The sequence below is a fragment of the Dyadobacter jiangsuensis genome (assembly GCF_003014695.1).
GTDB classification, from domain to species: Bacteria; Bacteroidota; Bacteroidia; order Cytophagales; family Spirosomataceae; genus Dyadobacter; species Dyadobacter jiangsuensis.
Genome location: NZ_PYAS01000016.1, coordinates 114,616 through 172,286, shown reverse-complemented (window position 1 = coordinate 172,286; position 57,671 = coordinate 114,616). Strand labels below are relative to the sequence as shown.

The 57,671-nt window shown below is 52.6% G+C and carries 42 protein-coding genes (1 of these 42 running past the window's edge); 24 read left to right on the top strand and 18 right to left on the bottom strand.

What is annotated here, in order from left to right; all coding sequences use genetic code 11:
- The first annotated feature begins 264 nt into the window (after window positions 1-264).
- Window positions 265-1,680, top strand: coding sequence for a DUF4932 domain-containing protein (locus tag CLV60_RS28025; protein ID WP_106598711.1), 1,416 nt, complete (start codon window positions 265-267; stop codon window positions 1,678-1,680).
- Here the strand turns inward: CLV60_RS28025 and CLV60_RS34365 are convergent.
- The 6 genes from CLV60_RS34365 to CLV60_RS28000 all read right to left on the bottom strand — a co-directional run bounded on the left by CLV60_RS34365 (window position 1,677) and on the right by CLV60_RS28000 (window position 10,859).
- A complete protein-coding gene (locus tag CLV60_RS34365; protein ID WP_170118880.1) occupies window positions 1,677-1,853 on the bottom strand; it encodes a hypothetical protein in 177 nt (58 codons plus the stop codon). The genes CLV60_RS28025 and CLV60_RS34365 overlap by 4 nt on opposite strands.
- Window positions 1,807-2,589: a TspO-related membrane protein gene (locus tag CLV60_RS28020; protein WP_106598710.1), complete on the bottom strand. Its 783-nt coding sequence runs from the start codon at window positions 2,587-2,589 to the stop codon at window positions 1,807-1,809. Before CLV60_RS28020 ends, CLV60_RS34365 begins: the two co-directional genes overlap by 47 nt.
- Before the next feature lie 156 nt (window positions 2,590-2,745).
- Window positions 2,746-4,095, bottom strand: coding sequence for an alkaline phosphatase family protein (locus tag CLV60_RS28015; protein WP_229211160.1), 1,350 nt, complete (start codon window positions 4,093-4,095; stop codon window positions 2,746-2,748).
- An 85-nt stretch (window positions 4,096-4,180) separates the two neighbouring features.
- Complete coding sequence (locus CLV60_RS28010) at window positions 4,181-7,339, bottom strand: TonB-dependent receptor (RefSeq protein ID WP_106598709.1); 3,159 nt, start codon at window positions 7,337-7,339, stop codon at window positions 4,181-4,183.
- A gap of 281 nt (window positions 7,340-7,620) precedes the next feature.
- The gene (locus CLV60_RS28005) at window positions 7,621-8,712 is read right to left on the bottom strand and encodes a sensor histidine kinase (RefSeq protein ID WP_106598708.1); all 1,092 of its coding nucleotides are present in this window, start codon (window positions 8,710-8,712) and stop codon (window positions 7,621-7,623) included.
- Window positions 8,713-8,723: 11 nt separating this feature from the next.
- A complete protein-coding gene (locus CLV60_RS28000; RefSeq protein WP_106598707.1) occupies window positions 8,724-10,859 on the bottom strand; it encodes a xanthine dehydrogenase family protein molybdopterin-binding subunit in 2,136 nt (711 codons plus the stop codon).
- A 195-nt stretch (window positions 10,860-11,054) separates the two neighbouring features.
- Between CLV60_RS28000 and CLV60_RS27995 the strand changes: the two genes are divergently transcribed.
- Window positions 11,055-11,927 carry an NmrA family NAD(P)-binding protein gene (locus CLV60_RS27995; RefSeq protein WP_106598761.1) on the top strand — a complete coding sequence of 291 codons (873 nt, stop codon included), beginning with the start codon at window positions 11,055-11,057 and terminating at the stop codon, window positions 11,925-11,927.
- A gap of 6 nt (window positions 11,928-11,933) precedes the next feature.
- Here CLV60_RS27995 and CLV60_RS27990 read toward each other — a convergent pair whose 3' ends face one another.
- From CLV60_RS27990 to CLV60_RS27980, 3 genes are read right to left on the bottom strand one after another with little or no spacing between them, the layout of a single operon-like run.
- On the bottom strand, window positions 11,934-13,784 hold the full coding sequence (locus tag CLV60_RS27990) for a MutS-related protein (RefSeq protein ID WP_106598706.1): 1,851 nt from the start codon (window positions 13,782-13,784) through the stop codon (window positions 11,934-11,936).
- Window positions 13,785-13,792: 8 nt separating this feature from the next.
- The gene (locus CLV60_RS27985; RefSeq protein ID WP_106598705.1) at window positions 13,793-14,266 is read right to left on the bottom strand and encodes a DUF1440 domain-containing protein; all 474 of its coding nucleotides are present in this window, start codon (window positions 14,264-14,266) and stop codon (window positions 13,793-13,795) included.
- Window positions 14,267-14,296: 30 nt separating this feature from the next.
- Window positions 14,297-16,012 carry a tetratricopeptide repeat protein gene (locus CLV60_RS27980; RefSeq protein WP_106598760.1) on the bottom strand — a complete coding sequence of 572 codons (1,716 nt, stop codon included), beginning with the start codon at window positions 16,010-16,012 and terminating at the stop codon, window positions 14,297-14,299.
- Between the two features lie 171 nt (window positions 16,013-16,183).
- Between CLV60_RS27980 and CLV60_RS27975 the strand changes: the two genes are divergently transcribed.
- Window positions 16,184-18,844, top strand: coding sequence for a PAS domain-containing protein (locus tag CLV60_RS27975; protein ID WP_106598704.1), 2,661 nt, complete (start codon window positions 16,184-16,186; stop codon window positions 18,842-18,844).
- On the opposite strand, the gene CLV60_RS27970 is transcribed toward CLV60_RS27975, so the two are convergent.
- Both CLV60_RS27970 and CLV60_RS27965 read right to left on the bottom strand, forming a co-directional pair.
- A complete protein-coding gene (locus tag CLV60_RS27970; RefSeq protein WP_106598759.1) occupies window positions 18,841-19,437 on the bottom strand; it encodes a hypothetical protein in 597 nt (198 codons plus the stop codon). The genes CLV60_RS27975 and CLV60_RS27970 overlap by 4 nt on opposite strands.
- A gap of 5 nt (window positions 19,438-19,442) precedes the next feature.
- A complete protein-coding gene (locus CLV60_RS27965; protein ID WP_229211159.1) occupies window positions 19,443-20,252 on the bottom strand; it encodes a metallophosphoesterase family protein in 810 nt (269 codons plus the stop codon).
- 180 nt (window positions 20,253-20,432) lie between these two features.
- On the opposite strand from CLV60_RS27965, the gene CLV60_RS27960 reads away from it, so the two are divergent.
- The 4 genes from CLV60_RS27960 (at window position 20,433) to CLV60_RS27945 (ending at window position 27,047) form a co-directional block, all read left to right on the top strand.
- Window positions 20,433-20,891 carry a hypothetical protein gene (locus CLV60_RS27960; RefSeq protein WP_106598703.1) on the top strand — a complete coding sequence of 153 codons (459 nt, stop codon included), beginning with the start codon at window positions 20,433-20,435 and terminating at the stop codon, window positions 20,889-20,891.
- A gap of 191 nt (window positions 20,892-21,082) precedes the next feature.
- Entirely contained in the window at window positions 21,083-21,427 is a 345-nt protein-coding gene (locus tag CLV60_RS27955) for a hypothetical protein (protein ID WP_229211158.1), read from the top strand.
- Window positions 21,428-21,521: 94 nt separating this feature from the next.
- Window positions 21,522-25,880 carry a CusA/CzcA family heavy metal efflux RND transporter gene (locus CLV60_RS27950; RefSeq protein WP_106598701.1) on the top strand — a complete coding sequence of 1,453 codons (4,359 nt, stop codon included), beginning with the start codon at window positions 21,522-21,524 and terminating at the stop codon, window positions 25,878-25,880.
- 6 nt (window positions 25,881-25,886) lie between these two features.
- Window positions 25,887-27,047 (top strand): efflux RND transporter periplasmic adaptor subunit, encoded by a 1,161-nt coding sequence (locus tag CLV60_RS27945; protein WP_106598700.1) that lies wholly within the window; start codon window positions 25,887-25,889, stop codon window positions 27,045-27,047.
- A gap of 163 nt (window positions 27,048-27,210) precedes the next feature.
- On the opposite strand, the gene CLV60_RS27940 is transcribed toward CLV60_RS27945, so the two are convergent.
- The gene (locus CLV60_RS27940; RefSeq protein WP_211302283.1) at window positions 27,211-28,734 is read right to left on the bottom strand and encodes a sulfatase; all 1,524 of its coding nucleotides are present in this window, start codon (window positions 28,732-28,734) and stop codon (window positions 27,211-27,213) included.
- 278 nt (window positions 28,735-29,012) lie between these two features.
- Between CLV60_RS27940 and CLV60_RS27935 the strand changes: the two genes are divergently transcribed.
- The 3 genes from CLV60_RS27935 to CLV60_RS27925 all read left to right on the top strand — a co-directional run bounded on the left by CLV60_RS27935 (window position 29,013) and on the right by CLV60_RS27925 (window position 30,141).
- On the top strand, window positions 29,013-29,402 hold the full coding sequence (locus CLV60_RS27935) for a hypothetical protein (protein WP_106598699.1): 390 nt from the start codon (window positions 29,013-29,015) through the stop codon (window positions 29,400-29,402).
- Between the two features lie 101 nt (window positions 29,403-29,503).
- Window positions 29,504-29,737, top strand: a complete 234-nt coding sequence (locus CLV60_RS27930) for a hypothetical protein (protein ID WP_106598698.1) — start codon at window positions 29,504-29,506, stop codon at window positions 29,735-29,737.
- A complete protein-coding gene (locus tag CLV60_RS27925) occupies window positions 29,734-30,141 on the top strand; it encodes a type II toxin-antitoxin system VapC family toxin (RefSeq protein WP_106598697.1) in 408 nt (135 codons plus the stop codon). Before CLV60_RS27930 ends, CLV60_RS27925 begins: the two co-directional genes overlap by 4 nt.
- Window positions 30,142-30,205: 64 nt before the next feature.
- Here CLV60_RS27925 and CLV60_RS27920 read toward each other — a convergent pair whose 3' ends face one another.
- The 3 genes from CLV60_RS27920 to CLV60_RS34870 all read right to left on the bottom strand — a co-directional run bounded on the left by CLV60_RS27920 (window position 30,206) and on the right by CLV60_RS34870 (window position 34,412).
- A complete protein-coding gene (locus CLV60_RS27920; protein WP_106598696.1) occupies window positions 30,206-31,006 on the bottom strand; it encodes a DUF4397 domain-containing protein in 801 nt (266 codons plus the stop codon).
- A gap of 13 nt (window positions 31,007-31,019) precedes the next feature.
- The gene (locus CLV60_RS27915) at window positions 31,020-33,767 is read right to left on the bottom strand and encodes a TonB-dependent receptor (RefSeq protein ID WP_106598695.1); all 2,748 of its coding nucleotides are present in this window, start codon (window positions 33,765-33,767) and stop codon (window positions 31,020-31,022) included.
- 522 nt (window positions 33,768-34,289) lie between these two features.
- Window positions 34,290-34,412 (bottom strand): hypothetical protein, encoded by a 123-nt coding sequence (locus CLV60_RS34870; RefSeq protein ID WP_262510578.1) that lies wholly within the window; start codon window positions 34,410-34,412, stop codon window positions 34,290-34,292.
- 35 nt (window positions 34,413-34,447) lie between these two features.
- Here CLV60_RS34870 and CLV60_RS27910 point away from each other — a divergent pair, with 35 nt between their 5' ends.
- The 9 genes from CLV60_RS27910 (at window position 34,448) to CLV60_RS27870 (ending at window position 45,948) form a co-directional block, all read left to right on the top strand.
- The gene (locus tag CLV60_RS27910; RefSeq protein ID WP_106598694.1) at window positions 34,448-35,761 is read left to right on the top strand and encodes a peroxiredoxin family protein; all 1,314 of its coding nucleotides are present in this window, start codon (window positions 34,448-34,450) and stop codon (window positions 35,759-35,761) included.
- A gap of 392 nt (window positions 35,762-36,153) precedes the next feature.
- Window positions 36,154-36,609, top strand: coding sequence for a protein-disulfide reductase DsbD domain-containing protein (locus CLV60_RS27905; protein WP_106598693.1), 456 nt, complete (start codon window positions 36,154-36,156; stop codon window positions 36,607-36,609).
- Between the two features lie 19 nt (window positions 36,610-36,628).
- Window positions 36,629-37,582 carry a cytochrome-c peroxidase gene (locus tag CLV60_RS27900; protein ID WP_106598692.1) on the top strand — a complete coding sequence of 318 codons (954 nt, stop codon included), beginning with the start codon at window positions 36,629-36,631 and terminating at the stop codon, window positions 37,580-37,582.
- A gap of 120 nt (window positions 37,583-37,702) precedes the next feature.
- A complete protein-coding gene (locus CLV60_RS27895; RefSeq protein ID WP_106598691.1) occupies window positions 37,703-38,317 on the top strand; it encodes a TetR/AcrR family transcriptional regulator in 615 nt (204 codons plus the stop codon).
- Window positions 38,318-38,368: 51 nt separating this feature from the next.
- Window positions 38,369-39,736, top strand: coding sequence for a TolC family protein (locus CLV60_RS27890; protein WP_229211157.1), 1,368 nt, complete (start codon window positions 38,369-38,371; stop codon window positions 39,734-39,736).
- A 6-nt stretch (window positions 39,737-39,742) separates the two neighbouring features.
- Window positions 39,743-40,786, top strand: coding sequence for an efflux RND transporter periplasmic adaptor subunit (locus CLV60_RS27885; RefSeq protein ID WP_106598689.1), 1,044 nt, complete (start codon window positions 39,743-39,745; stop codon window positions 40,784-40,786).
- A 21-nt stretch (window positions 40,787-40,807) separates the two neighbouring features.
- Complete coding sequence (locus tag CLV60_RS27880; RefSeq protein WP_106598688.1) at window positions 40,808-43,894, top strand: efflux RND transporter permease subunit; 3,087 nt, start codon at window positions 40,808-40,810, stop codon at window positions 43,892-43,894.
- A 64-nt stretch (window positions 43,895-43,958) separates the two neighbouring features.
- On the top strand, window positions 43,959-44,894 hold the full coding sequence (locus tag CLV60_RS27875; RefSeq protein ID WP_106598687.1) for an AraC family transcriptional regulator: 936 nt from the start codon (window positions 43,959-43,961) through the stop codon (window positions 44,892-44,894).
- 64 nt (window positions 44,895-44,958) lie between these two features.
- Window positions 44,959-45,948 carry a quinone oxidoreductase family protein gene (locus tag CLV60_RS27870; protein ID WP_106598686.1) on the top strand — a complete coding sequence of 330 codons (990 nt, stop codon included), beginning with the start codon at window positions 44,959-44,961 and terminating at the stop codon, window positions 45,946-45,948.
- On the opposite strand, the gene CLV60_RS27865 is transcribed toward CLV60_RS27870, so the two are convergent.
- The 3 genes from CLV60_RS27865 to CLV60_RS27855 form a co-directional block, all read right to left on the bottom strand.
- Window positions 45,938-46,318, bottom strand: coding sequence for a hypothetical protein (locus CLV60_RS27865; protein ID WP_106598685.1), 381 nt, complete (start codon window positions 46,316-46,318; stop codon window positions 45,938-45,940). The two genes, CLV60_RS27870 and CLV60_RS27865, sit on opposite strands and share 11 nt — an antisense overlap.
- 189 nt (window positions 46,319-46,507) lie before the next feature.
- Complete coding sequence (locus tag CLV60_RS27860; RefSeq protein WP_229211156.1) at window positions 46,508-47,359, bottom strand: LytR/AlgR family response regulator transcription factor; 852 nt, start codon at window positions 47,357-47,359, stop codon at window positions 46,508-46,510.
- A gap of 30 nt (window positions 47,360-47,389) precedes the next feature.
- Window positions 47,390-48,595 carry a sensor histidine kinase gene (locus tag CLV60_RS27855; RefSeq protein ID WP_229211155.1) on the bottom strand — a complete coding sequence of 402 codons (1,206 nt, stop codon included), beginning with the start codon at window positions 48,593-48,595 and terminating at the stop codon, window positions 47,390-47,392.
- Between the two features lie 664 nt (window positions 48,596-49,259).
- Between CLV60_RS27855 and CLV60_RS27850 the strand changes: the two genes are divergently transcribed.
- The 5 genes from CLV60_RS27850 to CLV60_RS27830 all read left to right on the top strand — a co-directional run.
- The gene (locus CLV60_RS27850; RefSeq protein WP_106598683.1) at window positions 49,260-52,394 is read left to right on the top strand and encodes a SusC/RagA family TonB-linked outer membrane protein; all 3,135 of its coding nucleotides are present in this window, start codon (window positions 49,260-49,262) and stop codon (window positions 52,392-52,394) included.
- A gap of 11 nt (window positions 52,395-52,405) precedes the next feature.
- Complete coding sequence (locus CLV60_RS27845; RefSeq protein WP_106598682.1) at window positions 52,406-53,947, top strand: SusD/RagB family nutrient-binding outer membrane lipoprotein; 1,542 nt, start codon at window positions 52,406-52,408, stop codon at window positions 53,945-53,947.
- Window positions 53,948-53,975: 28 nt separating this feature from the next.
- Window positions 53,976-55,370 carry an enolase C-terminal domain-like protein gene (locus CLV60_RS27840; protein ID WP_106598681.1) on the top strand — a complete coding sequence of 465 codons (1,395 nt, stop codon included), beginning with the start codon at window positions 53,976-53,978 and terminating at the stop codon, window positions 55,368-55,370.
- The gene (locus CLV60_RS27835) at window positions 55,367-56,401 is read left to right on the top strand and encodes a LacI family DNA-binding transcriptional regulator (RefSeq protein ID WP_106598680.1); all 1,035 of its coding nucleotides are present in this window, start codon (window positions 55,367-55,369) and stop codon (window positions 56,399-56,401) included. Before CLV60_RS27840 ends, CLV60_RS27835 begins: the two co-directional genes overlap by 4 nt.
- 307 nt (window positions 56,402-56,708) lie before the next feature.
- Window positions 56,709-57,671 carry the 5' portion of a mandelate racemase/muconate lactonizing enzyme family protein gene (locus CLV60_RS27830; RefSeq protein WP_106598679.1) on the top strand. 279 nt of this gene lie beyond the right edge of the window, so 963 of the gene's 1,242 nt are visible here — the first part of the coding sequence; the start codon lies at window positions 56,709-56,711; the stop codon falls past the right edge of the window.

Here is a 57,671-nt window from a genome sequence, read left to right as displayed (position 1 = left end):
GTGATTCCGCGGTGCGGAGGAAGGATTGTTTTGGATAAAATATTCTTTTAATTATTATATTATTGGTTACATTAGAGAAATGGAGCAAAAGCTCCGGCTTTGCACGCACTATTTGCAGGCCTCCGGCCGGTCGTGTATACTTCAACGTTTTTTGCTTAATGACCGGCCGGAGGCCTGCGAATATCAGGCACGCAGCAGAAGCTTCGCGTCATTGTGAAGCAACACCTTCGCGCCATTGACATTTCGGTTTCAAACGCTTACGCCATGAACTTTAAAAGATGCTGCTTTTTACTCGTTTTGCTTCCGGTCTGGGCATTCGGGCAACCTAAGATGTTTTACCATAAAGACACTTTAAAAGTCGCTGCGAACGCGGTGGGTGTCCGGTTTAGTCATATGAAGGCACCGATGATGCTGTCTGGTAACAAATTTGGCATTGTCGATCTCGGGTCGGACGGAGCGCCTGGCAAGACTGCGACCGTTTACCTTGAAAATGATTCCATTCAAATAAGAAATGACAACTTCCCCTACGAGGAAAAGCACTTCTTCCCGCTGCAATTGGCTGGGCATAACTACAAGCTGCGACTGCGTTTTAACAACGTGACAGCCTCTTTTCCTCCTGCATACATTCGCGAAAACCGGGGACGAGCGCTGGTTGAGATTCCGGAAACTTTTGAGCTGGCCAATATCTTGCTGATGCTCTCTCCTTCGGGAAAAAAGATGGGCGGTATGGTTGACTCCGGGCAGTATCACGACGAAGTCATGGCCTATTTCAAACCGTATTTGGGGCATCCGGTTTTCAAAGCATTAGATGTAGGCGAGGCGGAATACTCGAATAATTACTATGAATTCAGAGATAATAGTATCTGTTACGAGTTTAAAGGAGACAAGTTGGTGCCGACGCAATATTTCCTTGTGTATGGTTCTGACGATTCAACCTATTCCAATACATTCCGCAATCATGTCGGACTGGTTGCGGATTTTGCCAAACAGTCGAATTTCAGGGCTTTTTATCAAAGCAACTTACCCTACTATCGCCAGCTGATCGCGCAGCAAGCCGCATGGAGTGATGTGGCCGGAATGCAGCGATGGCTGGGTAAGCAATTCTCCCAACGCGGGTTTGATACGTCCAAGCTGATTTTTTCACCTATCATAAATTCCAGGCACAGCACGCAGCAGTTCGGAGGATCCGATGAGAATGGCAGGTCATTCCACGAAATGATTCTCTTTGTCAACGGGCCTAACTTATACAATGCGGCAGCGGACCTGAATGAGCAACAACGTCGCGGCGTGTTGGCAGGCATTATTTTCACGGAGGTAGATCACAACTACGTGAACCCGAGAACAAATAATTTCAAAGCTCAGATCGACAGTGTTTTTGCAAACAGGGACTTTTGGGCTCCTGTTGCGAAGACTTCTTTTTATTCAAAGCCGGCATCCATTTTCAACGAGTACATGACGCACGCGCTGTTTTCGCTTTACGCGACCGATACATTTGATGCATTGACGGCAAAATTCCTGATTGCCAGGCGTGAAGCTCTGAATGTCGAAGGGCGGGGCTTCACGAAATTCAGAGAATTCAATGCGGTGCTGATGAAACTCAAAAAGGAAAACCCGGACACACCGGTATCCGATCTGTACCCGAAAGTCATCGACTGGTGCCGGTCGTTTGCAATGCGCTAGTGCGAAGCTCCTGCTTTGCACGCACTATTCGCAGGCCTCCGGCCGGTCAGGAATGCAGCATCGTCTTGCGTTACAGACCGGCCGGAGGCCTGCGAATAGTATGCACGAAGCAGGAGCTTCGCGCCGTTACCGCGCTTCTTCCAGGAAATGCCTCCCGCGGTTGCGGTAGGCATGAATACCGTTGCTGATGAGGATAACCGCCGATACGGTGAGCGCCGCATTGACGACCGCCGGCGTAGTACCCCAGTTGGCCACAGCCACGGCGATCAATGCCCATACCCCGACCATCGCCGATTCGCGCAGGTTACGCGCCCACGTGAGGCCCAGGTATACGACGCCCGCGACGCAGATCATGATCACGGTCCAGGCCACCGGCGAGAGTCCGAAACCGTTCCAGCCGATTTTGGTGAAATAGGCCGCGACGTTCGCAATGAGGGCCACGGAGATCCAACCCAGGTAAATGGCAAACGGCCACCAGGTCAATGCTATTTTTTTGATGGGAATTACATCCATTTCCATGCGTGTGCGGACGATGATCAGCCATAGCGAGGTAAGCAGCACGATCATGATCAGTACCGAAAGGCCGGTAAAATCATAAAGCCAGGCCATTACCCAGGCTGAGTTGGCAGCGCAGGAAATGACAAACAGCCAGCCGACCTTTTCCACCACGGGCGGGACCTCGCGCCTGCCGGAAATGCCGCGCGCCTGGTAAATCACAAATGCCGCGAGCATGAGGTAAATGAGCCCCCAGATGGAGAATGCATAGCCTGATGGCGTGAAGTAATTCTGGTAACGGGCCGAAACGCTGGCCATCGTGCTGTGGTTGAAAATGCCGGTATTGGAAAGGTAGTTGACGATGATCGTCACAATGAGTGCGATGATATTGGCTACTTGCAATGTCCGTTTCATAGTTTTTGCTGATACTTGTTGTGTAAGTGGCGCGAAGAATGACCTTCCCGCCAGTTCTGTGCATCAAAAAGCATGCCTCACACAAACAAAAAAGGACGCCGCAACACCTGCGACGCCCTTTCCGAATGATTCTTATCTATCTTACAAACCTAAATGCTATTGTTGCGTGAGCAATCCCGGGTAGACGGTGCCGTCAGCAGAAGGGAAATCAATGCTCAGCAACTTGGCGATCAGCGGGGCAATGTCCTGCAAGCCCATTTCGGGGATTACCGCGCCTTTTTTAATACCACGGCCAAATGCGACGAAACCTGTCTGGATCTCTTTGAAATCGGGGAAGAAGCCGTGGGTACCGCCGCTCGCAGCGCGCACGAAATCGCCGGTAGCTGCATTACCGATCGTAAAACCCTGCTTCGGCGCGAGGGCCAAAGCCGCATTCGGATCGGAGCCTACGGCGTCGAGTGCGGCGCGGTCTTTGACTTCGAACATGGCTTTTTGGGCAGTAGGGAGGCTCGCAAGTACCGATTTTACCTTTTCGAGCGTCTGCGTGTCGTTCTTATCTTTCAAATGCAGGAACGATGAGCCGCCCGAAGCGTGGAAATAGGCTTTCCAGGCCGACGGATTCTTCGGGTCGTACAAGCCTGCCTTAGCGAGGAGTACGTTGGGTGAAAGCGACGAGTGAATATCGACAAACCCGTGGTCGCCGGTGACGATCACCGTGGTTTTTTCCTGGATACCTGCCTTGTCGATGGCTTCCAGAATGGCTTTAATGCCCCGGTCGACACTCGTTAATGCAGCGCGAACCTTGTCGCCGTCGCGGCCTTGCTCGTGTTCGAAGTGATCGACGGCCACCAGGTGTACCGCCAGGAACGAGGGCTTGTACTTGCGGATAATGTACGCGCTCGTGCGGGAGAGGTTATCGTCGATGCTCAGGTATTCGCCGTCAAAATCGATCTCTTCCAGTTTGCCCGTGGCATTCTGCTGGATTTCTTCATAAAAACCTTTTGGATTCGAGTTTTCGCTGAGCGCCTTGGTCATGTTGCGCTTGCCGCCCTTTGTTTCGGGCAAATACCAGTACTCCGGGATATTGTAATTGGCCGGCCCGCCGACAGACACCGGCCAGAATACGGACGCCGTGGAGAGTCCTTTTTCCTTGGCCGCGCTGAAAATAGTCGGTACTTTAATGGTCTTGTAATCCCAGATCCATTTGCCGGTCACTTCCAGCGGCTCGGGCGGGGTGTTGTAATAAACGCCATGCTTGATCGGCTTCACGCCCGTGATCATGGTCGTGTGCGAAGGGTAGGTGACCGTCGGGAAAACACCGGTCACGCCATCCGCATATGCGCCTGTTTCCATTCCCTGGCGCAGGTTCACCATCGACCAGGTAGGATCTTTGTAAAATTCAGGTCTCAGGCCATCGATGCTGATCAGGATCACGTGTGCATCCTGTGCGCGAAGGCTTTTGAAGGAGAATGTGGAAAGGGTTAAGAGCAGGATCAGTTTTTTCATAGGAAATGCGCTCGTTAGTTAAATTTCCGGCTCCCCGCGCGGCTATGTGCGTGAGGAGCCGGTTTTTGTATTAATGCAAAACAAATCAGAAAGAATAGCGAAGGCCTACCTGGATCTGGTAAGGGTTACCGTTGAGGCTGGAAACACCCGCGCCCTTGTTCACGTCGTAGAAGAATTCGTTTTTGGCCTTATCGAATTTCTTGATCGTGTACAGGTTGGTCTTGCCCAAGTTGTTACCCACTCCCCAATCCTTGTTGAGCAGGTTGGCGAAGTTGAAAACGTCGATCGAAGCCTCGATACCATGTGTTTTGTAAATCCTGAACTTCTTACCCAAACGGACATCGAACACGCCGTAGAAACCGTTCACCCCGCCATTGCGCTCAGCCATTTTACCCGTATCCCGGCGGATAAAGTCCTTAATGCTTTGCTCCGCCTGGGGGTTATCGAGGATCGCTTTGAGGCCCGTGCGGATGTATTCAGGTGTAGCGGAGCTGTTGGCGTCGTAAATGTAAGGCAGGTCGTTCGACGAAACGAAGTCGCCGTTCATATTACCGCTCACAGCCAGCGAGTAGCGTGTACCGCCGATGCCCGAGTAGCGAACGCCCAGCGTAATACCCCAGAAGCTCGGTGCGGTACCGTAAACCACAATTTTATTGCGGAACTGGTTGTTGGCATAGCTCATGCGGCTCAGGTCACGCGGATCGTCGATCACCATCTGGTCGAGGGTAGCGGTGTTGGCCACGTTACCATTGTAGGAAGTGTTGTCCTTGGAATCGTTCCAGGTGTAAGAAGCGGTGATTTGCCCGTCGCGGAAGTACTTGAACGTACCGTCGATGACCAATGCGTATTGGTTTTTCTTGCCATCGCTCACGAGTTCGAGCACGCGGCCCACCTGTTTGGTCCGGCGGCTGTTGAGCCAGTTGGTAGCACCGTTGCTGGCATTGATGGTTTCGGCGGGAACATACACGCCGCGATTGGCCTCAGCACCGATGCGGAAGAACGGCTCATCCACCATGTTGCGGTCAATGTACATGTAGTTGTTACGTGCCCACGATGCATAACCGCTGATACCAATCCGGAGACGGTCGCTGAAAAAGTGGTTGTACGAGAAATTGGTTTTGTAAATAACCGGAACCTTGGCGTCCGGGGCATTGGTGTTGATCGTGATCAGGCGCTCGATGCCAGGGATATTGAATAGTTCTGCACCCGGCGCTTTGCTTGGGTCCTGACGGTACAACGGGAAATCGGGTGTCGGTACAAGCGCTCCCTGGATTTCCACCGAAGCCACTTTGGAACCGTCGAACAGCATATTGTTCACCATCGAATAGGGGTTCAATGCCGATCCGAAAACGCCGGCGCCGAAACGGATCACGTCCTTGCTCTGCTCGTTCACGTCCCAGGTAAACTGCACGCGAGGCTGCAATTGAAGCGTGTTGATGCGGTTGTTGGTTTTGATACCCAGCTCATCGAACACTACCTGACTGAAATTCGCACGGTTGAGGTATACGGTATTGTCGAGGCGCAGACCGGCCGTCATATCCAGTCCAAGGCCCAGTTTGGTATCCATTTGCGCATACAAACCGGTGCTCAGTGATTTCACTTTGTTGCTCTGGTCTTCGTTCAGGTAAATTTCGCGGGCGTAGCGGTAAGGTTTCAGGTTATTGAAATTATCCATTCCCGTGAAATAGAAACGGCCGTTCATTTCGCTGCCATAGCGCGAATGCATCAGGTTGTACATCATGTCGATACCGAATGTGAAGTTGATCTTCCCGGTATTGTAATACAGGTTATCCACCGCCTGCACCACCGTTCCTTTAAACCATTCCGGCGAAAAGCGCTGTCCGCCGATCTGGATTGAGGCCAGGTAATTGGCGTTGCCGGCAACGGATTCTACGTTTTCTACAATCGCGCGCGGGATACCTGCGGCAGGAAGCTGCGAGCTAGGAAGCACCTGTACATCCTCATAGAAATGCTGCACTTTCAGCTCATTCGTCACGCGTGGGTTCAAACTCGTACGGAGCGAGGCCATGAGGCTGTTGTCGAATTTCTTACGGTCGATGTACGATTCGTAGAAGTTGATATTCGAGTTATCGCCTTCCGAAAGCGCGTCATTCTCGATCACCATGTTGTTGCGGATCGTCAGGAGATTTTTCGCATTCAACTGCCAGTCGACGCGCGCAAAAATCGCGTCGGTACCTTTGGCTTTGTCAAATGCACCGTATTGCGGGTCGTTCGAAACACCGTATTTGTCACGGGCGATGCCTACGAAACGTTCCAGCGTTGCATTGGTAACCTTGTTGGCCGCCTCGTCGGCAGGGCTGAGGATATTCGCGATGTAAAGCGGACGGGAATCGGCCTGGTGGTCCCATGCCACAAAGAAATGCGCCTTATCTTTAATGATCGGGCCGCCGAGTGAAAATCCGTACTGGTAAGTCGAAAACTCCTGCGTTCTCTTGTTTCCGCGAAGGTCGTACTTGCTGGAAAGCGCGTCGTTACGCATATACGTGAACGCGCTACCGGACAGCTGGTTGGTACCGGCTTTGGTTACGGTGCTGATGGTACCGCCACCCGCGCGGCCCATGGTCACATCATATTCATTGGTCACCACCTTAAACTCGCGGATCGCTTCCATCGAGATTGAATAGGCACCCGAAGTACCGCCGCCGGCAATGGTACCGCGCGAGGTCATTCCGTCGATGGTGTAGTTGGTTGAAGAGGCAAGCTGGCCGCCGAGGCTGCTGCCGTTGGTCAGCGGCGACAGATCCATGAGCGAGGTGAAGTTACGGCCGTTTACCGGAAGCCGTGCAATGTCGCGGGCGGTAACGGGGGTGGATGCGCCCAACGTCACTACCGTGTTTTTCAGTGAGTTGGCTACGATATCAATGGCTTTGAGCTCGTTCGCAGAGGCTTCCAGCGCAAAGTTCAGGCGCAGCTGATCGCCCTGGTTGAGTGAATACCCGGTCTTTTTTTGCTCACCATAACCGATAAACGAAACCGTGATGGAGTAGGGCGAACCAAGGGGCAATTGCTTGATAATGTAATCACCGTTCGCATCGGTAACGGTCCCTGTGCTGAAACCGGTCGATTCGTTCTTGACGTAAACCGTAGCGCCGACGACCGGCCCGGCTTGTCCTTCGCTGACCTTCCCGATAATGGATGCCTCATTCCCCTGTGCCCGCGTTTCGGGTCCCCAAAGCAGGAGGAATGCGCATAGTCCGAGACATGCAGTAATTAATTTCATCATTTTTTTTGTTCGTTTGGTTATTGGTACTTCGTTCAAATGCATTGCATAGGCGCTGCCTCCGAAGCTACGGCATCGTAACCCGGAAATAGGATGTGTTTCGGTTCGCAGTTATGGGTACTGCCGCTTGATCGTATACGTATAGAGAGGGGAAGTTTGACCGCTAAATCCGCCACAAAAGTAGGTCGGCAATGTTATCAGTCCGTTAACGACACGTTACGGTTGGGTTAACATTGCGAAAGAAAATGAAAGTATTTTAAATGAAAGTAAATTAAAATAAAGTACTATTGGAAGGCTGACTGAGTAGCAGAAATCGTATGCAGTGGAGACAGTTCCACGCGGAGGTTTACTTGAAATACGCCATCGTGATGCCCGTAAGCGAGGTTGTGAAGGCCGGGATAAATGAGCGCGAGGCGACGCTGTACATTTTTGAGACCAATGCCGCCGTAATGCACGGCCTGCCTTGTCGCCTCGGGAGAAGAGCTGTTGGAAACTGCCAATTCAAGCATGTTTGTTTGTATTTGCAGGCGGATTTCGATCCTGCTATTGCGGTCTTTCGAAACGTGTTTGAAAGCATTTTCAACAAAAGTCATTAAAATAAACGGCGCAATGCCCGCATCGGGAGGCAGTTCATCCGGAATCTCGGTGACGACGGTTACGCCGCTGTTCTGGCGTAGTTTTTCGAGCGCGATAAAGTTGTGGAGATAGGCAATTTCCTTATCTAGCGGCACGAGCTCGTCGTTGCACTCATACAAATGATGCCGCAGCAATTCCGAGAACTTCGCCAGCGACGACGAGGCAGCGTCGGGATTTTTGTGAATGAGGAAAAAAATTGAATTAATGCTGTTGAACAGGAAATGCGGGTTGAACTGGTATTTCAAAAAACGCAATTCAGTTTCGAGTTTCTCCTTTTCCAGCAGCTGTTTCCGCCGTTCGGTACGGATCCAGTTTTTGGTGAGTTTAATGCTCATTGCCAACGTGGTACTTGCCAGCGTCGACGGCATTGCTTCGCCGAAAAAATAGAAGAAGCAATTGGTATCCCTCCCAAACAGCGCTTCTACTGACTGATGCGCCAGCCAGGCGCTCACATAATAGCCCGAAACAATAGCCAGTGCCGTAGCCAGCAAGGTAATGCCCAGGTAGCCGATATAGGATTTGAGCCGCCCTTTTTCCAGGTATTTTGGAATGAGGTAGTACAAATTGAAATACACCGCAACAGCTTGCAGTACCACGTAAAACGCAAACTTGACTGCATACGGTGAAAAGAGAATGCTATGCGCGGCTTTCCATGGGTTGCCCATCGCCACCACCCACCACAAATAATGATAAGCGAGCCAGAAAGGGATGTGGTACAGTTTCGAAATGGCCTTTTGCATACCCTAATTTATCAAATATTGGCAAGCAAAGGCAACTTTCTGACGCGCTTGCCGGTAGCTGCGAAGAACGCATTCGCTAGCGCCGGCGCAATGGGCGCCACACCGGGCTCGCCGGCACCACCCATTTTGCCATCGTCTTCAACAATATGTACCTCAATAACGGGTGCCTCGTCCATCCGCAGGATTCGGTAATCGTGGAAATTGCTTTGCCGGATAGCACCGTTTTCAATGGCGATTTCTCCGAACAATGCCGCCGTGAGCCCGTAAATAATGCCGCCTTCCATCTGGGCCTTTACGCCGTCCGGGTTTACAGCGAAGCCGCATGCAATGGCGCATACGACCCGGTGTACTTTCAGGTTCTGGTTGGAATAAGATATTTCCACCACCTGTGCCACCACGCTGCCCATTGCCTCATGAACCGCCACGCCCCGGAAATGTCCTGCCGGAAGTCCGTTGGAAGGCGTCTCGCCCCAGCCCGCCTGGTGGGCAGCAGTGGTTAATGCGGCCAAATGCCTGGGATGGCCGGTCAATAGTCTTTTGCGGTATTCGACGGCGTCGATGCCGGCTTGAAAAGCCAGCTCATCGATAACCGTTTCCATCACAAAAGCCGTATGCGTGTTCCCGACCGAGCGCCAGGCCAGCACGGGGACGTTGTTGGCCGTCGTGTGCAGCGCAATGGAATGATCGGGACACCGGGCAATGTAGGGGGAGCCGTTGACACCGTCGATCGTGCTGTAATCGAGCCCGGCGGGTGCGATGTCTTTTTCAAGAACCGTATTCACAAAAAGCGACTGCCCGACGACATCGTGTTGCCAGGCCAGGGGCATTCCGGCCGCATCCGTCCCTACTTTGACCTTATGCAAATACACCGGCCGGTAATAGCCGCCACGGATATCGTCTTCCCGCGTCCAGATCAGTTTAACGGCCTTGCCGCTCGCGCGGGCAATATGCACGGCCTCCATCACCCAGTCGTTTCCGAACGAGCCCCGCCGCCCGAAACTACCGCCCATAGCAGGCGTGTAAAGCGTTACCTGCTCGTCTCTGAACCCCAATGCCCTGGCGACTTCCTGCCGGTGCAGCGCATTGGATTGGGTAGCCGTCCATATTTCGCATTTGTCTGCCGACAGTTTTACCGTACAGTTGAGGGTTTCCATCGGGGAATGGGCCAGAAACGGGAAGCAGAATTCCTGTTCGTAGATTGATTGGGCCCGCTGCCACGCGCTCGCCACATTTCCTTTGGCTTGCGCTACCTTACCGGGTTGCCCGGCGGCTTCACGGTATTGTGTAAATAGTTGCGTGGTATCGGGATTGCGGTTACCTCGGGTATCCCATTCAACACGCAGCGCTTTTCGACCCTGCATCGCCGCCCAGGTGTGGTCGGCCACGACGGCGATGCCTTCCGGTACCTGCACTACCTTCCGGACGCCCGGAATGCGCAGCGCTTCCGACGCATCATAAGACTTGACCTTCCCGCCAAACACCGGGCAGCGTTCGAGCACGGCGGTAAGCAGGCCTGGGAATTGGATATCAATGCCATATTGGGCCTTTCCATTCACTTTATCAGGGATGTCGAGCTTCCGGATAGGCCCACCGATCAGTTTCCATTCGTTGCGGCTGCGGAGCTTGACTTTGGGAATAGGTAGCCGGGCGGCATCGGCGGCCAGGGAGCCGTAGCTTAACCGGGCTGTTCCTGCCTGCACGTAACCTTCGGCGGTGGAGCATTGCGCCGGGGTAATGCCCAGGCGTTGGGCGGCTGCCTGCACGAGCATCGTACGTGCGATGGCACCTGTGGTGCGGTAGCGGTCAAACTCGGATTTGATGGTGTCGGAGCCGCCGGTGGAGAGTACCCACATGCTTTCGTCCAGGTGTGTTCCTTCGATCACACGGTGCTCCACGCGGATGCGCGTCCAGTCGCAATCCAGCTCTTCGGCGATGAGCATGGCGAGGGTCGTCCATATTCCCTGGCCCATTTCGACCTTGTTCAGGATAATGCGGACGGTATCGTCGGAGTCGATCCGGAGCAATGCATTCGGGGAGAAGCCGGTTGTCGGCAATGCCGCCGCAGCGGATCTCGAAGGCACGAAAAAGGAAAGTAAGAGGCCGCCGGTTGCCAGCGCGGCTGTTTGCATAAAATCACGGCGGTCCATACAGCATACCACAAATGTTCTGCTGCAAAAGAATGGAGCAAAATTTTGGCAGGAAAATTGTTTTGACAACCCGTTGATGAGAAGGGATCAAATGCAGTTTACGGATGAAGTCTGCGACCAACCGTCGCGGCAATGGCCTCTGGTTTGATTTTTGATGTAAACACAGATTTTTTATTCATCACAAACTCTGAAATCATGGCACATATTATTTTGGGCGCGTCGGGCCGGGTAGGTTCGGCAGTTGTAGACCGGCTTCTCGAACTGGGAGCACCCGTGAAGGGAGTCGTAAGGAATGAAGAGAAGGCAGAGGCGCTGAAATCGCGCGGAGCGGACACTACCATCGCCGACGCACATAACCTGCCTGCATTAAAAGCAGCCCTGCGCGACGGCGAGACACTTTTTGCATTAACTCCTGAAACGGGCCGGGAAAAAAATGTCCTCGGGGATACCAACGACATCCTGACCAACTATCGCGCGGCATTGGTTGCAGACGGTATAAAAAAGGTCGTGGGGCTGTCGTCGATGGGCGCGCAGCATCGCGAAGGCACGGGCAACCTGGTTATGTCGTACATGCTCGAACATGCATTCGATGGCATCGGCGTTTCGCGGGTATTCATCAGGCCGGCATACTATTTCAGCAACTGGCTCAACTATCTCGAACCGGCGGAAAAAAACGGTGTACTACCTACTTTCTTCCCGGTCGATCTGAAAATCCCGATGATATGCCCTTCGGATGTGGGCCATTTTGCCGCGGAGGTACTGGCCGACGGGGACAGCGATATGACAATCTACGAGCTCTACGGACCGGCAGCGTACAGCTCTGCCGATGTGGCGAAAGCATTCAGCGAAGTATTGGGCAAAGAAGTCAAGGCGCAGCAAATACCGCGGAAGGATTGGGACAAAACATTGGATTCGATCGGTTTTTCGAAAGATGGCGTACGCAACTTCGTCGAAATGACGGAGGCGGTCATCAGCGGGAAGTCGAAGCCCGACGGTAAAGGAACAGTCCGCGCGCAGGGGAACACCACGTTGGAAGCATACCTGGAAGAAGCCGTTAAAAAAGTCTGACGGTTTTCAGAGCGAACCGATATCCGACAATATCCGTATCCCGCTGCGCTTCATGAGTTCGCTGGCGTTGAAATCGGTACAAATACCGGGTGTGAGTCGATAGTCGAATGAAATCTGTCCGTCCCGGATCGTGCTGTTGAAGCTGAAATTACCTATCGCCAGGTCTTTGGTGAGTTGTGCCAGATCCAGGTCGTGGGTGGAAATCATGCCAAATGCATTGAGCTCGCTCAACTGGCGGATCAACGATACCCCGCCTCGGAAGCGGTCTTGGGAGTTGGTACCTTTGAACATCTCGTCGAGCAGGAAGAAAATAGGTTCGCCTTCGCCGACGAGTTTCAGCAATTGCTCGATCCGTTGCAGCTCGGCATAGAACGACGATACAGATTCTTCGAGGTTATCCTGTGTACGCATGCTCGTGAATACGCGCAGGGGTGATACCCGTGCGTACGACGCGCAGCAGGGCGCGCCCATGAACGCGAGCACGAGGTTAATGCCCACCGTTCTCAGAAAGGTGCTTTTACCGGCCATATTCGAGCCCGTGATCATCGTCGTAGCGCCCCGGCCATGCATGGTAAAGTCGTTGCTGATCCGCTTTTCCTGCTTTAACAAAGGGTGTCCAACTGTTTTGAAATCAATCAGATAGGGTTCGGTAGTGATTTCCGGGAAAACGTATTGCGGATTGGAACAGGCGAACCCCGCGATGCTGGCGAGCGCTTCCAGTTCGCTGACCGCCGCGATCCATGGGCCAATCTGCGCACGGTTCCGTGACTTCCATTCTTCCGTTTTCAGGATCAGGTGAACGTCGATCAGCCAGAGGTTATTGAGCATCCCGTAAAAAGCGTTCTTGCCGATGGTATTGCGGGTCCCTTTTTGCTGAAACATTTCCAGTATCCTTTTCAATGTGCCGATTTCGGCAGAAGCCTTCGTGCCCGTTTGGCCAAAAGCGGCTTGCAAATCATTTAACTCCTTTGTTTCAAATTGTTGCTTTTCAGCGGTTTTTATGAGCGATTGGTAGGCTCCGATAATACCCATATTTCGCTGCGTGCTCACGATAATGTCCTCCGCAGCATGTCTGAATTTCCGAAGATAAATAGCGTTGATGATCGCTATTCCAATGAGTGGGAGTAAATGAATGCCCGTCAGGTCGCGGAGATGAAAGAGGAAATGATACAGGAACCAGCCCAACGCTAGGCTGGACACAACCGCAAGCGACAGGCTGGTCGTTAGCAGTCTCTTGCGTGATGGCAAAAATTGAGGTGCTTCTTCGATCCATTTCAGGAGCAGATCATGGTCGCTGTTGGTGGAATGAAATGGCATACCCGAAGCCTGAAACTTCTGCCGCCAGTCGAGCTTATCCGCGAGCTCACGGACGGCTGCCTGCCGGCCGGTGATCGTTTGGCGGTCGGCGGGAGCAGAGAGCCAGTCGGCCAGCAGTCGTTCTCCCGACCCGGTGGTGGTGCGGTTGAGTAACTGAAACAGCGCGTGATGCCCGAAAACGTCGAGATCAGCCGCGTAATCGTGTCGGCGGCTCAGAAATTGCGCTCCGGTCGGAAATGTGGAAAGGTCGTTGTGCATCCGCAGGAGTTCGGCCTCGTTGATCTGAAGTAAAAACTCAACGCGCTTTTTGTCAGCGGTTAGGAGGTTATACCGGCGCAGCGTAAAAGCGAACCATGTGGCACCGATAGCGGCTGTGAGGACAACCGGAATGATCCAGCCGGAGGCAGCAAACAGCATGATCAGGATACCCGTCATCAGGAAGATGGTCAACCGGGTGTAGGAAAGGCTGTTGAGCTCCGGTAAGAAGCTTGCTGCCGATAGTTTATAGGCCTGTACTTTGTCTTGATATATTTCTTTCATGGGACTAATCACCGACGTGAGGCCGGTACGATGTACGCAATCGGTATACCCACGGCGACGATCAGGATCGCGATACCGAGCAATGCGGCGCCGGGGTCGGGGAGAGGCATGCCTTCGAAGACGATCTGTAACACGCCAAGGTTCATTACCAGCCAGATGAATATGCCGTACAGGATACCACTGACAAGCTTCCGGCGACGAAGAAAGGACAGGCCGGGGTAGATGAGGTAGTAAAAGATTGAAAAAATAAGGGCGATCAGGAAATGCAGCAATAGGCCGGTAATGATCATCGGTGTGCCGCCCGAATAGGCGGCTTTGCCGAAAATTCCGCTGGCGATAGACATGAGTATGCGCGCCGGACTGGTTTTCCCCAATATGACCGCATACACCAGGAATGCCGCCAGGATATCAAGCGTACCGGCAACCAAAGTGGCGGATAGGATGGCATTCCGGCCTGACCGGCCTATTTTGAGCACACTCATATTACAATCCGGATAAGGTAGAACAGCAAGTTACCTGGTAAAGACAGAACCTGCCGGAATCTGCTCGGCTTTGGCGAATGCACGTTCATATTTCGCCTTGATATCCGCTAACTGCCGGGTTTTTCGCTGTGCTTTCAGGCTTTGCGATAAGCCTACGAGTGACCAGCCGTTCGATGGGTTGAAGACCAGATCCTCCCGGTAAACCTTCTCGGCAAGCGCCGGTTTCCCGGCCTTTAAGAGATAAGCGCCCAGAAACTGGCGGGATGGAAGCGGCCAGTCCTTCGGTTCGGTGTAAATGAGCTGGTCTTCCAGCTTGACGGCTTCTTCCAAAGCTGCAATGCCTTTCGAGCGCTCGTTTCGAGAAATGGCTGTTACGCCTTCCAGGATTTTTCCGGCAATGGCGGCTACTTCCACCGGCGAGTTGAATGGAATTCTCCGTTTGGTCAAAACCGGATCTTGGATCCTGGCCTTCAAAGAAGCCAACCGGGCGGCTGCCGAATCGGGACGGCCGGTGTTGGCGAAGGCAATGCCTTTGGCAAAATCGGAGAGCAGGCTCGCGTAGGTCCATTTCGGATCGGGCGTTACCGAGTCGGAGAGGATTTGCTGCCATTTACCCATCCTTACCTGCGCCATTACCGGTAGCATGTAAAGGTATTGATCATAAGTGGTTTCAGGTTTTGGCACTACGCTCCGGCGGCAGCGCTGCGCATAACGCATGGCGTCCTTGTACATGCCTGCGGAGAGCGCACAATAGGTTTGTACGGCAAAGTAATGCGGGGAATGCTTGGTGAGCGAAAGGTTTTTTGCCAGCATATCATAATTCAGCAGGGCGTCGTCGGCGAGGTTGTTCACCTCCACGCCCTCCGCAAAGAGGCCGTTGCGCTCGTACTCGTGGCTGGCCATATGCACCATATGCGCCACGCCCGGGAGCAGGTCGCGCAATGCCTCGGCGCTCGCGAGCGCCACTTCGGGATGTTTCGAAGCCTCGGTCAGGTGAATGTGGTAATGCAAGGCAGCCGGATGTTTCGGATCGGCTTTCAGCGCCTTTTCACACAATGTGACCAGCTCCGGCGTCCAGGGTTTGGCAGTGCCGTCCTTCTTCCAGAAATCCCAGGCGTGCATCAGCATCTGGGAGTCGATAAAGAGCAGTTTGAACTCATTTTCATCGGGGAAATCACCTACCAGTTTTTTGAGCTTGTCGGAATAGGCCTGATTGAGTTCAGCCCGTTTGGCGTCGGCGGGGTCGTCGGAATACCGCGCATTCATGGCATCGATCAGCAACCTTTCCTTCTCGGTGGCGTGGGCGGTCAGGCTGTTCATTTTGGTCAGGGCCTGCGCTACCTCGGCCGGTTTGGTATATAAATGGGCCGCATTATAGTAGGGCCCCATTGCCAGCGCCTGACCCCAGAACGCCATGGCATTGGTAGAGTCGATGCGGGCAGCTTCCCTGAACGAAGCTACGGCTTCTTTGAAATGATAACCATAATACATGTTCAGACCCTGATCGAAGTAGAACTGGGAGCTGTCGGAACTGGTCGAAACCTTGTACGAAAAGCCGCCCCAACCTGGAAGTGCCACTACATACTTTCCATTCAGCATCGGCGCCGGAAGGTTCTGGTACGCGGGGCCGCACACGGCAATTTCACCGGATGGGGTCGGATAAGACGTTGTTTCCGGCGATTGCCGTTCGACTGCAACAATGCCCGTCAGCAACGACAGGGCGGCTATTGGTAGAATCGTTTTCATAAACATATTTAAGGCTTCAATCCCAATATAGTGATTATATTGCCGCTTTTCGCCGAAAATATCTTTAAATTGTACGAATAACAGGCTTTTAGGTAGGAGAGAATTGAGGTTAACGTTTATTTGCCATCGTTAGGGAAACTGTGCATCAGGTCATTTTGGCCGACAAACGATATGATCAACCATTATCTGAGTCAGGTATTTAAATTTCTCCCGGCGCCAAGTATGGTGGTGCTTCCGGATTTGCCCAAATTTACGATCACCGACGTGAACGATGCTTACCTGGAAATGGTGCGCATGGAGCGTAACGAACTGGTAGGTAAGGGGTTTTACGAGGCGTTTCCCAATAATCCCTACAATCGCGTACCACCCTGGAACAACTTGCTTGAAAAGGTCGTCGCGGACGGCCTTCCTAACCAGTCACCTGCGACGAAGTACATTCTGCCGCCGGACAATGCGGGGCGGCAGGACGTTAAATACCTGTTGGCCACCAACACGCCTGTCAGGGATGATGCCGGTGACATCATATGTATTCTCCGCACGGTGATGGATGTAACCGAGGTGACGATGGCCCGGCAGACGCACAGCCCTTTTACTTCCGAAAAATTTCTGACTGAAACGCTTCGCATTGCGCGCATAGGCAGTTGGGAAGCCGATCTGATCAACGAAGTGATCAACTGGTCGGATGTGGTGAAGGAAATTCACGGGGTACCGGCCGATTATCAGCCGGGTTTCCTGACGGCAATGGAATTTTACCGTCCCGGCGAGCACCGCGATGCTTTTATGCAGGCCGTGCAGGATACGATAACAACCGGTAAAGTGCTGGATCTGGAACTGGTGATCATCACAGGTGCCGGAACTGAAAAATGGATCCGGGTGACAGGTAAATCCGAAATCGTAGAGGGGGTTTGTACCCGGATTTACGGGGTTATACATGATATCGACGAACAGAAAAAGGTGGAGCAGGAACTCGTGCAGTCGCACCGGCAATTCGAATCGCTCGTGCAGACCGTCGACGGCATTGTGTGGGAAGCGGATGCCGGTACTTTCGAATTTAGCTTCATCAGCGACCAGGTGCAGCATATGTTAGGTTACACACCCGAAGAATGGCTCGCGGATTCGTCTTTCTGGCAAAGACATATTCACCCCGACGACCGCGATCAGGCGGTCCTGTATTGCCATCGCGAAACACAGCAGCTGCGCAACCACACCTTCGACTACCGCATGCTCAAAGCTGATGGTAGCCTGGTTTGGATCAAAGACGTGGTTTCTGTGATCCTGGAAGGCGGCAGGGCCGTAACGCTGAGGGGCCTGATGGTCGACATTACCGAGACGAAGCGACTCGAAAATCTCGAACACCTCGAAAAGGTTGTGCTGGAAATGAATTCGGTGAAGGGGACACCGCTGGCGAGTGTACTCGACAAATATGTAAGAGGGGTGGAGGCGATGTTTCCGCATTCGAAATGCTCTTTACTGGCTGTCAGAAACCAGAAGCTGTACACACTGTCATCACCCTCGCTGCCGGCCGACTACGTGGAAGCGATAAACGGCAGGGCGACAGGGCCGAATGCGGGCTCGTGCGGTACGGCGGCCTTTTTGAAACAGCAGGTAATTGTCAGTGATATTAATACGGACTCCCGGTGGGATACTTACCGACACCTTGCATTGCCGCACAACTTGCGCGCGTGCTGGTCACATCCTGTTATTGTCGATGGTGAAGTGATAGCAACCTTCGCGATCTATTATGATCGTATCTCAGTACCGGGCGAAGACGAGCTGAAAGTAATCGAGCGCGTTGCATCGATCCTGAAAGTGATTTTTGAGAACCGCCGGAACTCCGAGCTCGTACAGAATGTGAACGAGCGGCACGAATTTGTGAATATGGCCACCAACGACGCCATTTACGATTGGGACCTCGTGCGCGACCATATTGAATGGGGGGATGGCTTTTACAGGCTTTTCGGGAACGAACCGGAAAAAACGCATTACCCATTGGCCCGATGGGCGGAGCGGGTGCATGCCTCCGACAGGGAACAGGTTGGAGCAAGTCTCGAAAAGCAGCTCGCCGATCCGGCGCAGCAAAAGTGGATTATCGATTACCGATTCCTGAAAGCCGACGGCCAATATGCGTACGTGGAAGAGATCGGCTACATCCGGCGCGACCCGCTGGGAAAGGCCACGCGCATGATCGGTGTGCTGAGGGACGTTACCAAGGCGCGGCAGGAAGAGCACGAGCTGAAACTGCTGGTATCGGTGATTACCAACACCAACGACGCGGTGCTCATTGCAGAATCCGATCCTCGTGATATTTCGGGCCTCAAAGTGTTGTATGTCAATGCGGCATTTACGCGCATTACGGGCTACTCTCCCGAGGAGATTGTGGGTAAAAGTCCCGCGCTGCTGAAAGGTTTCAGCCCGGCCAGGAATGATTTCGATGGGCTTCAAGACGCCATTTACAATCTGGAAGCACTCAAAGGCGCCACGTTACGCTACACCCGCGATGGCGAGGAGTTTTTCATTAACCTGTCGTTGCTGCCTGTCGCTGACGTGCGTGGTGTGCATACGCACTGGATTGCGATCGGCCACGACGTGACCGACCGCCTGCGCTACATCAGTGAAATAGAAGAACGCAACCACAAATTACAGGAGATCGCCTGGATGCAGTCGCACGTGATACGCGCACCGCTTGCGAGGCTGATGGGCCTGATAGACCTGATCCGCAATTACCAGCATTCGGATACCGAGAAAAACGAGCTGCTCGACCACGTTCTTACCTCGGCATACTCCCTCGATGAAATCATTCGTGATATTTCCTCAAAAACCGAACGTATTTAATCAAAACCGAATTTCACGCCCAGAGAAAGGCTCACGATATCGTTCAGTTTCAGAAAGCTTTTGTTTTGTACGTAGCTGATAATGAGCAGATCATAAGTGCCTAACTCATAATACAATTCGAAAGACCTGCGCCGGTTGTTGAGCACCACGTTTCGCCCGGCTTTTCCCCCGATGTAGGCGCCCGGCCGGATAGCCGTGGCCCACCAGTAATAGCCGGCAGGGTAGTAGGACGGCCATTTGGTATCAAACTGCGGACCAAAAGTGTAGCTCATGTAAGCCCCGATCGAGAACGGCCGGATATAGTAGCTGTCGCGCAACCCGATGCGCCAGGGCGAATAGGTTGTTTTGAGCGTAGTGGTTACCAGCGCGTCGCCCCCGTATTTCTGGGGTAAAAAACCGAAAAGCAGATCGGTTTCCAGTGTTTTGTTGCGGGAAACATAGCCGGGGCCGCCGGAAAGGAAGCCGATGTTTCCGGCAAACTGCAATTTCAGGTGATCGGGCAGGTACCAGGCGCGGCGCGGCCTGAGGCCAACTTCCTGCGCCATGCCGCGGATACCGACTAATAGGAGCACTAATAGCAAATACTTTTTCATGGCTTTCAAAAATTAACCCGTTCAACACTGTAACCGCCTTTCCAGGTGGAAACCACCATGTAGCCGCGCGCACCCATGGAGGTGGTGAGATGGTAATTCACGCCATCGTCGTAAAACTGGCCTTCATAAAACCGGTGCTGATGGCCGTACAATGTGAATTTTACGTTAGGGGCGCCCGCGAGTGTCTCGGTGTAGGGTTTTTCAAGGTTTTTGTCAAAATCCGCATCAAATGGCGGAACATGGCCTACGACAATCGTATTGAGGTGTGCGGGATTGTTGGCCAGCTGTGCTTTCAGCCAGGCTATGTCGGGTACTGAGCCATCGAAGGCGTACTCGCGGGAGTTGGTATTGACGAAAACAAACCTGTCGTGCCCGAATGCGAACGAGTAGTTGAGCGGGCCAAACATTTTGCGGTAAGTAGCCGAGCCGTTGGCCACAATATCGTGGTTGCCGATGACCGTCACATAAGGGTATTTGAGGCGGGTCATGATCTCGTTCACCCATTTGAATTCCTGGGTGAGGCCGAAATCGGAAATATCGCCCGCGTGCAGCACGAAAGAAATGTCCCTCTGCTGATTGGCGCTGCGCACAAACTCTTCGCATTCGTCGTACCATCGCTGGCTGTCGCCCATCAGGATAAACCGCGTGGTGTCGGAAACGGGAAGCTGGCTTATTTTTGCAATGTTCTTGGCGGTGAGGTCTTTGTCCCTGTCGAGCAGCGTCTCCTCGTTGGGATTGTACTGGAAAAGGTCGTCGCAGGAAGTAAGCAGGAAAGCTAACCCCAGACTGAGCCCGAGGCGGGGCCAGCGTAGCATATTTTTCAATTTGTTGATGATTGGATGAATAATACGAGTGACCCGCATTGGCGGGAACGCCATTTATTAACCCCGAAAATCATTGTTTGATTCCGGGGGGAACATTATATTTAGCCACGCGCCCAGGCACGGTTTTTGCGTGGGATAGGTTACTATTGTTTATTTAAATTAAAAACCACTATGAAAATCAAGGACATAATTGCAGTAATGGGATTTTTGCTGATCACGATGTCAGTATCGGCCCAGGTGGTGTCCAAAGACTCTATCAACATGCTGAAAGACCAGAAGCAAGTGCTCGAAGTCAGCAAAAGGCTGAACGAACGAAAGCTTGAACTGGCCAAATTGGAAAATCAGGTTGCCCAGAAAACCGACGATGTAGCGACTACCGCGGAGAAAGCCCGCAAATCGGCCGAGGAAAACAAGCAAGCGGCCGAAAAGCTTGGCGATAACCCGCAGGACAAGAAGCACGCACGGCGTGCGAACAAAAGTGCGGGTTCGGCCCACCGCGATGCCAAGCGTGCGCGCCGGGCAGTGCAGAACCTTGATAAGCTAAACAAGAACATCGAATCTTTGAAGAAAAAAATTGCGGATGACGAATCCAAACTGGCTTCTCTGCAAGGCTCCGGAAGCGGCCGCTAGGTAAATGTGAATAACCTTGAAGAAATTTGTACTTTTTGATTGCGATGCGTGCCGGCCGATGGTCGGCACGTTGTTTTTATGACTGTCAGAAAATCATGTATGCTATTTAAAACGGCATATGGTTGATTTTAACGTACCGGTGAGTTACTTTTACTTTCGTGAGAAGGCTATTGCGAAATATCATTTTATTTATGGTTATCCTGGACACGACCTCGTTCTGCCAGGTGTACAAAATTCCTTTGCTTCTCAAACATTTCGCAGAGCACCAGTCGCTCAACCGGGAAATCACCTTCGCTGATTTCCTCTCCATGCATTACCTCGGGCACGACCTGAACGACAACGACGACGATAAGGACATGCAGTTGCCGTTTAAAAAGGTGGAAGCGCATACGTCCAACTTCATCTTCGTTCCCAATACCCCCGTTTTTACATTCAAGAGAGTCTACCTGCCTGTCAAGGCCGAATATGGCCCCGCTGTACCGCAGATCGATTACAGCACCGTCCTCGGCTCGCTCTTCCGTCCTCCGCGGGCATAAATACACCAGATCCGGGGCGAGTTGCGCCCTGCAATGTCCGTGCATGCTGCTCAGGTAGCCGTGCGCGTATACGTGTATTTATTTTCCGACTAATATGCTGAACAGAATCATCAGGTTCTCTGTGGAGAACAAGCTGGTGATCGGGATATTCATGCTGCTGTGGGTTGCCTACGGTACCTATGAGTCGACGCGGTTGCCTATCGATGCCGTTCCCGACATCACCAATAACCAGGTGCAGATCATCACCACCGCGCCGTCACTCGGTACCGAGGACGTGGAGCGGCTCATTACTTTCCCGATCGAACAGGCCACGGCGAATATTCCGGGCCTTAAAGAAAGCCGAAGCATGTCGCGCTTCGGACTTTCGCTCGTTTCCATCGTTTTCGACGACGACTCGGACATCTACTGGGCGCGCCAGCAGGTTACCGAGCGCCTTTCACAGGTGGATATGCCCGAAACAGCCGGCAAACCCGAGCTGGCGCCCGTCACAACCGGGCTTGGAGAGATTTATCAATACGTTGTCAAACCTAAAAAGGGTTTTGAAAAAAAATACTCGCTTGCCGACTTGCGTACCACGCAAGACTGGCTCATCCGCAGGCAATTGCTAGGTACACCCGGCGTGGCGGATGTCTCCACATTTGGCGGTGAGCTGAAACAATACGAAGTGGCCGTGGACCCCTCGGGGCTGAAAGCGATGGGGCTCACCATTACCGACGTGCTCACGGCCCTCAGCCGCAATAACCAGAATACGGGCGGCGCTTACATCGAAAAAGGCCCGACCGTGCTTTACATCCGCAGCCTGGGCTTGGCCGGTTCGATCGAGGACATTAACCATATTGTCGTTGCCAATCGAGCCGGAGTACCCGTGCTGGTGAGCCACGTGGCACAGGTACGTTTTGCGCCTGCGATCCGTTACGGTGCGCTTACGATGGCCGGTTACGGAGAAGTGGCCGGGGGGATCGTAATGATGCTCAAAGGCGGGAATTCTTCAGAAGTGATCGGTAATGTGAAGGCGCGCATTGCCGAGATCAGCAAGACATTGCCCGAAGGTCTTGAAATTGAGCCTTTTCTCGACCGTACCAAAATGGTGAATAACGCCATCGGTACCGTCGAGCATAACCTCCTCGAAGGCGCGGTGATCGTTGTGATCGTGCTGGTGTTGTTTTTGGGAAATTTGAGGGCCGGTTTCATCGTGGCGTCGGTGATTCCGCTTTCGATGCTTTTTGCCGTGGCGATGATGAACCTGTTCGGGGTGAGCGGCAACCTGATGAGCCTTGGTGCGCTCGATTTCGGGTTGATCGTCGATGGCGCGGTGATCATCGTGGAAGCTATCCTGCACCATTTGCATATTTCCCCTAAATATGCGGGTATCGGCAGTCTTAACCAACGGCAGATGAACGATGAAGTATCGGGCTCGGCCAGCCGGATGATGAATGCCGCGGTGTTCGGGCAGATTATCATTCTCATCGTGTATTTGCCGATTCTGTCCTTGTCGGGCATCGAAGGGAAGATGTTCAAGCCGATGGCTCAGACCGTCGCATTCGCGATCCTGGGTGCATTCATCTTGTCGCTTACCTATGTACCCATGATCAGCTCGCTGCTGATCAGCAAGAAGATCAGCCACACGCCCAACTGGTCCGACCGGATCATGGAGAAGATCGAGCGCGCGTACGAGCGGTTACTCGCGCGTGCCTTGCGCTTCAAGCGCACGATGGTAGCGGGTGCATTTGTGCTCTTCGGCGGCGCGGTGCTGATTTTCAGTCAAATGGGCGGAGAATTTATCCCGCAGCTCGAAGAAGGGGACTTTGCTACCGAGACGCGTCTTCTGGTGGGTACCAACCTCAGTACCACCATCGACGCGATCAACCGCATTTCCGACCGTTTGAAAAAGGACTACCCGGAAGTGATCAAGGTAGCGTCGCGCATAGGCAGTGCCGAAATCCCTACGGATCCTATGCCGATCGAGGGCGGGGATATGATCATCGTTTTGAAAGACAAATCGGAGTGGACCAATGCCAAAACCTTCCCCGAACTGGCGACCAAAATGGCCGCTACGGCGCAGGAAGTAGTACCCGGCGTGACCACCGGTTTTCAATATCCGGTTCAAATGCGGTTTAACGAGCTCATGACCGGTGCGAAACAGGATGTGGTTTGTAAAATATTCGGAGAAGACCTTAACAAACTTGCTGCGTATGCGGACCAGCTCGGCCAGATAGCCCGGCGCGTGGACGGCACCGCCGACTGGTATGTGGAGGAGGTAACTGGAATGCCGCAGATCGTGATCGATTTCAACCGCGCCGAGATCGCGAAGTATGGTTTGAATATCGATGACCTTAACAAAACCATTAATGCAGCATTTGCCGGGGCGGCCGCCGGGCAGATTTATGAAGGCGAGAAGCGTTTCGACCTCGTGGTGCGCGTAGGTGCAGAAGGTCGTAAAAGCATAGCCGATGTACAGAACTTGCTCGTATCGACGCCCGGCGGTTTGCAAATACCGCTCAGCCAGGTAGCGGCAGTGCGCGAGATCGAAGGGCCGAATCAGATCCAGCGGGAGGACACGCGCCGGCGAATCATCGTCGGGTTTAACGTGCGGGGACGTGACGTGCAGTCGATCGTGGAGGAGTTGCAGCAGAAGGTGGAGGCGAAAATCAAATTCGAGAGCGGCTATTCCATTACCTACGGCGGCGCATTTGAAAACCTGCAACAGGCCAAGGCCCGGCTGGGAATCGCGGTGCCGGTAGCACTTTTGCTGATTTTTATGATGCTGTATTTTACATTCTCGTCCGTGAAGGATGGCGCGCTCATTTACACGGCCATTCCCCTGTCGGCCATTGGCGGCGTATTCGCATTGGCCATGCGTGGTATGCCTTTCAGTATTTCGGCCGGTGTGGGTTTCATCGCGTTGTTCGGCGTGGCTGTGCTGAACGGCATCGTGCTGATCTCGGAATTCAACCGGATCAAGAAGGAAGGCCTCATTACCGACGCATGGGAGCTGGTAATGACCGGCACACGCAACCGCCTACGTCCGGTATTGATGACGGCCGCCGTCGCATCGCTCGGTTTCCTGCCGATGGCGGTCAGCAATGGGGCAGGGGCCGAAGTACAGCGTCCGTTGGCTACCGTGGTGATCGGCGGGTTGGTGACGGCTACATTGCTCACATTGTTTGTGTTACCGGCTTTGTATTTGTTGTTTAATTCAAAAAATAAATCGGAGATGAAGCCACGCAGTGTCGCCGCTGTAATGGCGCTCTTGCTGGTATTTGCGAACATGGCGCAAGCCCAGAACAGCTCCGTGAGCCTCGATGAAGCGGTACAAAAAGCATTGGCGCACAACCGGAGTATCAAAGGCAGCCGGCTGAGCGAGCATGCCGCGGATAAGCTGAGAGGCAGCGCGTACGATATTGCTAAAACGGGTATCAGCGCCGATTACGGCAAATTCAACAGCCCCAATAACGATACACGGATCGGTATTACGCAGACGATCGCGTTCCCTTCCGTGTACACCAACCAGCGTAAAGCCCGCGAGGCCGATTACCTAGCAGCGCAGGCCAGGACGAGACTCAGCGAGCAGGAAGTTCGTACGGGCGTGCGACAGGTTTTTTATGAATACGCGGTATTGAAAGAGCGCGAACAGCTGCTGATCTATGCCGACAGTATTTTCACCGGTTTTGAAAGCAAATCCAATCTCCGCTTCGAGCGTGGGGCATCCAACGTACTTGAAAAAACCGCTGCCAGCTCTCAGAAGCAGCAGATCGCCAACCAGCTCAACCTCGTGCGAAACGACCTCGGTATCGTGCTCGAACGGTTCAATTTCTGGTTGCAGGATTCATTGGCCTATACTCCGCAATGGAGCACGCCACGCATTGCGGTGCTGAATCTGCCGGGGTTGGACGGGGTGCAGGATTTGCCGCAGATCGAGATCGGCAGGCAGCTTACAGAGTCGGCGTACTTTCGTTACCGGACCGAGAAAGCCAGAATGCTTCCCGAGTTTTCGGCGGCCTATAACAACCAGAGTCTCCGCGGAACGCAGCTGCTCAACGGGACAGAAGTGAACCTGACGGGCAAAGACCGCTTTGGTTACTACGGCCTTGGGGTCAATATCCCGATCTTTTTCAAGGCCCATACCGCGCAAATTGCTGCGGCCCGGATAGAATGGATGCGTGCGCAGAACGATACTGAGCTTACCGGGCAACGGCTGCGCTCGGAGTGGCGCAATGCGCAGGAGCAGGTCCGGAAGTTTGCGGAGAACCTGCGCTATTATGAACAGCAAGGCCTGCCGAACGCCGAGACGATCATCACCGTCGCCGACCGCCAGTTTGTGTCCGGAGAAATCGATTACCTGCAATGGGTGATTCTCGCAGGGCAATCCATTGCCATCAGAAGCGAATATGTGAATGCGCTGGGCAGCTACAATGAAGCCGTGATCCAGTTACTCCATTTGAATAATCAATAAGACATCATGAAAACATACATCTTAATATGCGTCGTGCTTTGGGCCGGCATTTCTTGCAGTAGCCCAAGCGGAGAACAGCAATCGGCCGGTGCGCAGGACACGGCCGCTACGGCGGCGGGCGAACCGGTCATGCGGTTAGTGTCATTCGATCCACAGCAAATTCGCAATGTGGGGATCGAAGTGGGCAACCCGGTGCTGCAAAACATATCCGGAAAACTCACATTGCAAGGCAAGATCGACGTGCCGCCGCAAAGTACCATCAGCCTGAGTTTTCCATTAGGCGGCTATCTGAAATCGACCAAAATGCTGCCCGGAATGCGGGTCAGGAAAGGGCAGGTGCTCGCTGAATTGGAGGATATGCAGTTCATCCAGCTTCAACAGGATTACCTCACTGCACGCGCTAAATTCGAGCTGGCTGAAAACGAATATGCGCGCCAGAAGGATCTGAATCAGAGCAAAGCAGCCAGTGACAAGGTGTTCCAGCAAGCAAGGGCGGAAATGGAAACCGAACGTATCCTCATGAATGCGCTGGCCAGAAAACTGGAAGTGATCGGGATCGCACCTGATAAGCTGAACCCGGACAATATTTCCAAGACAGTCCCCATTCTTTCACCGATCAACGGGTTTGTTTCAAAGGTGAATGTGAATGTTGGCAAATACACCGCGCCTACGGATATGCTTTTTGAGCTCGTCGACCCGAAAGATATTCATCTGGCGCTGAGTGTGTTTGAGAATGACTTGAATGCGCTGTCGGTCGGCCAGCAAGTTACGGCCTACGCCAATGCCGACCCTGCGAAGAAGTTCACCGCCGAAATCATCGTCATCGGCAAAAGTCTGACGGATGACAGAATGGCAGAGGTGCATTGCCATTTCGACCAGTATAGTGCGGCGCTGGTACCGGGTATGTTTATGAACGGCGAGGTGGCGATTGAACGCAAAAAGGCATTGACCGTTCCGGAAGATGCGGTAGTCCGGTGGGAAAACAAATCATTTGTATTCGTCGAACGTGCGTCCGGCAATTTCGAAATGGTCGAAATACAGCCTGGGACGGTCACGGACGGGTTTCAGCAGATCCACGGGGCTGGTATCGACGCCGGATCAAAAGTGGTGGTCCGCAATGCCTACTCACTGTTGATGAAGATGAAAAACACCGACGGCGAAGGTTAGCGAGCCGTTTGCTCAAATTTTGTATGACATTAGCGGGCACAGGCATTATATTTTCATGTGCATTCGATGTACAGTCTGACGTACAGTCGTTTGTACACGTTGAGTAAAGCGAAAACAGCTCCCGGGGTTTCCTGGGAGCTGTTTTGTTTTGGAAGCTTTTCGATTATTTACGTACGAGCTCGTCGGGGAAAGGCACCTGCTTGCCTGTCGTTTTGAACGTGGGCCATTGCGCATTCCAGGCTTTGAGCTGCCGGGTGAAGAGCGTCGCCAGCTCTTTTACTTTCGACGGGTTGGAAGCAGCGAGATCGTGCTCCTCACTGATGTCATTGCGCAGGTTGTAAAGTTCCAGTTTTGCCTGCCGGTAATCGTAAATCAGTTTCCAGTCGCCCTGCCTGAATGCGCTTGCATAATGGATATTGGGACCTTCCGCAGCGATCCAGCGATTGGGATGGTGCCACACCAGCCCCCGCTTATCGTCTTTGAAAGCAGGGTTTTTCAGGATCGGCAAGAATGTCTTTCCATCTATTTTCTGAACTGTTTTTGCGTTACGAATACCTGCCATATCCAGGATGGTCGGGTAGAAATCCTCCACGATCACATATTGATCTGCCACGGTACCGGCTTTAACCACACCCGGCCATTTGACGAGCATGGGCTCGCGGATACCACCTTCGTACACAGAGCCTTTCCCTGCTTTCAACGGCAAATTGTGCGTCCAGGCCTTTCCGCCCCGCGCCGGAGTAATGCTCAGGCCGCCATTGTCCGACATAAAAAGTACTACCGTATTGTCCGAGATCTTCTTCTCGTCGAGGTAATGGAGTACATCGCCAAGGCTCTTGTCCATGCCGTCGATCAGCGCGGCGTATTTGGCTTCTGTGCTGTCTAGGCCTGCCTGGAGGTATTTATTCAAAAAACGCGGGTCGGCGGTAAGCGGCACATGCACCGCATAATGCGCCAGGTAGAGGAAGAATGGCTTCTGGTCGGTTACCGGCTTTTCGATCGCTTTGAGGGCCTCGATGGTGATCGCGTCGCTCAGGAAGGTGTCCGTGCCATGGTACGCTTCCAGGCCGGGTACTGCATTGCGGTTGGGTTTTCCGTTGGCAGGGCTGTCGTAATTAGCCCGCCCTGAATAGCTCGCCGGGTGCCCGATCGAACTTCCCGCGATATTGACATCAAACCCGGCATTCAGGGGATCGGCGCCCGGCGTTCCCTCGGAGCCAAAATGTGCCTTGCCGCTGTGAACCGTGTAGTAGCCGTTCTGGCGCAGTACCTCGGGCAACGCGGTGGCATGAAAAGTATGCTCGACACCGGCAACAGGGCTGAAACCATTGATGTTCCAGTCGACGGCATTAAGTGTCGCGTCGGCGTAGTCGGTATTTTTGTTCTTGTCGGGCGAGGTCCAGTGCGTTACGCGGGTATGCGCTGCATTCACGCCGGTGATCAGGCTCACGCGGGTAGGCGTGCATACGGGCATTGCGTAGGCGTTCGTGAATTTCATGCCCTCGCGCGCGAGCCGCTCCATGTTGGGGGTGTGGTAGCGGCGGTTGAAGTCGGTGGGTTTGTTCCAGAACGGCACAGAGGTGTCCTGCCAGCCCATGTCGTCGACCAGGAAAACAATGATATTAGGCTTGTTTTTGGATGCGGACTGCCCCAGGGTGGGGAAATTCAGGAGAAGCGCGGCCAGCATGATCACAAAGGGCTGCCACGCGTTAAAGCGGGTATTCATCGGATTAAACGGATCGGGGTAAGGAATTAAGAATGCGGTAAGATCGGGAAATTTGATGTACAAAACCAATTGTTGCCAATGCGGAGCGAACTTTTGCAGCTAAGGCTTTGAAGAGTGACAAATTTAACTTTACTTTGTCTATAAAATAAGTAGACTAAATAATTCCGCGGTAAACCACCTGTTGCTGGAATGGAATTTTGGGGTGAGGGACGTCAACTCCTATTTAACTGGAAACCATCATGATATTAGAAAAGACATTTCATCTGAGCGTGGGCCGGGAGGCCAAGATCATCGTAAGAGGGCAGGTGGGCCGGAACCGCGGCGAAATCATCATCGATTACGAATTCCTCATCCGCGAGAAGCACGACACCGGTTTCCGCGAGCCGATCGGGCCTAATCACCCGCAATACTGGAAACTCAAAAAATCCACGCCGGAGCGGTCCCAGCTGCTGCAACTTGAATACAGCGGCATTTCACGCAAGCAAATCAGGGAAGTCACCCGCGAGTTCAAGCGAGCAGCCGGCCCGGGCTACACATTCCGCTATCAAAACGAAATTGAAGAGCGCACGAAATACCTGAAAGGCATACGCGTAAGCGCGTTGAGTCGGCGGTTGCTTTCGGTGGCGTAACCTTCTGATCATTTCCCATTTATCCATCGGATTACCTGCCGGCACGGGTTGTACTGGCTTTCGGAAATTGTTATTTTTGTGAAACGCAATTTTCGAAAGCTATGCAGCACACTTTTCAATTAAATGCCTCAAACCTGACACTCGGGTTTATCTACATGATCAAAAATCTCTTTGGAGATAAGGAGATAAGGATCGTCGTGGAAGATATCCACCCCGCCGATTTGTCCAGAGCTGAATTGTACAAATCAACATTGGAATTAATTGACCTCTTTAAGGACGCGAAGATCGATCCGGACATTAATATTTCGGACATTGCAAATGAGGTGAATCTATGACATACTTCGATACCGATGTGTTGATTCATCTCCTTGTTCCGCAGGATCCTATAAAACATAAGCTTGCAAGAAATGTATTTGATTATGCTTTCGATGCCAAAAAAATGCTGATATCGTTTCTTGCATTGCAGGAGGCGATCTTCGTCTTATACCGGCTCGGGCAGCCAATGGAGAAAATTGAAAAGGCGGTATCCAAGTTTCTGGAGTACCAGCCGGTGGGCTACGATACGACCGAAATGCGAAGGGCTGTCGTACTGGGAAAGCAAATCGGCTTCCAGCACATCAACGATTGCCTCCACACCGCAATCGCCGAACGGCATTGCAATGAATTATACACTTTCAATAAGTCTGATTTCAGGAGAATTGCCCCGCTTTCAAAATTGAAGGTTGTCGTTTTGGAATAACAAACAATCACAAAAAGCCGCACCGCCAATCGGCAGTGCGGCTTTCACCTTGTCCAATCACCATTTACTTTACAGGATGTTCGATAACGCTGGTGCCGAAGGCTGGCCGGGCGTTGAGAAGGCCTTGTGTGAAGACCGTGTATATTTTTCCGGCTTCCAGTTGGAAGCTGGCTGTTCCTACTTTCGCGTTCGTGGAGAAGTCAAGGTAATCGATGTTGAACGTGCCGGCGTCGACGGTTTCAAACGGGCCGAGCGACCAGGCGCTTAATGCTTCTCCCGAAAGGGCAGAGTTAGCGGCACGTCCGTAGGCGACCTGGTTGAAGAGTGTCTTGCCGTTTTGGACTACATTCAATGAACCTGCGCCGGGCGAAAGGTTGATGAACCGGAGCTTGGCCTTACCGCTGGCAGGAGCTTTAAGGTCGTCGTAAAAGAGGATCAGCGAGTCGGCTTTGTTGTTAGCGGTGCGGGCGGCTACCACCGTGTGATAGAAGGTCGCGATAGGGCCGTTAGGACGACCTGTTGCAGTGAATGTCGCCGAGTTGCCAAACTGGTAGGACGCCTTGTAACTCGTGTTGGTACCTTCGGTGAAGTTAATTTGCACGTTCCCGAATACGGTAGGCAGGTACTCCGAGGCTTTGTTGATGGCAACAGGTGCGGGAGTCACTTTGTCGGTGAAAGTCCAGAAATAGAGGCCTGTGTCGACAGGGCGTGCATTTACAAAGCTGATGTAGGCACTGAGCGGAGGCCGGTCGGCGGCATCGACATCGAGGTAGCCGGCGTCTTTACAGCCGGAAAGGAAGAGCAGGGCCGGGATAATGCCGAGGAGCTGAATAACCGGACGGGCCAGTCGCTGGAATGTTTTCATGATTTCGTTTGGATTAGAGTTTTGCGGTAACACGGACGAATGGCTGTATACCGGCGCTGCCGTTCTGGATGCCGATCACCGATGGATTGTTCAATGCGCTCAATTTGGGGTCGGAGTAGTCGCCCAGTTCATTGAAAAGGTTATTGACGCCCAATGTGGCCTGAATGGATTTGGAAAGGGCGTAGGATACCGAAACGTCCGCTACCCAGATCGGTTTCAGTTTTTGGTAAAAGTAATCGGGTTTAGGAAAGGTCGCATTCAATGCCGAGGCATTGGTCACGGAACCAAAATAGACGGCGCGTGCCAGGTAGGTGAGGCGGTTTTTCTTGAAAATGCCCTGCAACGTGATCTTTTGACCGGGAATCTGGGAAGTAACGCGCGCCTTTTCGCCGTCGTTGAAGATAATGTAGCGATACGCTTCCAGGCCTTTCGGCGTATTCACCTTGGTGACCTCGTTTTTGACAAAATTGGCTCCCAGAAGCAGGCTCAACGTGCCATTACGGAATGGCGTACGGTAGCTTCCCGTAATTTCGAGGCCTTTGGTGCGGGTACTGAACGAGTTGTAAAAAAACTTGGCCTGAGTGGTACCGGTCTGCACGAACAACGTGCGCACTTCGCTTGGCAGGTTCACGTCCGTAGCCGAGAAGTTGCCGGTATTGCCCACGCGGTTGTTCACATCCACGAGATACGCGTCCGCTGTGAGTTCGAAGTTGCGGAATGGCTGGGAGGTGAAACCGGCGGTGTAGCCTTTGGACTTCTCGGGTGTGAGCGTAGGGATGCCCAACGCGCGGGTGGCAGCACTCTGGTTGGAGGCCGTAACCTGGTCGATCGCACGGCCTTGCTGGAAACTCGTTGATGTTTCGGTATAGTAATATTGAGCGAGGTCGGGTGCGCGGAAACCGGTATTATGCGACGCGCGGATGCCGAGCCAGTCGGTGATGCTGTACCGCGTTGCCACTTTGTAGGTTGTTACATTTTGAAGTTGCGAAAAGCTTTCGAGCCGTACTGCGCCGGATAGCAGCCATTTGTTCGTGATGTTCGCCTCAATATCCGCATAGCCCGCAAGTATCGAGCGGTTTACGCTTACCTCGTTTTCAGGACGGAAGCCCGCGTGGATCTGTGAGCCGGGCGAAAGGCCGTTCAGCCCGATGCTCCCTTCTTTGGTTTGATAAACAATACCCGTTGCCGTGGTATCGAGGCCGTAAACAGTCCGTAGATCGGCTTTGGAATAGGAAGCCTCCTCACCCGCGATGATCTGGTAAGTTTCCACACGGTATTGTGCTCCGAACGCCACGTTGATACCCTTCAAAGCCTTTGGAAAATAGCGGCTGATATCGATGCTGCCGGTATTCTGACTGGCATTATAACTGCCCGCATCAAAGGTAGTAGGCGTTTTCAGTCCTAGACTGGCATTCAGCGAATTGGTAATGACATTACCAAAATCATTTTTACCGTACACATTGGAAATATCGACGTCCCAGTCGCGGATCTTGCCTTTGATGCCCACGGCAAACGACTTGTCGGTAATGATGTTCTCCATCGCCGGCAGGAAACCGTCGGGGTAGAGGAACGAATTGTTGCGCTCGGTCCATCCCGGTAGCCGGTATACGGCGGTGAACTGCGAGTTGCGGTGGCTGATGCCCCCGAATGCGTAAAGCTCGGCGTTCTGACGGATCGGCACCGCGGCGTTGAAGAACAGCAATGCGTCCTTGGCCTTATTGGAGCCGCCGCCACGACGGTCGAAATGATGCCGGTCTATGCCGCGGGAAGCGAGGATTGCCTCATCGATCTCCTTCGTATAGATAGCATCGTAATTGCGTGTATTGGCACCGCCGCCGTAGATCGGCCCGAGGTACAGGCCGGCATCGTCTTTGCCGGGCAATATGGAAATCGCTTGTGTGGCAAACTCGGCCGTGGTATTGAGGTAACCGCCGTTTTTGCCCAGTGCGAAACCGTAATTGGCATTGGTGCGCGTGGTGACGCCGTCGCCACGACGCCGGGAGCTGGCGGTGGAGCTCAGCGTGAGCTGGTCGACGCTCTTGTTGAGCACGATATTGATCACACCCGCGATGGCATCGGAGCCGTACTGCGCCGCCGCACCGTCACGCAGGATCTCCACGCGCTCGATCGCGGCGGTCGGAATGGCATTCAGGTCGTAGCCCGTCGCTCCGTTGCCGAGCCCGCCCCAATTGATATTGGAGCTCTTATGGCGGCGTTTGCCATTAACGAGCACCAGCAGTTGATCCACGCCCAATCCGCGCAGCTGCGAAAGGTTCAATGCGGAGCCTGCATCGCCCGCATTGGTGCCGTTCACCGAGTGGAATGAGGGGGAAACATATTGCAAAAGCTGCGTGATACTGACCTGCGGGGCCGATTCCTGCAAAGGCTTCAAGTCGATGATGTCCACCGGTACCGGCGAATCGATCTTCGTGCGGTTGGCATTCCGCGAGCCTACCACCTGCACCTCGCCCAGCGTGTGCGTGCTGGCTGCCAGCGTTACATTGTATTCGTTCGCAGATGTTATAGGCAATTCCCTGGCGGTAAATCCGATAAAAGAGAACACCAGCGTTTCTCCTTTGACGAGCGGCAGCGTGAAACGCCCGTTGGTATCGGTAATCGTGCCCTGGCGCGTGTTTTTGATGGCTACATTCACGCCGGGGAGCGGGGAACCGTCTTCCGCGTGCACCACACCGGTGAGCGTACGTTGCTGGGCCAGCAGGGGAGTTGATATTAAAAGTATAAAAAGTAATAAATGTTTCATAAGTATTCATAGGATATTGAAGCCGTTGAAGAACCTGATCCGGCGATGGCAGAAATGGCTGGACGGAGAGCCTGCAGTCCCGTCGGTAGCCATTCTGCACACCGCCGGATCAAGTTTATTATATTTAATCTACGGATTTTATAGACTAAAATAATTTTAAAAAAAAGGCGATTAACTACGCCAGACATCCGCCGGACAACAACGATGGCGTGTACAAGTGCTTTTCAGCACGCAATGCTTGCAATGGATTGATTTTAACATGGTTTTAAATTTATGGTTTCCGAAATACAGTGGCCGGCAGGTGGTTGGGTGCAGTAACGCCAAGACGCCACAAAGGTAACGGCACGCATTCCGGTTTGCCAAAATTTAAAAAATACAAATCGGGCACATTGCCACAGGATGCCGATTCCGCATTATATGTATATGCGTAGGAGTTTGGTGGTATGAAAAACGAATTTATTCTACTTAGTCTACGAAAATTGTAGATAATTAAAAATCGCCGTTTTATATTTGCAACATGATTCAACGGCCTGTCACAAACCACCACCGACCCGCCGATGATCCTGGCCAATCCTGCAAAATGCCCTGGATCGAAAAGAGTACTTCCCTGACGCTGAGGCGCGCAGCCAGGAAGACTACATGCATTTTCATTTTTCAAAAACCTAAAAATTTCCAGTTGTATGAAAATCAACAACCAGATGAAAGCCGTGGCATTGGCAGGAGCCACATTGTTCGGTAGCGCAGCATTTGCAGGCGACGGTCCGGACGCCAAGGCACCCAAGCAAGGCGTATGGCGCGGCGAATTTGTGATCAGCGAAACGCACATTCCTTTCAATTTTGAATACAATGCCAAAGACAAGGACCATCCGACCCTGACTTTGCTCAACGGCACACGCCGCGACGATTTCAAGGTGACGAAGCTCGGCGGGGATTCTATTTTTGTAAAAATGAATACCTACGACGCCGCGCTAGTGGCGAGAGTGGAAACCGACGGAAAGATCACCGGTGAATACCGCAGCCTCGTGCCGGGCTTCCGGGGCAATGCGCTGCCATTCTCTGCCGAATACGGCAAAAATTACCGTTTCGTCGAGAAAGGTAAAGAGCAGCCTACCAAGCATAACCTTTCGGGTAAATGGGATTTGCAGGTATTTAGTAAAGCCAAAATGCCTGATAACGTGGCGCTTCTGAAACAGGAGGGCAACAAGCTCACCGGCGTGGTCATGTCGACGGTAGGGGATAGCCGCGAACTCGAAGGCGTGGTGCAAGGCGATGAATTTGTCCTCTCGCACTTCTCCGGCCCGAACCCGCGTGTGTACAAGGGCAAAATCAACGAGGACGGCAGCATTACCGGCGTGATCAGCTCGGGAATTTATGATAATACCAAATTTGAAGGCAGCAAAAATGACAAGGCGGAATTGCCCGATCCATATCAGCTGACATACCTGAAAGAAGGCTACAAAAAACTCGATTTCACCTTGCCCGACCTCGATGGCAAACAGGTTTCGCTCAGCGACGACAAATACAAGGGTAAGGTGGTGATCGTGGAGATCATCGGCACGTGGTGCCCTAACTGTACCGACCAAACGTCGTTCCTCGCCCCTTGGTACCGTGCCAACAAAGACCGTGGTGTGGAAGCGATCGCCATCGGTTTCGAGCAAAAAGACGACCTCGAATATGCCAAATACACGCTTGGCACGCTGAAAAAGAAATATGGCATCGAGTACGACATCCTTTTCGGGGGTATTGCGGATAAGAAAGTAGCTTCCGACAAACTGCCTGCGCTCAACCGCATGATGGCCTTCCCGACCACGATCCTCATCGACCGGAAAGGCGAAGTACGCCAGATCCACACGGGTTACACCGGCGAGATTACGGGCCAATACTTTCAGGATTACGTAGCGAAATGGAACAAAGACCTTAACGAGCTCATCTCCGAGCCGGTGCCGTCGGGCATCAGTTCCGCTTCGGCAGGTGCAACCAAGAGTTCGAAATGAGGGATTAGTGACGCGTACGTCGTTGTAGTTACATCCCTACGGGATTCTGAAATATCGCTTGGGGCCATGTTTCTACCAATGTCACGTGCCTGACGGCACTGATCTGTGAGGCGTCAAGTCGCGTTAGCGATGTAATCTTGGTAGCAAAGTCGCACGTCGGCCGTTAGATGAAATGCCATCAGGCATGTAACAACAATGCAACGGATTCCGCGGACACCGTACATGCCCTTCGACTGCGCTCAGGGTGACATAATGCAACAACAATACTTGGACTAAATCGTGAGTTCAACAAACTAGGTACGTGGTGATTTGAAACAACTGCAAGGCGAAGCCGGAAAACGGTGCGACGTGCTTTGCAGTTGTTTAACATTTCATTTCAAAACAGTATTCCAATGATTTACAGAGTAATAATGCTCGTGCTGTGCTGTGCAGGCAGCGCTTTTAGCCAGGATTTGAAAGACATTTCGCGCTGGAAAGTGAGCCTTTCGAAAGCGGGTGCCCAACCCGGCGAGCAAGTGGAAGTGGTATTTTTCGCGGATATTAATAAAAACTGGAAGCTCTATTCATCCGATTTCAAAGGCGATATCGGGCCGCTTCCCACCGAATTTGCATTCAACCCCAACAATGCCTACCAGCTGGTTGGCGAGGTAAAGGCCGTAAAGCCCCTCAAAGCGGTGGACCCGACCTGGGACAAGGCATACACCTATTTCACCGACAAGGCCGAGTTCCGGCAGACGATTAAAATCGCGAAATCCGGCGGTAGGATTTCAGGGACGATCAAGGGGCTTTTATGCTCCAATGAGGACGGGCTCTGTGTGCCTTTCAAGGAGTCGTTCGAAGTGCATTGATTTAAATTCAACATTTCAAATGGATATTACAAAATGGCTGGCAGCCGTGCTTTGCTGCGGTTCGCTGGCATTGGTGTCGCTGCAATCCAACGAGGCGTCCGTGGAGCTCAATACGAAGGAAGAACTGGGAGAGAAGCTGTTTTCGGACCCGATCCTTTCGCGCGGGCGGGCGATCAGTTGTGCTTCATGCCACATTCCGCAGTTTGCATTCGCGGATACGGCGGCGTTCAGTATCGGCGACAAGGGCACGCGGCTGACGCGCAACAGTCCGGCGCTGACGAACCTTTCCGGCCGTACCGATTTCTTCTGGGACGGGCGGGCGGCTTCGCTCGAAGAACAGGCGCTTGGACCGCTTTCGGCGCATGACGAAATGGACCTGCCGGTGGACCAGGCTGTTGAGCGCCTCAAAAAGAATGATTTCTACCGGGCAGCCTTTCAAAAGGTATTTAAAGCCGAGGTTAATTCTAAAAACCTGCCCGCGGCCATTGCGGCCTTCGAGCGCACGCTCGAAACCACCGATACGCCTTATGACCGTTACCTGGACGGGGACGTGAATGCAATGTCCGCCGCCGCCGTGCGGGGCAGAATGCTGTTCATAGGCAAAGCGAATTGCGCCACCTGCCATTCCGGCGAGGATTTCACAGCCGACCGGTTTAAAAGTATCGGCCTTTTCAATGGCAGGGAACTGAATGACCCCGGCCGGTTCAAAATCACGAAGGACAGCTCGCATATCGGCCTTTTCAAAGTGCCGGGCCTGCGAAATGTGGCCGTTACGGCCCCCTACATGCACAATGCGATGTTTAAAACACTACGCGAGGTGGTCCAGTACTACAATACCCCCGACAAATTTGTGCGCAACCCCATCAATCGCGACCTGTCGCTCAGCAGCGCGTTGAACCTCTCCGACAACGAGGTCGACGACATTGTAACCTTCCTGGAAGCCCTTACCGACGACCGTTTCAAGCGCAAATAGGCTCGGCCGCATATTCTTCTCCCGCTCACAGGTAGATTTTCGCCATTCCTACCTTATTTTGCTAAACAATTTGCATTTACTAAACAGTGTTTATTATATTCACATCGTAATTACAAAAGCATGGCGATTAAGGAAAGAAAAGAGCGGGAAAAGCAGGAAATGAGGAACCTGATCATCGAGTCGGCGACTCAGCTGTTTTTGAAGCAAGGCTACGATAAGACGTCGATTCGCAGCATTGCCGATGATATTGAATATAGTCCGGCTACTATCTACCTGTATTTCAAGGACAAAGACGAGATTTTTTATGTGATCCATGAGAATGCGTTTGATATCCTGGACAAGCATTTACGCCAGCACGACGGGATCGCCGACCCGTTTGAAAGGCTGGGGGCGATCGGCAGAACGTACATCAAATTCGGTCTGGAAAACCCCGATTACTATGATCTGATGTTTATCATGCGTGCGCCGATGGAGCAGATCAAGAACGAGGAAAAATGGAAGGCAGGGGAATGTGCGTTCGGTTATTTGCTGACAACCCTTTCCGAATGTCTTGAACAAAAGAAGATCCGGCCTGCGGAGTTACACGTAACGGCAATTATGGTGTGGTCTTTCGTGCACGGATTGGTATCGCTCTACGTACGCGAGCGCATGTGTATTCTCATGATGGAAGATGACGCAACGCGCGAAGTTTTGTACAGCTCACTCGATCTTTTTATGGCCAATCTGAAAACGTAAAAAATTTTGCCATTCACTAAACACTGTTTATAAACTAAACATTACTTAAAAATGATGCGATTATTGAAACCCATGCCGCGGCATTGGCAGTACCTTCTTGTGCCTTTGCTGAGCCTTTTCGCACCTGTTCGAGGGCAGGACGCGCACTTGCAAGGTTATATCGATCAGGGCCTGCGGAACAACCAGGGGCTTAAACAACAGCGCTTTATCCTCGAACGTAACCTGTTCGCGCTGAAAGAGGCCAGGACGTTCTTTTACCCCGAGGTTAATTTCAGTACTTCCTACCTCGACTCGCGCGGCGGACGGAAGATTAGCATCCCGATCGGCGATTTGCTGAACCCGGTATACAATTCACTCAACGAACTCACCAACTCGTCCGCATTCCCGAAGGTGGAGAATGTGAGCCAGACCTTCAACCCGAGGAACTACTACGATGCGAAATTCCGTACGTCCCTGCCGCTTTATAATGCTGAAATCACCTATAATACGAAGATCCGCAAGGAGCAGATTCATTTACAGCAGGCGGAGGTGGACGTTTATAGAAGAGAGTTAGTGAAGGAAATCAAGCTGGCTTACTATGCCTGCCAGCAAGCCGACGAGGCGGTGCGGATCCTGGAAAGCGCTGTGGCGCTGTCAAGGGATAACCTTCGCTTCAACCAGGCACTGGTGAAGAACGACAAGGCGATCCGAACGGTGGTGACGCGCTCTGAAAATGAGGTAATTGGCCTGGAAGCAAGGCTGGTAGACGCGCGGAACCAGTCGGTGAATGCGAAGGCCTATTTCAATTTTTTGCTGAATAGCCCATTGGAGACCATCCTGGAAATAGGCGCACCGAGCGAATCGGAAATACTGGCGGATACGGCGGCAGCGGGTAGGAGAGAGGAGCTGGCAAAACTGGAAACGCTTTCGAAAATCAATGCATTATCCGGCCAATTGGCCCGGGCAGGCGCATTACCGAAGCTCTCGACATTCATAGACCTCGGTTCGCAGGGTGATTTTGTGAATTTCAACCGCGATACCCGCTATTATCTCTTCGGCGTGACGCTCGACTGGCGCGTGTTTGCCAACAACCGTACGCAATACAAGGTGAAGCAGGCTGAATTGGAGCAGAAAGCTACCGGGGAGCAGATCAGTCAGGTAGAACAACAGCTTCAACTTCAAAACAAAACAGCGGCCAATACCTTTCAATCGGCCGTGCTGACATATCGGGCTACGAAAAGCCAGACTGCATTATCACAACAATATTACCAGGATCAGCAGAAACTTTACCGCGAAGGCCAGTTGCTATACATCGAACTGCTCGACGCGCAGAACCGGCTGATCAACGACCAACTCCAGCAAAGCATTTCCTATTTGAATGTCCAGACCCGCGCCGCAGAATTGGAACGGGCCCGGGCGAGCTACTTATTCTCAAACTAACATGATATGAAAGCTACAACACATCCCATTATATATGCCTACGTGCTCGCGGCCGCGCTCCTGACCGCCGCCTGTAAAGAAGAAAAGAAGCCGGAGCAGACCGACGACACGATTCCGGTAAAAGTGATCAGTTCTGCCGCATTGACCCAGGCGCAGGCCGTGGAAACATCCGGCTTGCTCGGTTCCGAAAACGAAGCGCGTTTATCATTCAAGATTGGCGGTATTATCAGGGATATTCTGGTCAAAGAAGGTGATAAGGTGCGTAAAGGACAGCTTCTGGCGACGCTTAATACCACTGAAATCGCCGCGCAAATGGGCCAGGCCGAAGAAAACTTCCTGAAAGCCCAGCGAGATGCCCGCCGCGTGCAGAACCTCTACCGCGACAGCGTTGCTACCAAGGAACAGCTGGAAAATACCCAAACCGCATTGATAGTTGCCGAAAAGCAGCTGGATATTGTCAAATTCAATTTGTCTCAAACGAAAATTTTCTCCACTGCGGATGGCGTGGTGATGCAGAAATTGCAGAATGCCGGAGAGCAGGTACAAGGTGGTACGCCCATTCTGCACATCAGCAGCACGAGCAGCGGCGACTGGGTCGTGAAATGCGGCCTTACCGACAAGGACTGGGCCCGGCTGAAAGGTGGTGAAAAAGCGGAGGTGCATTTCGATGCATACCCCCAGACATTCACAGGCAAAATTAAAACCCTCGCGCAGGTGAGCGACCCGGTGTCGGGACTTTACCAGGCTGAAATTACGCTCGACAAAGCAGCTGCCAAGCTCGCCAGCGGCCTTTTTGCCAAAGTGCAGGTTTACCCTAAAGAAAAAACCAGCATGGTTTCCGTTCCCGTCGACGCATTGATCGAAGGGGAGAACGACAGCGCATTCGTGTTCGTGGCGGATGGCAACCGGGCGCAGAAGAAGCGCGTGAAGATTGCGTTTCTTGAGGGCGATAAGGCATTTATCCTCGCGGGGATAGACGCCGGCGCACGGGTAATCCGCGAGGGATCGGCTTATCTGGCCGAGGGATCGGTGATTAAAGTAGTTCAGTAACCTGTTTCAACCGCAAAGACCATGAAATTACCTGAATTTGCAGTCAAGAATTACCAGTTTACGCTGGTGATATTCCTGGGTGTGCTGGCGCTGGGGCTGTATTCGCTCTTCACCATGCCGCGCAGCGAGGACCCCGACATTCACCCGCCGCAGTTTACCGTGGTGGTGGTATACCCCGGCGCTAATCCCAAAGACATGGAGCAGCTGGTGGTGGACCCGATGGAGAAGAAGATCAATGAACTCGACGATATGAAGCACGTTATCACCGACATCCGCGACGGTCTGGCCGTGATGCAGGTGATTTACAAATACAGCTCCGATCCGGACGATAAGTACCAGGAAGTAGTCCGTGAGATCAACGCATTGCGCTCGCAGCTCCCGGCAGATATTGCCGACATCCGCATCAACAAACAAATCCCGTCCGACGTAAGCATTTACCAATATGCGCTCATCAGCGAGAATGCGACTTACACGCAGTTGAAAAAGTATTCGAAGGATTTCAAGGAGCGGCTGGAAAAGATCAAAACGCTGAAAAAGGTAGAGTACTCGGGCATTCCCGAACCACAGGTGAATGTGAGCCTGAACTTGCAGAAGATCGCGCAGCAGCGGCTCACCCAGGACCAGATCGTGGGGGCATTGCAAAGCGAGGGCGTGAATATTCCCGGCGGGAGCATTAGTATGGCTACCAAAAAGCTGAACATCAAAACAAGCGGCAGTTACCGTACGCTCGACGAGGTGGCCAATACCGTGGTGTCACGTTCCGACGGCAAGATTGTGTATCTCAAAGACGTGGCCGATGTGAGAATGGGTTATGAGGACGAAACGCACATTACCCGGCTGAACGGCTTCCGGTGCAGCTTTGTGAATGTGAGCCAGAAAGAAGGCGAAAACATCATTTCCGTGCGCGATCAGGTGGAGCCGGTAGTAGCGGAATTTCAAAAAACATTGCCTTCAAACATCGAAATGATCAAGGTTTTCGATCAGGCCACCAGTGTGGATACCCGGTTATCGCATTTTGCACGGGATTTTGGAATAGCCATTTTACTCGTATTGCTCACATTGCTGCCGCTCGGTACACGGGCGTCGCTCGTGGTGATGATCTCGATCCCGCTTTCGCTGGCGATCGGCCTCACGATGATGAACCTGCTGGGCTACAATATCAACCAGCTCAGCATTGTCGGGATGATCGTAGCGTTGGGCATCCTGGTGGACGACAGCATTGTGGTCGTGGAAAACATCGAGCGCTACTTGCGGATGGGTTACGGTAAGGTGCAGGCGGCCATTCAGGCCTCGTCGCAAATCGGCCTCGCTGTGGTGGGGTGTACGATCCTGCTGATCTTTGCCTTCCTTCCGCTGGTATTCCTGCCCGAGGGCGCGGGCGATTTTATCCGAAGTTTGCCGATGTCGGTGATTACAACGGTGTTTGCATCGATGCTCGTATCGCTGACCGTGGTGCCGTTCCTGTCGAGCGTAATCCTGAAACCGCACGCTTCGGAAGATGGCAACTGGCTGCTGCGCGGAATGAAAAAGGGCATTCACAAAACTTATGGCAGCGTACTCGACCGCGCATTGCATTGGCCTAAAACCACATTGGCGATTGCCGGTTTGATATTCGTCGGTTCGCTGGCATTGGTGCCGCTCATTGGTAACAGTCTTTTCCCGAAATCGGAGAAGCCGATGTTCCTGATCGACATTGAAACGCCGCAAGGAACCAACCTCAAAAAGACGAACGAGATCGCGCGCTATGTGGAAGGCATTCTAAAACAGGAGCCGCTCATTACTTCCTTTGCGACCAACGTGGGCAAGGGTAATCCAAGGGTGTATTATAATGTAGTGCAGCGGAATGAGAGCGAAAACTTTGCCGAGATTTTCGTGCAGGTAGAGGGGCTCGAAACCGAAGAAAAGGTGGCAGTAATTGAAAAGCTGCGCAAAAAGCTGGAACGCTACCCAGGCGCCGAGATCAAGGTCAAAGACTTTGAACAAGGCCCGTTGATCGAAGCGCCGCTGGCCTATCGTATTTATGGTGAAAACCTGGAAGACTTGCGCAAAACTGCCTTCCGTGTAGCCGACCTGCTTACCAAAACCGAAGGTACCATTTACGTCAACAACCCGTTGCTGGTACAACCGACCGACTTACGCATCAACATCAATAAACAGAAAGCCGGAACGCTGGGCATTTCCTCGGCCGACATCGATCGTACGGTGCGGCTGGGGGCTGCCGGGCTGAACGTGGCCACTTTCCGGGAAGATGTGGGTAAGGCGGATAGCTACAATATCAATGTGTCGGTGCCGCGCAACGCAGCCATTCAGGATTACAGTGTTTTTGACAAACTGTATGTAACGTCCGCAGCAGGTGCAAGCATTCCTTTGAAAAACATCGCGACCATTGAAATGGAAAGCTCGCCGAACCAGATCCGGCACTACGACAAGGACCGGTACGTAACTGTTTCGGCATTCACCAAACCGGGCTACAATGTCCAGAAAATGAACGACGACATTACGGCGAAGCTCAACCAGTTCAAATTTGAAAAAGGGCAGCATTTCACGGTTGCCGGCGAAAAGGAGAGCCAGGAGGAGAGTTTCGGCGGATTAGGTTTGATCATACTCATTACCGTTTTCGGTTTCCTGGGGGTGCTGATATTGGAATTCAAAACCTTCAAAAGCATTCTCATCGTGCTGTCGGTGATCCCGCTGGGTATCGTGGGTGGGCTCGCAATGCTCTTCCTGACGGGCGAAACGCTGTCTTTTACGGCCACGATCGGTTTCATCGCACTGGTAGGGATTGAAGTGAAGAACTCGCTGCTGGTAGTCGATTTCACCAACCAGCTTCGTGAGCAGGGCAAGAGCATCGAGGAAGCCATTATCGAAGCCGGGGAAATCCGTTTCGTGCCGATACTACTTACTTCCATGACCGCGATCGGCGGGTTATTGCCGCTCGTGATCGAATATAGCGCCTTGTATTCTCCATTGGCATTGGTGCTGATCGGCGGGTTGATCAGCTCAACGTTGCTATCGCGTCTGGTGACGCCGGTGATGTACAAGCTGTTGCCGCCAAAGGTGGAGCAAAAGGCAACCGTGGAAGAAACTGAGCTGGAAGCAGCCTATTAATAACTCGTCGGGCGGGTTTTTCGGGAGCGTTTTTTATTTTGCAGGAATCGAAATGTGAGTGATCATGAGGATTTCCTATCAGAATGAACCGCTTTTTCCCGGAAAACCCGCTCCGGTTTTTACAGGCCGGGCGCTTTACCGCCATTATGAGCAGTCGGAAGGTGCTTTAACGGAAGGTGTACATTGGTTTGACTTTCAGACAAATGCGGCACATACATTAAATGTTGGTTATGAAGCGAGTTTTTACAAAATGGTGCTCTGTATTGCCGGTGAGTCAAAATCGTTGCCGAAGCGTTCGAGGGAATACAGTTTCCGGACAGGCCAGGCAGTGTTCTACCGGACCGAGGAGGAGCCCTACCAGGCTGCGTTGCCGGCTGACACGGCTTTCAAAGTGATTCATATGCACCTCTCCGACACGCACATCGCAATGCTGCAACGTGATGCTCCTGCCGTTTTTGAAAAAGAATTACCGGTAATGAACCTGACGGCCGATTGCGCGCAGGCATTTTTGCAGCTGAAAAATGTCTCGCGGGAAAATCAGGGGTTACTCAGCCTGTTTCAGGAAAAGCTCATTACCGAACAGCTTTTCAACCTCGCGTCGCACGTGCTTCCGCGTATCCCGCGTACCCGCGGAGAAGCTATTCTGGAAGAGGCGGTCTGGCATATTCATCGCGCTGAGCGCTATCTGACGATCGCCGAGCTGTCCAGGCTGGCAGGTACCAACAGTTTTTGCCTTAAACAGCTCTTCCGGGAACAAATGCGCACTTCTGTTTTTCAATATCAATGCGACCTTCGACTCGAACGCGCCGCAAATTTACTGGTAGAGACGAGTTTGGATGTTTCGGAAGTTGCGCTGCAATGCGGATATGAGAGCGCGGCTGCGTTTTCCAATGCTTTTTTGAGAAAATACAAGGTTAGGCCGACCGCGGCCCGACCGACCGCGGCCCGACCGACCGCGGCCCGACCCCTGACATTCAAAAACTCCCGTTTGGGCAAATAACGCTCCCTTGGGCGCAAATACCGCTGACGGCTCTGCCCCGACATTTGCCTAAAAGATCCAATCTATGAAAGCAAATGTAATTACGGCCCATGGGCCGGCAGCCGAAGTGTTCGCGTTGCAGCAGGTCGGCGATCTGGTTCCGACCCCAAACGACCTCATTCTAAAAGTATTGACAACCAGTGTTAACCCGCTCGATTGCCGCATACGCAGCAAGGCTTCGGTTCCCCGGAACTTTCCGCTTACGCTCGGTTTTGACGTTTGCGGTATGGTGGTTGAAAAGGGTCGGGATGTAACGGGTTTCGAAATCGGCGACAGGGTAATCGGGTCACCGACGCCGTTCCGGAACGGCGCTAATGCGGAGTACGTCGCAATCGATTATCGTTCCTGCGCTAGGGCAGGCAGGCTCGCGGATGAGGCAGGCGCCGCCATACCGTTGGTGGGGATTACCGCCTACGAGGCGCTGTTCGACCGGCTGCGGGCCCGGCGGGGTGACTGGGTTGTGATTCACGCCGGCGCGGGCGGGGTAGGACACCTGGCCATTCAACTCGCCAAAAATGCAGGATGCAAGGTGATCACCACCGCGAGTCGCCGGGAATCGCTGGAATATTGTACGCACGAACTCGGAGCCGACCACGTTTTGAACTACCGCGAAACAGATATCGCCGCCGCTATTATGGACATTACCGACGGCCAGGGTGCAGGTTTGATCATGGACAATGCCGGAACGGAATGCTTCGCCCGTTGCCTCGATTATGCGGCGCATAGCGGCCACATTTGCACGATACTACCAGTCGCGGTAGACGAGCAGCAAGGCTATCGGCTGTTGTTGAAGAACATCACACTGAGTTACCAGTTTATGGGCGGAGTGGGGAGCACTGGTGATCAGGTTAATCGCCAGGGACAAGTATTACAAAAGCTGGTAGAAATGGCGGAACGCGGGCAACTACGTCCGCACGTATCGAAAATTTACGATTGGCATGACCTCGCTCACGCGCATGAAGAAATGGAGCGAGGCCATGTAACGGGCAAGCTGGTGGTGCGTATTACAAATTGACTAACACCCGCTTGCCGGAATTTTGCCGGGCAATGCCCTGCCGGGTAACCTTGTTCAGGGCCCGGCCAATTCCTTTTGTGAATCCTTCGCCGATTTCGGCATAGGCGAGATCGGTGTTTTCGATGATCAGTTTATGGGCGAGTTCGTCGTAGCTCCATTTCATACCGGCCATTTTCTGGTCGTCGGTGGAAGTTTCCGTAGGAGAGGAGCATGCATCTGCATGGCTGGCCGGGACCAGGCCGGTGTACAATTTCCAAAGAATGAGCGCCGCCACAAAGGCAACGATCAACATGGCCTGGCGCTGCGCCTTATGGTGATGGAGCGCGGCCGATACCGCTGAGGTTAGGTTGGTGGTAGATTTGAAGAGCATGGCTAACGGATTTAATGAGAGTTAAATGTCGGGGATAGCTGTCCGGCCGGTGGCTGCCCGCCTGGGGAAGGAAGCTATCTTGTCTGACAAATTTGTACTCGAAATCGTTGAAATGGGTACGAAAAATGTCTGATCTGGACTTTTTATTATTTAAAGCGTGCATTTCAAATCGTGAACCGTATCGGCAGGCTAACCCATTTTGGTGATGAAAGCCTTGATATTATCGCGGTAGCCACGTGTCCATTTCACTTTTTCGCCGGTGGATAAATGAATGATATACTCCCCGTTGAAGTAGGTTTCAAGTTCGGAAATGAAGTTCATATTGACGATGTTCGAGCGGCCTACGCGGATCATGATCGCCGGGTCGAGGCGGTTTTCGAGGCTGCCAAGGCTCTCGTAAATCGTGTAAATCTTTTTCTGAGCGGTGTAAACGGATATGTAGTTGCCATCGGCCGAGAAGTGCGTGATGTCGTCCGTTTTAACCAGGTACATTTTACCGGCTTCTTTAACCAGCAGCCTTTGCAGGTAGTTTTCCTCCTTCTGGTCGCGCAGGAGGCTATTGACCAATTCCTCGATCCGAGGCTGCGACTTTTGGCTAAGCCGTTCTTTCAACCGCCCAAGCGACTGATGGAAGCGGATTTCGTCAAAGGGTTTGAGCAAATAGTCGATCGCATTCACTTCGAAGGCACGGAGCGCATATTGGTCGAATGCAGTGGTGAACACAACGAAGGGCTGATGATGCGGCCACACTTCGCGCAGCACCTCGAAACCGTCGAGTTCGGGCATTTGAATATCCAGAAAAATGACGTCGGGCCGGTGTTGGAGTATTTTCACCACCGCTTCCGGGCCATTGGCGGCCTCGTCGGTGATTTCAATGGAATGATCATGCTGTACAAAAGTCTTGATTACGTCCCTTGCCAGCATTTCGTCATCGATGATCAGGCAGCGGTATTTCATGGTTTCTTTGGGGTGTTTGGTGATTGTTGTTTTGACCGCCGACGACTGACCGCCGACCGCCGATCGTCCGTCTTCTATGTACATCTCAGCGCAGGCCTTTCGGCGGTCGGCGGTCTATGGTCTATTTTCCGCACCCACCTCAGTACCGGCCTTTCGGCGGTCTGCCGTCGGCGGTCGGCCGTCAAAAAACAGCGTTACCGCCGTACCTCCGCCAGTCGGCTGGTCAAATTCCAGGCGGGCGTTTGCGCCGTAGGCTTGTTGGAGCCTCAGCAAGGTATTTTGCAATCCGAGTCCCATTCCTTTCGACGATTTCCGCGATGCGGCACCGAGGCCGTTGTCGTAAACCGTTACCTGCATGCCCGCGGCCGTTACGGCGCTCGTAATGCGGACGAGCGCGTTGGTGGTAAGGTCGGAAATGCCGTGTGTAATGGAGTTCTCCACGATCGGTTGCAGGATGAGCTGGGGGACCGGGTAAAGTTCGGACGCCGGATCGATGCGGTATTCGACTTTCAGACGGTCCTGGAAACGGATTTGCTGGATGTCGAGGTATTGCCGGGTAAGTTGCAGTTCCTCCTGCAAAGGAATGAAATCGGCCGACTGGTTCACGAGTACCGCACGCAGCAGGTCGCTGAGGGTGGTGATCATGAGTGTGGCTTTGCGGATATCGTTTTTAACCATCAGGCTAACCACACTATGCAGCGTATTGAAAAGAAAATGCGGATTGAGCTGCATTTTCAGCGATTGCAGCTGTGCATTCGCCAGTTGCCCGCGCAGCTGCTCGTTGTGCAGTTCAGTCTCGAAATTCTGCTGTTTCAGTTCCTGGTAACGATAAATGTAGGATACCTTGTTAAAGCCCACCACAAGGAGCAGGTATTGACCAAAACTTGCAGTGTAGGCAATGAAGAACGAAAACAGGTAGTTTTCCAGCGGCACCGATTTGCCCACCGCGCGGTACATGAGCGGATTGGTAATATAGTAATGCAGGATGTTGATGAAAATATTGAGAAAAGTAACGATCGCCAGATGGACCAGGATCGGTTTGAAAATGGAGGAACTTTCGCGGACCTTGAATGCGATCGGTACTTTGATGGCCGCGTACAGCACAAGCGGACTCGTGGACCACCAGAAGAGGCCATCGAGCAGCCAGATGAACATTTCGTGAGGCTGCATCACCACCCCTTCCTTCAAAAGCCACAGCATCATAAGCTGACCGAACGTTATTACCGCGAAAATGCCCCAATAGCAGAAGGAGTACCACCAGAACTGCCCGACAGACAGCGGGAGCCTGGATTGTTCCAACATACGTTTTAAAAAGGTCATGACAGGATGGATGATCGGAAAACCATAAGGAGGATTTCAGGGTAAATCTAACGGTCCGTGGTCGGGAACTAATCCGCTTTTACGCAAAGCGGGCGAATCATTATCTGAAATACATTGGAGCTGTGCAATGCGTTGAAGGTAATGAAAACGGGTTATGTGCTTATTTTTAGAAAAAATGTTAAAATATTTGCTTCGAAATTTTGTTGTTTAATCGATTAAATCTACATTTGGACACAATGTTTCCTTATTGGCGGATTAAGTATCAAATATTAAAGACACACGTGCTTAATATTTCCTCCTGCTGCCCGGCACAGTTCCGGCAAGCGTTTTAAGTACCCGATACCATCACAGCACAACCTGATTAAGACAGTACCATTCGACATTTTGTATCATAAGTTGCTTAATCGTTTAAACTTGAATAGATAGTTCAAACATAGCTTGTATTTAAAGCCATTCAGGCATGAGCCGCGTCGATGATGTATTATCGGCAGCGCAATGGATGCTTTTTGGATTGCGTATATATGCTATCGTTCGGTTGTTTAGGCCGTGCCTGACACTTTTTTGCTTGTACTATTCCTGGCCCTCGTGTCCGTAAGCAATTACGGTTTTCGTGTACGTTCTGCATAATTCCTACTCACCCTGAATTTTGACCCAATTAGATGTGATGAAGAAATGTTTTACGATTATCGTGCTGCTTGTGACGCTGTGTAGCGGGCTGGTTTTAGCCCAGGCAGGCCGGGTTACCGGCACCGTCACCGGCGAGAATAAGGAACCCTTGCCCGGCGTGAATATCCTGATCGGCGGCACTTCACAAGGTACCGTTACGGATGCCGACGGCAAATATTCGCTGGATGCGCCCGCGAATGCGACGCTTGTTTTCTCTTTTATAGGTTATGTAACTCAAACCATCGCAGTCGGTGCGCGGTCTGCGATAGATGTGCAGCTCGTGCAGGAATCGAAGAATCTCACGGAAGTGGTGGTAACCGCACTGGGTATCAAGCGGGAGGCGAAGACGCTCGGTTATGCCACGGCGACGGTGAATGCAGACCAGATTTCAACCAATCGTACTCCCAACGTAATGAGCTCGTTACAGGGTAAAATGGCAGGTGTGAATATTACTTCATTATCGACCGGCCCCGGAGGAACGGCCAAGATCCGCATCCGCGGGCAATCGTCGTTCAGCGGGCAGAATAACCCGCTTATTGTTGTAAACGGCGTGCCGATCGATAATTCCAACTTCGCCGGCGGGGGGGATTATGGCCCGCGTGCTGCGAACAGTTCCGATGGCGGCGACGGGCTTTCCAGTATCAACCCGGACGATATCGAGTCGATGACGGTGCTGAAAGGCGCCACCGCGGCGGCGCTTTACGGCTCGCGCGCCAAGGACGGCGTAGTGATGATTACGACCAAAACCCGGGGCACAGGAAAAGGCATCGGCCTCGATTATAATATCAATTTCACAACCGATACGCCGCTGGATTTCACGGATTTTCAATACGAATACGGCCAGGGAGAAGGTGGAAAACGACCGACTACCGAGAACCCGACTTCGGGTGTGTGGAGCTTCGGCGAGAAGTTTGAGCCGGGTATGACTCAAATCCTGTTCGACAACGAAACCTGGCCTTACGAGCCTGTACGGGGGCGTGTGAAGAAATTTTATCGCACGGGAACGAACATGACCAACACCATTACTGTTTCGAACAATGGTCCGAACGGCGGTTTCAGTTTGTCCCTGGCCAACAGTGATAACCGGGGTATTGTCGAGAATAACAAGTTCAACCGGAAAGTGGTGAACCTGGGGTTCACGCAGAACATTTCAAAACGCCTCACCGCTTTTGGTAATATCAATTATTCCAAAGAAAAGAACACGAATCCGCCGCAGATCGACACCCAGGACTTCGCGACTTCGACAGTCATTTTCACCCTTGCCAACTCCATGCCTTTCGAGGCTTTGAAGCAAAATCAGACCAAACCAAACGGTGATGAGTTCGTGTTTTCCCGGTTTTTGGTGCGAAATAATCCTTACTATTCGCTCAGCCACCATTTCGAGAACATTTCCCGCGACCGCCTGTTCGGTAATGTGGCTTTGAAATACCAGTTCACCGACTGGCTTTACCTGCAACTCCGCGGTGCCCAGGATTTTTACGTGCGCAGTCAGGATTACAACATTCCCAATGGCTATGCACCCATCGCGAAAGCGCCGGTGGGTTATGTAAACGGCTCATTCACACAGGATGTACGCCGCAATACCGAGCGCAACTTCGACTTTATTCTTGGCGGCAACCATAATTTCGGCAACATCGGCCTGGACGTAACCCTTGGCGGTAACCAGCGCTACGCACGGATGGATTACAACAGCGTTACGGTACAGGATTTTATCCAGCCCAATCTGTATACGGTCATGAACGGGCGCGTCAAAAACCCGTTGTACAGCCTTTCGGAGAAAAAAATCAATTCGCTGTACGGTGCTGCCACCATTTCCTGGAAAGAGTTCATTTACTTGAACGTAACGGCGCGAAACGACTGGTTTTCAACCCTCGCCCCTCAGAATCGCAGCATCCTTTATCCGTCGGTAACGGGTAGCTTCATATTCTCGCAGGCATTTCCGAACCTGCCGGCCTGGATTTCATTCGGCAAGTTCCGCGCGGCTTACGCGCAGGTGGGCTCCGACAACGTGAACCCGTACTCCAATGCATTGTACTATGCCGTGGATAACAACTCGTTCCCGAATCCGTCGGGCCAGCTTGTGCCGGTGGGCGGTATCAATGCGTCGGTCGTTCCAAACAAAAACCTGCGCCCGCTCCGCATTAAGGAGGCGGAGGCAGGTCTGGAAATGAAGCTGTTCAACAACCTGCTCGGTTTTGATTTAACGTACTACCACAAAACCACTGACGATCAGATTCTTGCCGCGCAAATTTCCGACGCTTCTTCCTACACTGCGCAGCTGATTAATGTCGGTCGGAGTATGAACAAGGGTATTGAGCTGTTGCTGACGGGTTCTCCGGTGAAAACCAAAGATTTTACCTGGGATGTGAGCTTCAATGTGTCCTACAACACTTCCAAGGTGTTAAAACTGGGCCTGGCGGAGAAAGATACCGTGATTACCGTCGGTGGCGGTGGGGGCCGGACGCTCAATATGGTGGTCGGCAAGCCGCTCGGCCAGCTTTACACATTCACGTACCTGCGCGACGCGCAAGGCCGGCAGGTGTTCGACAAAAACAGCGGTATGCCTTTGAGAAACAATACATTGATGAATGTAGGTAATGCATTGCCCAAGTATTTTGGTGGTATTACCAATACGTTTAATTACAAAGGCATAATGCTTTCGGCACTGATAGATTTCAAACTGGGCCACAAAATGATCGCCGGGCGGAACATCAACTACATGCGGCACGGGCTGTCGAAACGCACATTGCCGGGCCGCGCGGAAGGTTATGTGATCGGGAACGGCGTGAACCCCGACGGCGAGGTGAACCAGACGAAGGCCGCCGTGCAGCCATTTTACGAGTCGATCAACCCGCTGGGAATCAACGAGGATTTTGTGCAGAACGCCGGTTTCTGGAAACTGCGCCAGCTCACGTTGGGATATGACTTGGGCAAACTGCTTCCTGAAAAGTCGTTTGTGAAGGGCCTGCGCCTGAGTGCTGTCGCGAACAATGTGCTCGTGATCAAGAAATGGACGGAGAATATGGATCCGGAAGAAGTGCTGAACTCGTCGGATAATGCTACCGGCCTCGATTTTTGGCCAGGTTTGCCGCCGACCCGCAGCATTGGTTTTAATCTCAATGTAAAATTCTAACCGCCGAACCCATGAAAGCTACATTCAAATATATGCTGGCGCTCGCCCTGTCGCTGACGTTCATAACCGGTTGCGACGATGGATTTGACGAGATCAACACCAACAAAGTCGATCCGACCTCGCTGGCGCCGTCCCTGATCCTGAACAAGGCCATCATCGCTACGACTTACCTCGACGGCGTTTCGACGCTGGGTATGCTATGTTACAACTTCGGCATTGTGCAGCAGGTGATTACACCTTATGGAAGCTCGTTGTCGGGAGGGAATTACAACCAGCTCAATAACTCCAACTCGCCGCTGGTTTGGGTTAATTTTTACCGGAATGTGATCAAGCAGCTGGTGGCCGTGACCGAGCAAACGAAGGGCGATCCGCTGAATGCAAATATCTACCACGCTGCCCGCATCTGGAAGGCCTACGCATTCATGATCCTGACCGACACCTACGGCGACATTCCGTATTTCGATGCCGGGAAAGGTTATATCAGCGAGGAAATCCGTCCGAAATATGATCCGCAGGAAGCCATTTACAAGGATATTCTCAAAGAATTGGAAGAGGCCTCCGGTGCGCTCGATGCCTCGCAGCCAGCTGTAACGACCGATATTCTTTACGGCGGCAATGTGGCCCGCTGGAAAAAGCTGGGCTATTCGCTCATGCTGCGAGCTGGAATGCGCCTCTCCAAAGTAGATCCGACGACAGCCAAAGCCTACGTGACCAAAGCAGTCGCAGGCGGGCTTTTTGAGAACAATACCGATAACTCGATCATTCGCCACACGTCGCTTTACAACAACTTTATTGCCAATCACCTGGCGGCACGGGAAAAGACCAATTTCTACCTCGCCGCGCCATTTGTGAATTATCTTAAAGAAAACAACGATCCCCGCTTGCCCGTGTTCGCGGTGCGGTACGTAGGCGCGAAGGGCGGCCCGGAGCAAACACCGGAGCGTGCCTCGTCAGATCCAAAGGTGCAGAAAGGAATGCCGATGGGGTATAACGATGTGACCATCAATAGTGTACTGGCCGAAAATGGGGTGGTGAGCTTGTGGGATTTTACACAAATCAACCTGACCACCGTATTGAAGCTCGATGCACCGGAATTTCACATTACCTACGCACAAGTGCAGCTCCTGCTCGCGGAGGCGGCCGTGCGCGGCTGGGTGACGGGCGAAGCAGCCGATTATTATGCCAAAGGTATCCGGGCGAATCTGGAACAAATGGCACTTTACGACCCCAGCGCGACCATCAAGGAAGATGCGATTCTTGCCTACCTGAAAGCGCACCCGCTCGATGCGGCCAAGGCTTTGGAGCAAATCAATACCCAGTATTGGGTGGCTACGTTCCTGGACGGCAACGAATCCTGGGCCAATTTCCGTAGAAGCGGCTTCCCGACGTTGAAGAAGAACCCTTATCCCGGGTCGGAAATCAAGGAAGACTTCATCCGCCGGATGCCTTATCCCGACAGCGAGATCGTCGTGAACTTGCAGAATGTAAATGACGCCAACGCGCGCCAGGGCCCTAACGACCTCAATACAAGGATGTGGTGGGACAAAAAGTGACTATTCTTAAACCTTTAACCTGATACAAATGAAAGAGAACGGAATGAGTCGTCGAGACACGATGAGAGCATTGGGGCTGAGCGGGTCCGCGGGAATACTGGGCTTGTTTGGAGGCATTCCGAATGCGCGCGCCGACCGTCGGACCGTCGACCATCGGACCGCCGAGCGTCGGACCGCCGACCGCGAAACGCCTCAGTACGCCAAAGGCTTGAAATCGCTGACGATCAAAAGCGTTCGCGCGATTGCCACGGCGCCGCAGGGCTCCAACCTCATTGTCGTGAAGGTCGAAACCTCCGAACCGGGACTGTACGGGCTTGGGTGTGCCACGTTCACACAGCGCGCCGAAGTGGTGCTGGTGGCGATCAATACCTATCTCAATGAATTTTGCGTCGGAAGGGACGTCGACAATATCGAAGACATGTGGCATGCCGCCTATGTGAGTTCTTACTGGCGCAACGGTCCGGTGCTGAACAATGCGCTGAGCGGGCTGGATCAGGCGCTTTGGGATATCAAAGGCAAACGTGCCGGAATGCCGTTGTACCAGCTGCTGGGCGGTAAAGTGCGTTTCGCCGTGCCGTGTTACACGCATGCGAACGGCCGCACACCCGAGGAAACGGTGGAGAGCGTGAAGAAGATCCAGGAGCAGGGTTACCGCTACATTCGTATTCAGCAGGGTGGTTACGGGGCCGTAGGCAGCACTACCAAGAAGCCGGATTTCAAGGAGGCAGGCTTTGGGGGCGCTACGGACAACTATATGAACGAAAATGCCTACCTGAAAGCGATCCCGATTCTGTTCGAAACCGTGCGCAAGCAATGCGGGGAGGAAGTGGAGCTCCTGCATGATATCCACGAACGTGTGCAGCCGATGAATGCGATCAATATGATCAAAAAACTTGAAGAATTCCGCCCATTCTTTATTGAAGACCCGTTTTCACCCGAAAACATGAAATGGTTTAAACTGCTTCGCCAGAGTACCACGGTGCCGCTGGCTATGGGCGAGCTGTTCAATAATATCAACGAGTTTCTGGAACCGATGGCCAACCAGTGGTTCGACTACATCCGCATTCACGTGTCGCAGATCGGCGGGGTTACGCCGGCCATGAAAGTGGCGAGGCTCGGGGAATGGTTCAATGTCAAAACAGCCTGGCATGGCCCTGGCGATGTGTCGCCGGTAGGGCATTCGGCCCATGCCCATATCGACCTGGCTGTGTGGAACTTCGGTATCCAGGAGGCGGTCCAGTTCAATGACAAAACATTGGAAGTATTCTCCGGCTGCCCGACGATGAAGAACGGTTATATGTCGGTGAACGAAGTGCCGGGCATTGGGGTGGACATCGATGAAAAGGTCGCGGCCAAGTTCCCCATCAGTACAAAATCGAACTGGCAAGTAAGAAAATTCGACGGTACGCTTATACGTCCATGAAAAAAGCATCGCTCAAAGATATTGCACAGCAAGCGGGGGTCTCCACGGCTCTGGTTTCGTACGTCCTCAATGGTAAGGAAAAGGAAACCAGGGTGGGGGAGGTCATTGCGCAGAAAATCAGGCAGATAGCCAAGGAATTGAACTATCAGCCCAACCACCTGGCCAAAAGCCTCCGAAGCGGTAAGACCTACACCATCGGGCTGATCATCGCCGACATTTCCAACCCGTTTTTCGCCAATATCGCGCGGGTGGTGGAAGATGAAGCGAAAAAGAATGGCTACACGGTCATCATCGGGAGCTGCGACGAGCACGCCGAGAAATCGTGGGATCTGCTCAATGTGCTGATCAACCGGCAGGTCGACGGCTTCATTATCGTTTCCTGCGAAGGTTCCGAAAACCAGGTGCATTATCTCAAAGAGCGGAATATCCCATTTGTATTGCTGGACCGCCATTTTCCCGAAATACAGACAGATTTTGTGGCCACTAACAACTACAAAGCCTCTTACGACGCCGGTGTTCATCTTATTCAAAGCGGCTATTCGAAGATCGGGATCATGGCCTACAAATCGAATATGTACCATATGGAGGAGCGGGTGCGGGGTTACAAGCACGCGTTGCGTGACAACCACATCGAGTTCCACGATTCCTGGCTGAAAGAGGTGCATTTCGAAACGATGGATAGCGAGGTACGCACGGCCATCGACGAAATACTGGCATCCGAACAGCGCGTGGATGCCATGATTTTCGCGACTTATGGTTTGGCTATCAATGCATTAAAGTACATTAATGAGCTGCGCCTCAAAGTGCCATCCGATCTGGCGATCGTCAGCTACGGCCAGGCAGAAGTTTTCGACCTGTATTATTGCCCGATCACCTACGTGCAGCAGCCCTTGGAAATGCTGGGCAAAACGGCGGTTGAGTTTTTATTAACCAAACTGAAAAACCCTGAGGAGAGTATGAAGCAGATATTGATGGAAGCCAAACTGATCGCCCGTGAATCCTCGAAGGCCAAACCGGCTCTTACCGGCTGATCCGGGGAGCTTTTTTTGGCTCGAATTGCTTAAACGTTTAATGAACAGGCGGTTATAAAAGTAATCAGGGGTGGTCAGGTATTGTCAAGCATTGTCAGGTATTGTCAGGTATTGTCAAGTATTGTTAGGAGACGGACAACCGATTCTGAGTAGGAAGTTTACAACAAATGACCGCATATGACCATACCTGACTATTCCCTGACAACTCTTGACTACACCTGACTACACCTGACTACACCTGACAACTCTTGACCACACCTGACTATTCCTGACTACACCTGACAATATCAGACCAAACGAAACATTTATGAGAAGAAGAAATTTTATAAAAACCGCCTTCCTGGGTACTACCGCCGTTGCGGCGGGCTTTCCGTTCGCGAAGGCCGAGGCCGCTTCCAAAATGAAGATTACCAAAATACGGTACTACGCCGCGCCGGGGTACAACAAACCACTGTTCAACCAGGCCCGCGGGATTGTTGAGATCGAAACCGACGGCGGCATTATCGGCATTGGCGAGGGCGGCTCGAAGGATATGATTGAACAATGCGCGCAGATGATGATCGGAGAGGACCCGTTCCGCATCGAACACATCTGGCAGAACGTGTACCGCGGGATGTTTTACCCGCCGGGGCGCGAGAAGCTGCACGCATTGGGTGCATTGGAAATGGCGCTTTGGGACATTAAAGGCAAGGCCCTGAATGTGCCGGTGTACGAGCTCCTGGGCGGTGCCACCCGCGATTACGTGGAATGCTATGCCACCGGTTTCCGCGCCTCAAAAGCCAAAACCGAAGAGGAACGGGCCAGGGATTGCATTGAAGCCGGGCTGCGCGCGTACCGTATCGGACCGACGGGTGGTAATGGCGATCAGCCTTTTGACTTTTACGAAAATGTGAAAAAGACGATCGAGTTCTGCAAAAGAATCGACGAAGCCGTGGGCGGCGGGGGTAAGTGGGCCATCGACCTGCATACCCGTTTCGATATGACCGACGGTTTGAAGATCTGTACCGCGCTCGAATCGCTCGAACCGTATTTCGTGGAGGATATTATCCGCTCGGAGAACCCGTCGGTGTACAAAACCGTACGTTCGATGACCAAGGTGCCTATTGCCGTAGGCGAGCAGTTCGGCGATCGCTGGGATTGCAACGAGTTTATCGAGAACCGCTGGATCGATTACACCCGGTTCACATTGCCGAACACCGGCGGGATCAGCGAATTCAAGAAACTGGCGTCGATGTGCGAAACGCATTATGTGGGTATGATACCGCATTTT

Coding starts and splice junctions, on each gene's coding strand:
- CLV60_RS34365 (WP_170118880.1), bottom strand. CDS start 1,853: ATGCCTACCGCAACCGCGGGAGGCATTTCCTGGAAGAAGCGCGGTAAC.
- CLV60_RS34870 (WP_262510578.1), bottom strand. CDS start 34,412: ATGCATGTAGTCTTCCTGGCTGCGCGCCTCAGCGTCAGGGAAGTACTC.
- CLV60_RS27860 (WP_229211156.1), bottom strand. CDS start 47,359: ATGTACATAGAAGACGGACGATCGGCGGTCGGCGGTCAGTCGTCGGCG.
- CLV60_RS28025 (WP_106598711.1), top strand. CDS start 265: ATGAACTTTAAAAGATGCTGCTTTTTACTCGTTTTGCTTCCGGTCTGG.
- CLV60_RS27960 (WP_106598703.1), top strand. CDS start 20,433: ATGAAAATCAAGGACATAATTGCAGTAATGGGATTTTTGCTGATCACG.
- CLV60_RS27845 (WP_106598682.1), top strand. CDS start 52,406: ATGAAAGCTACATTCAAATATATGCTGGCGCTCGCCCTGTCGCTGACG.
- CLV60_RS27980 (WP_106598760.1), bottom strand. CDS start 16,012: ATGAAAACGATTCTACCAATAGCCGCCCTGTCGTTGCTGACGGGCATT.
- CLV60_RS27835 (WP_106598680.1), top strand. CDS start 55,367: ATGAAAAAAGCATCGCTCAAAGATATTGCACAGCAAGCGGGGGTCTCC.
- CLV60_RS27925 (WP_106598697.1), top strand. CDS start 29,734: ATGACATACTTCGATACCGATGTGTTGATTCATCTCCTTGTTCCGCAG.
- CLV60_RS27865 (WP_106598685.1), bottom strand. CDS start 46,318: ATGCTCTTCAAATCTACCACCAACCTAACCTCAGCGGTATCGGCCGCG.
- CLV60_RS27935 (WP_106598699.1), top strand. CDS start 29,013: ATGATATTAGAAAAGACATTTCATCTGAGCGTGGGCCGGGAGGCCAAG.
- CLV60_RS27880 (WP_106598688.1), top strand. CDS start 40,808: ATGAAATTACCTGAATTTGCAGTCAAGAATTACCAGTTTACGCTGGTG.
- CLV60_RS27920 (WP_106598696.1), bottom strand. CDS start 31,006: ATGAAAACATTCCAGCGACTGGCCCGTCCGGTTATTCAGCTCCTCGGC.
- CLV60_RS27885 (WP_106598689.1), top strand. CDS start 39,743: ATGAAAGCTACAACACATCCCATTATATATGCCTACGTGCTCGCGGCC.
- CLV60_RS27995 (WP_106598761.1), top strand. CDS start 11,055: ATGGCACATATTATTTTGGGCGCGTCGGGCCGGGTAGGTTCGGCAGTT.
- CLV60_RS27945 (WP_106598700.1), top strand. CDS start 25,887: ATGAAAACATACATCTTAATATGCGTCGTGCTTTGGGCCGGCATTTCT.
- CLV60_RS28015 (WP_229211160.1), bottom strand. CDS start 4,095: ATGAAAAAACTGATCCTGCTCTTAACCCTTTCCACATTCTCCTTCAAA.
- CLV60_RS27930 (WP_106598698.1), top strand. CDS start 29,504: ATGCAGCACACTTTTCAATTAAATGCCTCAAACCTGACACTCGGGTTT.
- CLV60_RS27890 (WP_229211157.1), top strand. CDS start 38,369: ATGATGCGATTATTGAAACCCATGCCGCGGCATTGGCAGTACCTTCTT.
- CLV60_RS27905 (WP_106598693.1), top strand. CDS start 36,154: ATGATTTACAGAGTAATAATGCTCGTGCTGTGCTGTGCAGGCAGCGCT.
- CLV60_RS27955 (WP_229211158.1), top strand. CDS start 21,083: ATGGTTATCCTGGACACGACCTCGTTCTGCCAGGTGTACAAAATTCCT.
- CLV60_RS27990 (WP_106598706.1), bottom strand. CDS start 13,784: ATGAAAGAAATATATCAAGACAAAGTACAGGCCTATAAACTATCGGCA.
- CLV60_RS27970 (WP_106598759.1), bottom strand. CDS start 19,437: ATGAAAAAGTATTTGCTATTAGTGCTCCTATTAGTCGGTATCCGCGGC.
- CLV60_RS28000 (WP_106598707.1), bottom strand. CDS start 10,859: ATGGACCGCCGTGATTTTATGCAAACAGCCGCGCTGGCAACCGGCGGC.
- CLV60_RS27900 (WP_106598692.1), top strand. CDS start 36,629: ATGGATATTACAAAATGGCTGGCAGCCGTGCTTTGCTGCGGTTCGCTG.
- CLV60_RS28020 (WP_106598710.1), bottom strand. CDS start 2,589: ATGAAACGGACATTGCAAGTAGCCAATATCATCGCACTCATTGTGACG.
- CLV60_RS27965 (WP_229211159.1), bottom strand. CDS start 20,252: ATGCTACGCTGGCCCCGCCTCGGGCTCAGTCTGGGGTTAGCTTTCCTG.
- CLV60_RS27895 (WP_106598691.1), top strand. CDS start 37,703: ATGGCGATTAAGGAAAGAAAAGAGCGGGAAAAGCAGGAAATGAGGAAC.
- CLV60_RS27950 (WP_106598701.1), top strand. CDS start 21,522: ATGCTGAACAGAATCATCAGGTTCTCTGTGGAGAACAAGCTGGTGATC.
- CLV60_RS27975 (WP_106598704.1), top strand. CDS start 16,184: ATGATCAACCATTATCTGAGTCAGGTATTTAAATTTCTCCCGGCGCCA.
- CLV60_RS27870 (WP_106598686.1), top strand. CDS start 44,959: ATGAAAGCAAATGTAATTACGGCCCATGGGCCGGCAGCCGAAGTGTTC.
- CLV60_RS27855 (WP_229211155.1), bottom strand. CDS start 48,595: ATGACCTTTTTAAAACGTATGTTGGAACAATCCAGGCTCCCGCTGTCT.
- CLV60_RS27940 (WP_211302283.1), bottom strand. CDS start 28,734: ATGCTGGCCGCGCTTCTCCTGAATTTCCCCACCCTGGGGCAGTCCGCA.
- CLV60_RS28005 (WP_106598708.1), bottom strand. CDS start 8,712: ATGCAAAAGGCCATTTCGAAACTGTACCACATCCCTTTCTGGCTCGCT.
- CLV60_RS27910 (WP_106598694.1), top strand. CDS start 34,448: ATGAAAATCAACAACCAGATGAAAGCCGTGGCATTGGCAGGAGCCACA.
- CLV60_RS27985 (WP_106598705.1), bottom strand. CDS start 14,266: ATGAGTGTGCTCAAAATAGGCCGGTCAGGCCGGAATGCCATCCTATCC.
- CLV60_RS28010 (WP_106598709.1), bottom strand. CDS start 7,339: ATGATGAAATTAATTACTGCATGTCTCGGACTATGCGCATTCCTCCTG.
- CLV60_RS27850 (WP_106598683.1), top strand. CDS start 49,260: ATGAAGAAATGTTTTACGATTATCGTGCTGCTTGTGACGCTGTGTAGC.
- CLV60_RS27875 (WP_106598687.1), top strand. CDS start 43,959: ATGAGGATTTCCTATCAGAATGAACCGCTTTTTCCCGGAAAACCCGCT.
- CLV60_RS27840 (WP_106598681.1), top strand. CDS start 53,976: ATGAAAGAGAACGGAATGAGTCGTCGAGACACGATGAGAGCATTGGGG.
- CLV60_RS27915 (WP_106598695.1), bottom strand. CDS start 33,767: ATGAAACATTTATTACTTTTTATACTTTTAATATCAACTCCCCTGCTG.